At 53.8% G+C, this 52,825-nt stretch carries 55 protein-coding genes and 1 riboswitch; of the genes, 21 read left to right on the top strand and 34 right to left on the bottom strand.

All coding sequences use genetic code 11. The features are described 5' to 3' along the window. The 6 genes from CCE92_RS11065 to lplA form a co-directional block, all read right to left on the bottom strand. Positions 1 to 1,246: AMP-binding protein (locus CCE92_RS11065; protein WP_088007844.1), on the bottom strand; the 1,246-nt coding region annotated here is incomplete at its 3' end. Positions 1,247 to 1,342: 96 nt separating this feature from the next. Then, positions 1,343 to 3,268, bottom strand: a complete 1,926-nt coding sequence (locus tag CCE92_RS11060; RefSeq protein ID WP_088007842.1) for an ABC transporter permease — start codon at positions 3,266 to 3,268, stop codon at positions 1,343 to 1,345. Beyond that, entirely contained in the window at positions 3,240 to 4,013 is a 774-nt protein-coding gene (locus tag CCE92_RS11055) for an ABC transporter ATP-binding protein (protein WP_088007840.1), read from the bottom strand. The genes CCE92_RS11060 and CCE92_RS11055 overlap by 29 nt, the downstream gene beginning before the upstream one ends. A 5-nt stretch (positions 4,014 to 4,018) precedes the next feature. After that, the gene (locus tag CCE92_RS11050) at positions 4,019 to 5,020 is read right to left on the bottom strand and encodes a sensor histidine kinase (protein ID WP_088007838.1); all 1,002 of its coding nucleotides are present in this window, start codon (positions 5,018 to 5,020) and stop codon (positions 4,019 to 4,021) included. Continuing rightward, a complete protein-coding gene (locus CCE92_RS11045) occupies positions 5,020 to 5,724 on the bottom strand; it encodes a response regulator transcription factor (protein ID WP_088007836.1) in 705 nt (234 codons plus the stop codon). Before CCE92_RS11045 ends, CCE92_RS11050 begins: the two co-directional genes overlap by 1 nt. A gap of 71 nt (positions 5,725 to 5,795) precedes the next feature. After that, positions 5,796 to 6,788, bottom strand: a complete 993-nt coding sequence (gene lplA, locus CCE92_RS11040) for a lipoate--protein ligase (RefSeq protein ID WP_088007834.1) — start codon at positions 6,786 to 6,788, stop codon at positions 5,796 to 5,798. 144 nt (positions 6,789 to 6,932) lie between these two features. On the opposite strand from lplA, the gene yhfH reads away from it, so the two are divergent. Then, positions 6,933 to 7,055, top strand: a complete 123-nt coding sequence (yhfH, locus tag CCE92_RS11035) for a protein YhfH (RefSeq protein WP_088007832.1) — start codon at positions 6,933 to 6,935, stop codon at positions 7,053 to 7,055. Between the two features lie 152 nt (positions 7,056 to 7,207). Here the strand turns inward: yhfH and CCE92_RS11030 are convergent, their stop codons facing one another. From CCE92_RS11030 to hemE, 4 genes are read right to left on the bottom strand one after another with little or no spacing between them, the layout of a single operon-like run. Beyond that, the gene (locus CCE92_RS11030) at positions 7,208 to 7,687 is read right to left on the bottom strand and encodes a FixH family protein (protein ID WP_088007830.1); all 480 of its coding nucleotides are present in this window, start codon (positions 7,685 to 7,687) and stop codon (positions 7,208 to 7,210) included. Positions 7,688 to 7,705: 18 nt separating this feature from the next. Then, positions 7,706 to 9,115: a protoporphyrinogen oxidase gene (gene hemY, locus CCE92_RS11025; RefSeq protein WP_088007829.1), complete on the bottom strand. Its 1,410-nt coding sequence runs from the start codon at positions 9,113 to 9,115 to the stop codon at positions 7,706 to 7,708. A gap of 25 nt (positions 9,116 to 9,140) precedes the next feature. Then, positions 9,141 to 10,076, bottom strand: a complete 936-nt coding sequence (gene hemH / locus CCE92_RS11020) for a ferrochelatase (protein ID WP_088007853.1) — start codon at positions 10,074 to 10,076, stop codon at positions 9,141 to 9,143. A gap of 24 nt (positions 10,077 to 10,100) precedes the next feature. Next, a complete protein-coding gene (gene hemE, locus CCE92_RS11015; protein WP_088007827.1) occupies positions 10,101 to 11,150 on the bottom strand; it encodes a uroporphyrinogen decarboxylase in 1,050 nt (349 codons plus the stop codon). 205 nt (positions 11,151 to 11,355) lie between these two features. Here hemE and CCE92_RS11010 point away from each other — a divergent pair, with 205 nt between their 5' ends. Next, complete coding sequence (locus CCE92_RS11010) at positions 11,356 to 11,865, top strand: antibiotic biosynthesis monooxygenase family protein (protein ID WP_088007825.1); 510 nt, start codon at positions 11,356 to 11,358, stop codon at positions 11,863 to 11,865. 153 nt (positions 11,866 to 12,018) lie between these two features. Beyond that, a complete protein-coding gene (locus tag CCE92_RS11005; RefSeq protein ID WP_088007823.1) occupies positions 12,019 to 13,197 on the top strand; it encodes an amidohydrolase in 1,179 nt (392 codons plus the stop codon). An 83-nt stretch (positions 13,198 to 13,280) separates the two neighbouring features. On the opposite strand, the gene ribH is transcribed toward CCE92_RS11005, so the two are convergent. The 6 genes from ribH to CCE92_RS10975 form a co-directional block, all read right to left on the bottom strand. Further along, positions 13,281 to 13,748, bottom strand: coding sequence for a 6,7-dimethyl-8-ribityllumazine synthase (gene ribH, locus CCE92_RS11000; RefSeq protein ID WP_088007821.1), 468 nt, complete (start codon positions 13,746 to 13,748; stop codon positions 13,281 to 13,283). Positions 13,749 to 13,760: 12 nt separating this feature from the next. Continuing rightward, positions 13,761 to 14,954 carry a bifunctional 3,4-dihydroxy-2-butanone-4-phosphate synthase/GTP cyclohydrolase II gene (locus CCE92_RS10995; protein WP_088007819.1) on the bottom strand — a complete coding sequence of 398 codons (1,194 nt, stop codon included), beginning with the start codon at positions 14,952 to 14,954 and terminating at the stop codon, positions 13,761 to 13,763. A gap of 14 nt (positions 14,955 to 14,968) precedes the next feature. Beyond that, positions 14,969 to 15,598, bottom strand: coding sequence for a riboflavin synthase (ribE, locus tag CCE92_RS10990; protein ID WP_088007851.1), 630 nt, complete (start codon positions 15,596 to 15,598; stop codon positions 14,969 to 14,971). 1 nt (position 15,599) lies between these two features. Then, the gene (gene ribD, locus CCE92_RS10985; protein WP_088007816.1) at positions 15,600 to 16,652 is read right to left on the bottom strand and encodes a bifunctional diaminohydroxyphosphoribosylaminopyrimidine deaminase/5-amino-6-(5-phosphoribosylamino)uracil reductase RibD; all 1,053 of its coding nucleotides are present in this window, start codon (positions 16,650 to 16,652) and stop codon (positions 15,600 to 15,602) included. A gap of 84 nt (positions 16,653 to 16,736) precedes the next feature. Further along, positions 16,737 to 16,878, bottom strand: a riboswitch (FMN riboswitch). A gap of 107 nt (positions 16,879 to 16,985) precedes the next feature. Next, positions 16,986 to 18,173 (bottom strand): ABC transporter permease, encoded by a 1,188-nt coding sequence (locus tag CCE92_RS10980; protein WP_088007811.1) that lies wholly within the window; start codon positions 18,171 to 18,173, stop codon positions 16,986 to 16,988. After that, positions 18,157 to 18,906, bottom strand: a complete 750-nt coding sequence (locus CCE92_RS10975; protein WP_088007809.1) for an ABC transporter ATP-binding protein — start codon at positions 18,904 to 18,906, stop codon at positions 18,157 to 18,159. Before CCE92_RS10975 ends, CCE92_RS10980 begins: the two co-directional genes overlap by 17 nt. Positions 18,907 to 19,013: 107 nt before the next feature. On the opposite strand from CCE92_RS10975, the gene CCE92_RS10970 reads away from it, so the two are divergent. From CCE92_RS10970 to CCE92_RS10935, 8 genes are all read left to right on the top strand, one after another. Next, positions 19,014 to 19,442 (top strand): HIT family protein, encoded by a 429-nt coding sequence (locus CCE92_RS10970; protein WP_088007807.1) that lies wholly within the window; start codon positions 19,014 to 19,016, stop codon positions 19,440 to 19,442. A gap of 95 nt (positions 19,443 to 19,537) precedes the next feature. After that, entirely contained in the window at positions 19,538 to 20,065 is a 528-nt protein-coding gene (locus CCE92_RS10965) for a tryptophan transporter (protein WP_088007805.1), read from the top strand. A 115-nt stretch (positions 20,066 to 20,180) separates the two neighbouring features. Continuing rightward, on the top strand, positions 20,181 to 20,609 hold the full coding sequence (locus tag CCE92_RS10960; protein ID WP_088007803.1) for a YtxH domain-containing protein: 429 nt from the start codon (positions 20,181 to 20,183) through the stop codon (positions 20,607 to 20,609). Between the two features lie 177 nt (positions 20,610 to 20,786). After that, positions 20,787 to 21,341 carry an HTH-type transcriptional regulator Hpr gene (locus CCE92_RS10955; protein ID WP_088007801.1) on the top strand — a complete coding sequence of 185 codons (555 nt, stop codon included), beginning with the start codon at positions 20,787 to 20,789 and terminating at the stop codon, positions 21,339 to 21,341. A gap of 134 nt (positions 21,342 to 21,475) precedes the next feature. Next, positions 21,476 to 21,997: a DUF3267 domain-containing protein gene (locus tag CCE92_RS10950; RefSeq protein WP_241536005.1), complete on the top strand. Its 522-nt coding sequence runs from the start codon at positions 21,476 to 21,478 to the stop codon at positions 21,995 to 21,997. A gap of 82 nt (positions 21,998 to 22,079) precedes the next feature. Continuing rightward, positions 22,080 to 22,265: a hypothetical protein gene (locus CCE92_RS10945; protein WP_088007797.1), complete on the top strand. Its 186-nt coding sequence runs from the start codon at positions 22,080 to 22,082 to the stop codon at positions 22,263 to 22,265. Positions 22,266 to 22,437: 172 nt separating this feature from the next. Beyond that, positions 22,438 to 23,391: a peptidylprolyl isomerase gene (locus CCE92_RS10940; RefSeq protein WP_088007796.1), complete on the top strand. Its 954-nt coding sequence runs from the start codon at positions 22,438 to 22,440 to the stop codon at positions 23,389 to 23,391. 184 nt (positions 23,392 to 23,575) lie between these two features. Next, positions 23,576 to 24,124: a GNAT family N-acetyltransferase gene (locus CCE92_RS10935; protein ID WP_088007794.1), complete on the top strand. Its 549-nt coding sequence runs from the start codon at positions 23,576 to 23,578 to the stop codon at positions 24,122 to 24,124. Positions 24,125 to 24,545: 421 nt separating this feature from the next. On the opposite strand, the gene yhaM is transcribed toward CCE92_RS10935, so the two are convergent. From yhaM to CCE92_RS10910, 5 genes are all read right to left on the bottom strand, one after another. Then, complete coding sequence (gene yhaM / locus CCE92_RS10930; protein ID WP_088007792.1) at positions 24,546 to 25,490, bottom strand: 3'-5' exoribonuclease YhaM; 945 nt, start codon at positions 25,488 to 25,490, stop codon at positions 24,546 to 24,548. Next, on the bottom strand, positions 25,487 to 28,315 hold the full coding sequence (locus tag CCE92_RS10925) for an ATP-binding protein (protein ID WP_162287862.1): 2,829 nt from the start codon (positions 28,313 to 28,315) through the stop codon (positions 25,487 to 25,489). The genes yhaM and CCE92_RS10925 overlap by 4 nt, the downstream gene beginning before the upstream one ends. A 4-nt stretch (positions 28,316 to 28,319) precedes the next feature. Continuing rightward, a complete protein-coding gene (locus CCE92_RS10920) occupies positions 28,320 to 29,528 on the bottom strand; it encodes a metallophosphoesterase family protein (RefSeq protein ID WP_088007788.1) in 1,209 nt (402 codons plus the stop codon). 97 nt (positions 29,529 to 29,625) lie between these two features. Beyond that, positions 29,626 to 30,888, bottom strand: coding sequence for an ABC transporter permease (locus tag CCE92_RS10915; protein WP_088007786.1), 1,263 nt, complete (start codon positions 30,886 to 30,888; stop codon positions 29,626 to 29,628). Continuing rightward, on the bottom strand, positions 30,881 to 31,780 hold the full coding sequence (locus CCE92_RS10910; RefSeq protein WP_088007784.1) for an ABC transporter ATP-binding protein: 900 nt from the start codon (positions 31,778 to 31,780) through the stop codon (positions 30,881 to 30,883). The genes CCE92_RS10915 and CCE92_RS10910 overlap by 8 nt, the downstream gene beginning before the upstream one ends. A 126-nt stretch (positions 31,781 to 31,906) precedes the next feature. On the opposite strand from CCE92_RS10910, the gene CCE92_RS10905 reads away from it, so the two are divergent. Continuing rightward, positions 31,907 to 32,092: a YhzD family protein gene (locus tag CCE92_RS10905; protein ID WP_088007783.1), complete on the top strand. Its 186-nt coding sequence runs from the start codon at positions 31,907 to 31,909 to the stop codon at positions 32,090 to 32,092. 38 nt (positions 32,093 to 32,130) lie between these two features. Here CCE92_RS10905 and CCE92_RS10900 read toward each other — a convergent pair whose 3' ends face one another. The 3 genes from CCE92_RS10900 to CCE92_RS10890 form a co-directional block, all read right to left on the bottom strand. After that, positions 32,131 to 32,913 carry an enoyl-CoA hydratase gene (locus tag CCE92_RS10900; protein WP_088007848.1) on the bottom strand — a complete coding sequence of 261 codons (783 nt, stop codon included), beginning with the start codon at positions 32,911 to 32,913 and terminating at the stop codon, positions 32,131 to 32,133. 81 nt (positions 32,914 to 32,994) lie between these two features. Beyond that, positions 32,995 to 33,342, bottom strand: coding sequence for a YlbF family regulator (locus tag CCE92_RS10895; protein WP_088007781.1), 348 nt, complete (start codon positions 33,340 to 33,342; stop codon positions 32,995 to 32,997). A gap of 14 nt (positions 33,343 to 33,356) precedes the next feature. Beyond that, a complete protein-coding gene (locus tag CCE92_RS10890; RefSeq protein WP_088007846.1) occupies positions 33,357 to 34,478 on the bottom strand; it encodes a DUF445 domain-containing protein in 1,122 nt (373 codons plus the stop codon). A 122-nt stretch (positions 34,479 to 34,600) separates the two neighbouring features. Here CCE92_RS10890 and CCE92_RS10885 point away from each other — a divergent pair, with 122 nt between their 5' ends. After that, complete coding sequence (locus tag CCE92_RS10885; RefSeq protein ID WP_088007779.1) at positions 34,601 to 34,804, top strand: YheE family protein; 204 nt, start codon at positions 34,601 to 34,603, stop codon at positions 34,802 to 34,804. A gap of 88 nt (positions 34,805 to 34,892) precedes the next feature. Here the strand turns inward: CCE92_RS10885 and CCE92_RS10880 are convergent, their stop codons facing one another. Both CCE92_RS10880 and CCE92_RS10875 read right to left on the bottom strand, forming a co-directional pair. Beyond that, positions 34,893 to 36,656, bottom strand: coding sequence for an ABC transporter ATP-binding protein (locus CCE92_RS10880; RefSeq protein ID WP_088007777.1), 1,764 nt, complete (start codon positions 36,654 to 36,656; stop codon positions 34,893 to 34,895). 2 nt (positions 36,657 to 36,658) lie between these two features. After that, positions 36,659 to 38,395, bottom strand: coding sequence for an ABC transporter ATP-binding protein (locus CCE92_RS10875; RefSeq protein WP_088007775.1), 1,737 nt, complete (start codon positions 38,393 to 38,395; stop codon positions 36,659 to 36,661). A 514-nt stretch (positions 38,396 to 38,909) separates the two neighbouring features. On the opposite strand from CCE92_RS10875, the gene CCE92_RS10870 reads away from it, so the two are divergent. Further along, entirely contained in the window at positions 38,910 to 39,428 is a 519-nt protein-coding gene (locus CCE92_RS10870; RefSeq protein ID WP_088007774.1) for a universal stress protein, read from the top strand. A gap of 225 nt (positions 39,429 to 39,653) precedes the next feature. Then, positions 39,654 to 40,088 carry a low molecular weight phosphatase family protein gene (locus CCE92_RS10865; RefSeq protein WP_088007772.1) on the top strand — a complete coding sequence of 145 codons (435 nt, stop codon included), beginning with the start codon at positions 39,654 to 39,656 and terminating at the stop codon, positions 40,086 to 40,088. A 16-nt stretch (positions 40,089 to 40,104) separates the two neighbouring features. On the opposite strand, the gene CCE92_RS10860 is transcribed toward CCE92_RS10865, so the two are convergent. Genes CCE92_RS10860 through chrA form a run of 3 tightly spaced genes read right to left on the bottom strand, consistent with a single transcriptional unit; the run spans position 40,105 to position 43,176 of the window. Then, on the bottom strand, positions 40,105 to 40,743 hold the full coding sequence (locus CCE92_RS10860) for a cyclase family protein (protein WP_088007770.1): 639 nt from the start codon (positions 40,741 to 40,743) through the stop codon (positions 40,105 to 40,107). After that, positions 40,743 to 41,993, bottom strand: a complete 1,251-nt coding sequence (gene kynU / locus CCE92_RS10855; RefSeq protein ID WP_420913237.1) for a kynureninase — start codon at positions 41,991 to 41,993, stop codon at positions 40,743 to 40,745. Before kynU ends, CCE92_RS10860 begins: the two co-directional genes overlap by 1 nt. 10 nt (positions 41,994 to 42,003) lie before the next feature. Next, on the bottom strand, positions 42,004 to 43,176 hold the full coding sequence (chrA, locus tag CCE92_RS10850) for a chromate efflux transporter (protein ID WP_175578093.1): 1,173 nt from the start codon (positions 43,174 to 43,176) through the stop codon (positions 42,004 to 42,006). A 201-nt stretch (positions 43,177 to 43,377) separates the two neighbouring features. On the opposite strand from chrA, the gene CCE92_RS10845 reads away from it, so the two are divergent. Continuing rightward, positions 43,378 to 44,265: a cation diffusion facilitator family transporter gene (locus CCE92_RS10845; protein WP_088007764.1), complete on the top strand. Its 888-nt coding sequence runs from the start codon at positions 43,378 to 43,380 to the stop codon at positions 44,263 to 44,265. Positions 44,266 to 44,341: 76 nt separating this feature from the next. Here the strand turns inward: CCE92_RS10845 and CCE92_RS15865 are convergent, their stop codons facing one another. The 3 genes from CCE92_RS15865 to CCE92_RS15860 form a co-directional block, all read right to left on the bottom strand. After that, positions 44,342 to 44,506: a hypothetical protein gene (locus tag CCE92_RS15865; protein WP_155522836.1), complete on the bottom strand. Its 165-nt coding sequence runs from the start codon at positions 44,504 to 44,506 to the stop codon at positions 44,342 to 44,344. 65 nt (positions 44,507 to 44,571) lie between these two features. Then, positions 44,572 to 44,697 carry a hypothetical protein gene (locus CCE92_RS16310; RefSeq protein WP_277621524.1) on the bottom strand — a complete coding sequence of 42 codons (126 nt, stop codon included), beginning with the start codon at positions 44,695 to 44,697 and terminating at the stop codon, positions 44,572 to 44,574. A 128-nt stretch (positions 44,698 to 44,825) separates the two neighbouring features. After that, positions 44,826 to 45,092, bottom strand: coding sequence for a DNA primase (locus CCE92_RS15860; RefSeq protein ID WP_155522835.1), 267 nt, complete (start codon positions 45,090 to 45,092; stop codon positions 44,826 to 44,828). 297 nt (positions 45,093 to 45,389) lie between these two features. Between CCE92_RS15860 and rsgA the strand changes: the two genes are divergently transcribed. Then, positions 45,390 to 46,484 carry a ribosome small subunit-dependent GTPase A gene (rsgA, locus tag CCE92_RS10835; RefSeq protein WP_164474947.1) on the top strand — a complete coding sequence of 365 codons (1,095 nt, stop codon included), beginning with the start codon at positions 45,390 to 45,392 and terminating at the stop codon, positions 46,482 to 46,484. A gap of 66 nt (positions 46,485 to 46,550) precedes the next feature. On the opposite strand, the gene CCE92_RS10830 is transcribed toward rsgA, so the two are convergent. Next, positions 46,551 to 48,095: a carbon-nitrogen hydrolase family protein gene (locus CCE92_RS10830; protein WP_088007761.1), complete on the bottom strand. Its 1,545-nt coding sequence runs from the start codon at positions 48,093 to 48,095 to the stop codon at positions 46,551 to 46,553. Between the two features lie 131 nt (positions 48,096 to 48,226). Here CCE92_RS10830 and CCE92_RS10825 point away from each other — a divergent pair, with 131 nt between their 5' ends. Genes CCE92_RS10825 through CCE92_RS10815 form a run of 3 tightly spaced genes read left to right on the top strand, consistent with a single transcriptional unit; the run spans position 48,227 to position 50,007 of the window. Next, positions 48,227 to 48,655: a disulfide oxidoreductase gene (locus CCE92_RS10825; RefSeq protein WP_088007759.1), complete on the top strand. Its 429-nt coding sequence runs from the start codon at positions 48,227 to 48,229 to the stop codon at positions 48,653 to 48,655. Further along, positions 48,652 to 49,125 carry a thioredoxin family protein gene (locus CCE92_RS10820; protein WP_088007757.1) on the top strand — a complete coding sequence of 158 codons (474 nt, stop codon included), beginning with the start codon at positions 48,652 to 48,654 and terminating at the stop codon, positions 49,123 to 49,125. The genes CCE92_RS10825 and CCE92_RS10820 overlap by 4 nt, the downstream gene beginning before the upstream one ends. Before the next feature lie 48 nt (positions 49,126 to 49,173). After that, entirely contained in the window at positions 49,174 to 50,007 is an 834-nt protein-coding gene (locus CCE92_RS10815; protein WP_088007754.1) for an RluA family pseudouridine synthase, read from the top strand. A 34-nt stretch (positions 50,008 to 50,041) separates the two neighbouring features. Here the strand turns inward: CCE92_RS10815 and CCE92_RS10810 are convergent, their stop codons facing one another. After that, positions 50,042 to 50,878, bottom strand: a complete 837-nt coding sequence (locus CCE92_RS10810) for an aldo/keto reductase (protein WP_088007753.1) — start codon at positions 50,876 to 50,878, stop codon at positions 50,042 to 50,044. Positions 50,879 to 51,027: 149 nt separating this feature from the next. On the opposite strand from CCE92_RS10810, the gene CCE92_RS10805 reads away from it, so the two are divergent. After that, on the top strand, positions 51,028 to 52,329 hold the full coding sequence (locus CCE92_RS10805) for an NCS2 family permease (protein WP_088007752.1): 1,302 nt from the start codon (positions 51,028 to 51,030) through the stop codon (positions 52,327 to 52,329). Positions 52,330 to 52,825: the final 496 nt, after the last annotated feature.

Raw genomic sequence — 52,825 nt, 5'->3', positions numbered from 1 at the left:
TTTTGCGGTCGACGATATAGAAGTAGCCGTCTTCGTCCATACGCGCCAAGTCCCCTGTATAGAGCCAGCCATCCCGGATGGCGGCGTTCGTTTCTTCAGGCATGTTGTAATAGCCTTTCATCACGTTCGGCCCCCGGACGATCAGCTCCCCGACTTCCCCCGGCGGAACTTCATCACCAAGTTCATCGACGACTTTATTTTCCACATTGATGATCGATTGTCCGATCGAGCCCGCTTTCCGCTCGCGATCAAGCGGATTGAAACAAGTGACAGGTGATGCCTCTGACAGGCCATACCCTTCGGATACCCGCACATTGAATTTCTCTTCGAAGTTGTGCAGCAGCGCCACAGGGAGCGAAGCGCCGCCCGATATGGCGAGGCGGATCGATTCGAAGTCCTCCTTACTGCCTTCAGGGAACTGATAAAGGAAATTGTACATGGTCGGGACACCGGCAAACACGGTCGCCTTTTGGCTGCGGATGACGTCGAAGACATCCCCTGGACTGAATTTTGGAACGAGCAGGATGGCAGCCCCTTTCAGCAGCGGAGCATTGACGACGACGGTCAGCGCGAATACGTGGAATACAGGCAGCGTCGCCACAACCCGGTCGTCGGTGGAAAACTGAAGGTATTCCGCCACGTCGCGTGCATTGGAGTACAAGTTGCCGTGCGTCAGCATGGCACCTTTCGGCTTTCCTGTCGTCCCTGAAGTGTAAAGGATGACAGCCGTATCATCCGCCGCCGTTTCAGCCGGTTCCGCCGTGCCTGCTGTGCCTGCCAGCAAGGCGGAGAATGCGTGTGTCTTCCCTTTCACACTGTCGGGAAGCGCTTTCAGTTTGTCGCCAGTGGCAGGGTCTGTCTCGCAAATGACGAATGATTCAACAGCGGGCAGCGCCGCATGCGCCTTTTCAACGAGCGGAAGCAGCAGATCAAGCGCGATGACCGCTTTCGCCTCACTGTTTTGCACAATATAGGCGATTTCATCAGGTGTATAAATCGGGTTGATCGGAACCGCAGTGGCGCCGACCCGCATGACGGCATACAAGGAAATCAGGAAATGCGGAGTGTTGCCGAGCAGAAAAGCCACATGGTCGCCTTTGCCGACGCCCAATTCTTTCAATGCCGAGGCGAACTTCGCTGAAGTCTGTTCGAATTCCCCATAAGACACTTCTTTTTCCTGGAACACATAAGCAGTTTTTTGCGGTTCTTCAGCCGCAATATCACGGACACGGGTCACTAAGTTCATGCTTAATCCCTCTTTCTTGTTGAATGAACACTCATTCATTATTGTCGTTTTCATTTTATAATAAATCTTCAGACAAAACAACAGGCACCGCAAAATTTACGGTGCCTGCAGATGCGCGAGATAGCGCCAGCGGATCAGATAGAAATAAAGGATTTGCAGCACGGTGAAGCCGGCCAGGACGACCGTCATTTCCAGGAAAATGGAGGATGCGGCAAATTCATCCCAAACAGTCTGGAGCGTCACAAAAGCGAAACCGCTATGGACGAGGGCGACGGTCCACGGCAGGAAAAACTGCGGGATCAGCTGGCGATTAACGACTTTCCGCAGTTCCTGCTGCGTCATCCCAAGCCGGATCAGCAGTGCATACTGTTTCCTGTCGCGTTCAAGTCCTGTGTACAGCTTGAAATAAATGAAGCTTCCCGCAGCGAGGAGGAACACAGCCGCCACGAGGACGCCGATCAGCAGCAGCAAAGCGAACGAGGACTTGAACCAGTAATAACTGAAACCCGGATTCTCAAAGTAGAAGTTGATGTCCCCGCCTTCCGTCTGCGCCTCTGCCATCCGTTCCGTGAGCACTTCCCCGACCCCAGCCGTTTCCGTCCAGGCAGGCACATCGAATGCATAGTAAGTGAAGATCTCCGCATTGTCCGACAGCCCGGCCGGCGGTTCATCGACCGCCAGAAAATCTTCATCCGACAGCACGAGTGTGTTATCTCCGAGTGAATGGGCCGGAAAAACCGCATGCGGGTACGGGTCGATGTTTTCCAGAGAAATCGAGCTTTCCTCAAGCAGGAGGTCCTGCTCCTCCATCTGTTCCGCAAGCGTTTCATCAGAAGCGATGGATAGGGCCTCCCCTTTCCGCAGATCGGCGGCCGGCTGTCCGAGTGCGCCAGCAATCCGGTTGAACTCCTGTTCCTTCAAAAGCTGAACAGCAACCCCGGCTTCCGCCGACGTCTGCTGTTTCACAGTGAGCGGGACCAATTCATAGGCGAGCCCCTCCGCGGCCAGTTCCTGCTGGAGGTAAGCGGCATGTGTCTCTCCGAGTTCTTCGCTGCCGAACGACAGGTAGATGAGCCCGAGCGGATTGTGTTCCCGGAAATCGCCTGTATAGGACATGAATGACGCGAGCGTGCCGACAGTCAGGAACGCGACCGTCGAGACGATCGTTACGATGAAGAACATATGCGCGCTTTCTTTCAGTTTGACGGCCGACTCCGCAATGGACACGAGGCGCGTCTGGCGCCAGTATGCATCTTTTCGGTCTTTGTAAAGGGAAAGCAGCCAGTGGACGGTGTGAGTGAAGAATAAATACGTCGCGACGGTGGCGAGCGGCGGAATCACGATAGTCATCAAATAGACGGTGCTGTCCTTCACCGCAGCGGCGAGCGCGTAGGAAATCACGAGGAACAGGACACCCGCGACCGCGAACGGTCTGGAATAGCTGCCGGTTCTTCCGTTCTGCCACTCCCCCCGCAGCAGGTCGGTGATCCGGCGGGTCCGGATGAAAAATACACTGATGACCGAGATGAGCACGAACAGACTGAGGAAAGCGAAAAGAGTCAGGACGAACGGCTGCCACGAAAAATACAGCGGCAGATCATCCATCTCCATCAGTTCCCTGCCGATCATAAGGAAGAACTTGGCGAACGCAAAGCCGAAGATCATACCGGCGGCAATCGATACCATGCCGATGATCATCGTCTCGAGGAACACGAGCCAGCCAAGCTGGATCCGGGTCATCCCGAGCTGCATGAGCAGGCCGAATTCCTTTGACCGCGCCTGCAGGAACGCCCCCATGGAATAAAGGAGAAAAAACAGCGTGAACACATAAAGCACCAGTTCTGCCGCGAACATCCCCCTGAGCGCAAGCCGCTCCAGCCCTTCATTGCGGAACTGCGGATGGAAAATGAACATGGAATAAATGAAAAACACCATGACCGAAAAGACGCTCGCCAGAAAAAAAGCGGCATAGCTCCTTCGGCTTCTCAGCACGTTACGGAAGGCGAATTGCCGAAAGGTCATTCACGTTGCCCCCAAGCAGCGACAGCACATTCAGCACGCGCTGATAAAACGTCTGGCGCCGGTCATCTCGGTAAATCTCATTGAAAAATTCACCGTCTTTTATAAACAGCACCCGATCACAGTAACTGGCAGCGACCGGGTCATGTGTCACCATCACGATGGTAGCCCCGCGGGCCCGGCTTGCATCCGACAGCAGCTCCAGCACGTCGCGCGATGTCTTGGAATCGAGGTTGCCGGTCGGCTCGTCCGCCAATATGAGGGATGGCTCATGGATCAGCGCCCGGCCGATCGCTGTGCGCTGGGCTTCCCCGCCCGAAATTTCACTCGGGCGTTTATGGAGGATACCGGTCAGGCTCAGCTGCTTCGCGACTTCCAGCACCCGTTTCGCCATCCGGTCGGTCGGCACGTTGTCGAGCGTCAGCGGCAGCACCAGATTCTCTTCGACTGTCAGCATTTCAAGCAGGCCGAAATCCTGGAAAACGAAACCGAGTTCACGCCGCCTGAACAGCGCCAGTTCATTTTTGTCGAGGGCATACGGATCGGTCCGGCCGATCTGCACGTACCCACCCGTCAGCGAATCGACTGTCGAAATCACGTTCAGAAGAGTCGTCTTGCCGCTCCCCGACGGTCCCATGACCGCGAGGAACTCTCCCTGCTCCACTTCAAAGCTGAGCTGATTGAGCGCCCGGTGCGTCACCTTTCCTTCATATACTTTCGTCACGTCTTCGATTTTCAGAAGCGGCATCCTTTTCACTCCTTATCTGACTGCTCTTGCTGATGGAACAGAAGGGAGACTTCTGTCCCTTCGCCCGGTTCCGATGAAATTTCCAGTCTGTGCCCGAGCTTTTTGCAGACTTCGTCGGCCAGGTACAGGCCCATGCCGGTCGATTCGCCGGTCCTCCGTCCGTTCTCTCCCGTAAAGAAAGGCCGGCGGATGCGGGCCAGGTCCGAAGACGGTATGCCGATCCCTTCATCCCAGATCTTCAGCAGCACGTCTCCATTCTTGCAAGCCGCTTCGATGAAGACTTTCTTATCCGGTTCGAATGTGTATTTCACCGCATTCGTCAGAAACTGGCTAATGGTGAACTTCATCCACTTCCGGTCGGTCGTCACTATGAACTCCTCGGGAATATCAATGGACGGATAGACCCTTCTGGAAATGAACAATCGTTTATTTTCCGATACGGTCTCCTGCACCAGTCTGCGCAGTTCCACCTTGTCGACCTGCATATCTTCCTCGAACGTCTCCAGCCGGGCATTCATCAGTACTGTCTCCAATCCCGCCTTCAGCCGGTCCAACTCTTCCTGCACACTTTTCCTGTCGAGCTCCCCCTCTTCCTGCATCAGCATTTCCAGCACGGCAAGCGGCGTCTTCATCTGGTGCACCCATTGGTTCATGAAGCGGATCTGCCGGTTCTGACCGGCATAAAGCGCCTGCACTTCCTGCTGATACAGTTTGTAGAGCTCGTGCATATACCGCTCCGTCTCCAGGAGTTCAGGCGTTTTCGCATTGCGCTCCAGTGCGCTCTCCATCGATTCGGGCCGGCTGAGGACCCGGCGGTAAAACGTATAGCGCCGGATGAATTTCGACAGCAGAAACACCGCCAGCAGCAGGACCGCCATGATGAAAGAGTAAGTAAAGGTGTCTGTGCTCCGGAATCCGTCAAGCCAAAAAAGGAAGAGGATGAAGATGACGAGGAGTATACCGAAGATCAACAAAGCGGCGTTTTCCCTGAAAAACAGCCGCACCATCATGTCTCCCCTTCTTCCAGCAGCAGCCGGTATCCGGCACCGCGCACCGTTTCGATCGATGATTTGACCCCGTAATCCGACAGTTTTTTCCGAACGCGGGTCATGTTGACATTCAGTGTATTTTCATCGACGAACGCCTGGTCATCCCAAAGTTCTTCCAGAAGCTGTTCCCGCGCCACCACTTTGGGATACTGCTGCATGAGCAGTTCCAGAATCGAGCACTCTTTTTTCTGGAGCGGAATCACTTGCTTGCCGATCTGGAGCTCCAGGCGCTCCAGATACAGCGTGAGCCGTCCGGCCTGTATCACCCGCTCCTCCTGTTTCGGCGCATATTCCCCATACGAGCGGCGTAAATGGCTTCTTATTTTAGCAAGGACGATTTCATAATGGAAAGGTTTCGTGATGAAATCATCTCCGCCATTCTCCAGCGCAAACACCTGATCCATGTCACCTGAACGGGCGGATATGAACAGCACCGGGCAAGTCGTCTCCTGGCGGAGCTGGCGGCACCAGTAATAGCCGTCATACGACGGCAAGTTGATATCCAGCAGGATGAGATGGGGCTGGAACGCGGCCGCCTCTTCCGTGATGGCATCAAAATCCTGTGCCGTCCGAACCTCATAGTGGTACTTCCGGAGCGTCGCCGCGAGCAGTTCCGCAATCTTGGCATCGTCCTCCACGATAAAAATCCGATGATCCGCCATGCTCATCCCCCTTTCCTTTTTTCCTTATTGTAGCAAAAGAGCCTGCGCGCGGGCAGGCTCTTCATCAAATCTTAATAAATGAGGTTGACGAATTCCTCTTTTGTAATCCCGCCGAGCAGCGAAGGAATATCCAGACCATCAAGTGCTTCCGACAGCGCCGCGCGCTCATACTTCGCACCGGTAAGCGCCTGCTGCACTTCATCGATGTCGCCGAGACCGAAGAAATCCCCATAAATATGTGCTTCCTGGATGGTGCCGTTTTCCACTTGAAGGCGGACATCGATTCCGCCGACCGGGAACCGGTGCGAATGACGGATATTGAATTTGGGCGATTTGCCGTAATTCCATTCCCAGTTGCCGTACCGTTCTTCGGACAGTTTCCGGATATTTTCCCAATCTTCATCCGACAGTTCCCAATACTTGACGTTCGCTTCCCCGTCGAAAATAGAGTGGAGAATGTACTTTCTGAATTCCTCGATCGTCATCGGCTCATCCAGGAATTCAGAGATGTTCGCTACGCGGCTGCGGATCGACTTGATGCCTTTCGACTCGATCTTATCTTTGCTCACCTTCAGCGCATTGACGACTTCACCGATTTCCGTATCCAGCATCAGCGTACCATGGCTGAACATCCGCCCTTGCGTGGAGAATTGGGCATTCCCGGATATTTTGCGGCCATCGACGACCAGATCATTCCGTCCCGACAGCTCCGCAGCCACTCCGAGCGACTGCAGAGCATCCACGATCGGACCTGTGAACTTGCGGAAGTTGCGGAAGCTGTCTCCATCGTCTTTCGTGATGAAGCTGTAGTTCAAGTTCCCCAAATCATGGTAAACTGCCCCGCCTCCTGACAGCCGGCGGACGATGTGGATTCCTTGCTCGTCCACATACTCCGTGTTGATTTCTTCGATCGTGTTCTGGTTTTTCCCGATAATGATCGACGGCTCATTGATATAGAACAGGAAATAAGAATCCTTTTCCACGTCCCCTTTCCGAAGCACGTATTCCTCAATTGCCAGGTTGATACGCGGATCGGTTATCCCTTTATTGTCTACAAAATACACCGTACCACTTCCTTTACAATTAGTTCCCTCATTCAGTTTAACGGAAAGTTTCAAATGATGCATACTTTTCGTTGACACTCTACTACTGTTATAATACACTGTTTATTATCAACACAGTACTACTACAAAAGGAGCGGATGAAAAGTGGAAAATGTCGTCGAATTTTTCAAGAACCTTCCCCCGAAACAGTGTGCGTCCTGTGGCCAAGTGATCGAAGAACAGCATGAGTGTTATGGAAATCATTGCGACTCATGCAACGAAGCGTAAGTACAACAGCCGGCAGCCTTTACAGGCGGCCGGCTGTTTTTCAGAAGGAAGAAGCGGTTTCTGCACGTTCAGCCCGATTTGTGCACGTGTGCACCATTTCCCGGTCGCACGGCAGCAAAAAACCGCCCCGTCTCCGGAGCGGTCTCCAACTTTCATTCGCTGTGGCCATCGTGCCCTTCTTCCATGTGTTCCATGCCATCTTCCGGCCCGCTTTCATCCGGCACGATGCTCGCCGGATCGGGATCGCCGACGGTAAGCTCCATTTGCGGCATCGTATGAAGCCCATTCGCAGTCGTATGTGCAACGAGGTAATACAGCCCTTCCTCTTCAAACACATGCGCAGCTTCGTATACGCCTTCCGCTGTATGTTCGCCTTCGAGCTTCACCGCATTGCTGCGGTCGCCGGATTCCCATACTTCAAAGAGGACTTCATCCGCTTCTTCCACCGGCTCCCCGCCTTGCAGCACCTCCGCTGAAAGGATGACTTCATCGCCAGGATCAGCTGTCGGTGCAGTCAGAATTTCCACTTCGACCGGCTGGAGAGTCCCTTCCGTTTCTGATTCAGCTGAACCTTCAGCGCCGCAGCCGGCGAGAAGGAACAGGACTGAACTTGCCAGCATCCATTTTTTCATCGTTGTCTTCCCTTTCTGTCAAAGCCGCTCCAGTAATGCAGCTGCTGCTGTTTTTCCCTGTTCCGCGCAGTCCGGCAGTCCGATGCCGCCATAAGAACTGCCTGCAAGCTCGACTCCCGGGAACTTGCGCTGAAGTTCCGCTTTCGCTTCAGCCACACGGTCTTTATGGCCGACCGGATATTGCGGCATGGCATTCGGAAAACGGGACACAATCACAAATTCAGGTTCGCCGCGGATGTCCATCGTCTTACGTAAGTCTTCCAATACAGCCTTACTGATCTCAGAGTCCGAAATATCGACGATCATTTCATTCCCCCGCCGTCCGACGTATGCACGGAAAAGCGTGTGTCCTTCCGGCGCGCTGTGGGGCCATTTCCGATGTGTCCAAGTGCAGGCGGTCACCGCGGTGTCGGTATTGCGGGAAACGACGAATCCGGTGCCTTCCAAGTGCTGGTCCACGTCTTCTTCACGGAAAGCGACAGAAACAGTTGCGACTGTCGCAAACGGCATATCATCCAATTCTTCAAGGAAACCGTGCGGCTTGAACAGTTTCTTCGCCATGAAATGGGGCACAGCCAGAATGATCCCATCCGACTGCAGAACAGAACCGTCATTGAGCGTTAAATTCATGGTTTCCCTTTCTGTTTCGCACCGCTCCGCCCGAACACCTTTTAAAATAGCCGCGCCTTGCGATACGAGCGCTTCTTCAAGCGCCCGGACCACTGTATCGAGACCGCCGCGGAACGTCTGGTAGATCCCTTCTCCGGGATTGAGCGGCTGAGGGCCGGTCATCATCGAAGACTTTCTGATCCCATACAGCAGGCTCCGGTGTTCCTGTTCGAGCCGGCGGAATTGCGGAAACGTCGATTCCAGGCTGAGGCGGTCGATGTCACCTGCATAAATCCCCGCGAGGAGCGGTTCGATCAGATTATCGACCAGCTCACCGCCGAAACGGCGGCGGAAAAACGCGCCGACAGATTCATCCGCCTCCGGTGCCGGCTTCGGCAGCATCAGTTCGGCTGCCGCCCGGACCTTCCCGCTCCACGACAGCAGACCGCTCGACAAAAACGGTGAGAAGTCCCGCGGCACACCAAGGATAGATCCGCCCGGGACAGGGTGGAGTTCTTCACCGGACAATACATAAGTCTGACCGGCCGCACTCCGGACGAGCTCATTCTCGAGGCCAAGCCCTTTCACGAGATCCCGCATTCCGGCCTTACGGGCAAGAAAAGAGTCCGGTCCCCTTTCCACGATGAACCCGTCGCGCCGGACCGTCTGGATCTTGCCGCCAAGCCTGTGCGCCGCTTCAATGAGCGTCAGTTCCAGCCGGATTCCCCGCTCACGCGCCTGACGCTGCAGATAAAAAGCCGCTGAAAGGCCGGTGATGCCGCCGCCGACCACTGTCACTTTCCGTGTTCGTTCCGTCACATTTCATCACACTTCCGTTGTCAGTTCACTCGTTCCCGAGCTTTTTGAGAACCGTTTCTGTCATGGCATCGATAAACAAAGGATCGGTGTTCGGCATTTCCGGACGGTAGTAAGCCGCCCCGATATCATCACAAACCACTTTGCATTCGTAATCATTGTCATACAGCACTTCCAGGTGATCCGCCACGAAGCCGACAGGTGTGTACACGAAAGATGTGTACCCCTCATGCTCATACAGGTCGCGCGTCAGATCCTGCACGTCCGGTCCGAGCCAAGGTTCGGGGGTCTGACCGGCACTCTGCCAGCCGATTGCGACGTTCTCGACACCTGCCGCCTGTGAAATCAGTCTGGCCGTTTCCTCCAGCTGCTCCGGATACGGGTCGCCCGCCTGCGTAATCTTTTCCGGCAGCGAATGGGCCGACACGACGAGGCAGGCGTTTTTCCGCTCATCTTCTGTCATCCGGCTGAATGTCTCTTTGACTTTATTGCTCCAGTAACCGATGAATTTCGGTTCATCGTACCAGCTCTCCACCGATGTGATGTGAGGACCGCCCAGTTTTTCAGCCGCCTCTTTCGCCCGGCCGTTGTACGATTTGATCGAGAATGTCGAGAAATGCGGGGCGAGGACGATCGATACCGCTTCTTTAATGCCATCGCGATGCATCGCTTCCACAGCATCTTCGACGAACGGCTCGATGTGCTTCAGGCCGATGTACAGCTTGAATTCGATGTCCTCCTGGGCGTCGTTCAGCCGGTCGCGAAGCGCTTCCGCCTGTTCCCGCGTGATTTTTGCGAGCGGTGAAATGCCGCCGATCGCTTCATAACGTTCCCGCAAATCATCGATGCTTTCCTGGCTCGGTTTGCGCCCGTGCCGGATATGCGTGTAATAGCGTTCAATATCTTCTTCTTTATAAGGCGTGCCGTACGCCATCACCAGCAGTCCCATTGTCTTCTTCATCAGTCGTTCCACCTCATATCAGTCAGTTTAAGAATTCGTTTTTTGCTTCGCGCTGTATTCATGGACAAAAGCGGTCAGCCGCTTCAATGTGTCCGGATCCACTTCCGGGAACACGCCATGGCCGAGGTTGAAAATGTAGCCGTCCGATTCCATCCCCTGATCCACGATGTCCTTCACCCGCTTTTCGATGACACTCCAGTCCGCCAGCAAATATGACGGATCGAAATTGCCCTGCAGGGTTTTCGTCAGCCCCATGCTCCGGGCATCCCGGATCGGCAGGCGCCAGTCCAGCCCGACTACGTCCACAGGAAGGTCATGCCAGTCTCTCGCCAAGTGGCTCGCGCCGACGCCGAATATGGTCAGCGGCATCCCTTCTTCGCGCAGTTCGCTGAAGATCCGGTCCATGACCGGTTTGATGAAGATCCGGTAATCATCCGCACTGAGGGCCCCGACCCATGAATCAAATACTTGAATCGCTTTCGCGCCGGCTCCGATTTGTGCTTTCATGTACGGAATGATCGTATCCGCCAGTTTGTCCATCAGCGCGAACCACGTCTGCGGTTCCGAGACCATGAGCGCTTTCGTCTTGTTGTAGCTGCGCGACGGCCCGCCTTCGATCATATAACTGGCCAACGTGAACGGCGCACCGGCAAAGCCGATGAGCGGCACATCCAGCTGCTCTTCCGTCAGGATCCGGATGGTCTCCAGCACATACGGCACGTCCTGCACGGGATCGATTTCCCCAAGTCTTGCGACGTCCTGCGCTGATCGGATTGGATTAGCGATGACCGGACCGATGCCCGCTTTGATCTCGACGTCCACACCGATCGCCGGCAGCGGCGTCACAATGTCCTTGTACAGGATCGCCGCATCGACACCGTACTGGTCGACCGGAAGCTTCGTGACATATGCGCACAGTTCCGGCTGCTTCGTGATCTCCTCGAGCGAGTACTTTTCCTTCAGTTCCCGATACTCCGGCTGTGACCGGCCCGCCTGCCGCATGAACCATACCGGAACGTGATCGGTCTTCTCCCCGCGCGCTGCACGGAGGTAGTTATCGTTGAACGCCTTTGCCATTTGAATCGCGACTCCCTTTCTGCTGCTCAATTCCGTTTTTTATTCCGATTAAACTATAGATGCTCCATTTCCCATTGTATAGGCACGGCGCCGAAATGTCATAAAATAGACGCTTTGCGCTTCACCGTTTCGCCATAGGTTGTTTTGCGCATTTTGTTTTCGGGAAGTTTATAATAAAAGCAGAAGGAATGAAGGAGGTTTTTTGGTGAATCTGTATATGACCACAGGAACGTACGATTACATGCGGAAACTGCGCGAAAAATACGCCGGCGAGACGATGGTGATCATGCAGGGTGAAAATACCACGCTCGTTCTTCACGAAACGGAAAAGAAAACAGTCTTCGCTACACCAAGACGGTATGAAGTCATCAGCAGTGCAGGAGAGCTGAACGAAAAAGGTTTTTTTGTCTTCAATAATATCCCCGTTTCCGATGAAGGGCGTCCGGTTTTCGAGCACCGGTTCACGAACCGGGCAGGAGCGGTCGAGAACCAGCCCGGATTCATCGCGTTCCGGCTGCTGCGCCCAGTGAAATCCGATACGTATGTCGTCCTGACGGAATGGGAATCCCCGATCTTCTTTGAAAAATGGAAGGAATCACAGGCGTTCAATAAAGCCCATGAGAAGCGGGACACCGACAGCGGGCTGAAAAGCCAGAATATCTTCTCGGGCTCCTCGTATATCACGACGTATCATGCAAAACCTGAAGAGGAATGAAACCGGAACAGGCTGTCCGGCGGGTCGGAAATCCGGCTTGCCGGACAGCCTTTCTTCATTTATTTCCCTTTAAGAATCAGGGCCGTTCACGCAGTGTCCGCTTTTGTGCTAAGCTCTAGAAGTACGACAATTCCGACAACCGAGGTGGAGCGAATGCTGAACGAACTGTATGGAAAATTGGAAGATAAGTACGAGGACATGGTCCAAATCCGCCGCTATTTGCACATGAACCCGGAACCTTCTTTTAAAGAGACGAAAACAGCGAAGTACATAGCGGATTTTTACAGGGAACTCGGTGTCGATGTGCGCACAGATGTCGGCGGCAACGGAGTCGTCGCTGTGGTCAAAGGCGGAAAACCGGGCAAGACGGTCGCACTTCGTGCAGATTTCGACGCGCTGCCGATCCAGGATGAGAAAGACTGTGAATACAAATCCACTGTAGAAGGCGTCATGCATGCCTGCGGCCACGATGGGCATACCGCGACATTGCTGACGCTCGGCAAAACGCTCCATGAACTGCAAGCGGATCTGCCGGGCACGTATGTCCTGATCCACCAGCATGCGGAAGAATACCAGCCGGGCGGCGCCATTTCGATGATCGAAGATGGCTGCCTCGATGGCGTCGATGTCATTTTCGGCACGCACCTTTGGTCCACGAAGCCGTCTCATCATATCGAGTACCGCACAGGCCCGATCATGGCGGCGGCCGACCGGTTCGAAATCAATGTGAAGGGCCGGGGCGGCCATGGGGCGATGCCGCATGAAACGAAGGATGCCGTCGCAATCGGCGCCCAGCTTGTCACCGCTCTCCAGCAAGTCGTTTCCCGGCGTGTCGATCCGCTCGAACCCGCCGTGCTGTCGATCGGTACGTTCAAAGCGGAAAATGCGTTCAACATCATTGCGGATGAAGCGCTGCTCCATGGCACTGTCCGCACATTCAGCGAAGGGACACGTGTATTGGTGGAACAGGAAATGCGCCGGATCTGCGAAGGAATGGCAGCCGCCAGCAGCTGCAGCATCGATTTTGAGTTCGTGCGGGGCTATCCGGCGGTCGATAACCATGAAGCGGAAACGCTGTATTTGAAGAAAACCGCCGAACAAGTGCCGGGTGTCAAAGAAGTGAACGAAAGCGCGCCGCAAATGGGCGGTGAAGATTTCGCCTATTATTTGCACCACGTGCCCGGCACCTTTTTCTTCACCGGCGCGATGCTTGAAGACGAATCGCGGGTTTATCCGCACCACCACCCCCGCTTCGATTTCGACGAGCGCGCCATGCTTGTTGCAGCGAAGACACTCGGTGCAGCGGCCGTCGGCGTCCATGGGGAAGACTGAAAATCCGCTGTCCGATAAGAACTGAAAAACAATTAGGACGGTCCAAAAAAGACCAGCCGCGACGGCTGGTCTTTTTTCATGAATTATCCGAGTTTTTTCATCAGGTTCGCCATTTCAATCGCGGATGCCGCGGCTTCCCATCCTTTATTGCCCGCTTTCGTACCTGCCCGTTCGATTGCCTGTTCGATCGAATCGGTCGTCAGCACGCCGAAAATGACTGGAATGCCGGACTGGTCGTTCACCCGGGAAACGCCTTTTGCGACTTCGCTGCACACATAATCGAAGTGCGGCGTCGCGCCGCGGATGACCGTACCGAGCGTGATGACGGCATCATAGTTTCCGCTCATCGCCATTTTCTTCGCGACAAGCGGGATTTCGAATGCGCCCGGCACCCAGGCGATGGAGACATTGCTGTCTTCCACGCCGTGCCGTTTCAGCGCGTCTTCCGCACCGCTCAGCAGTCTGCCGGTGATGAATTCATTGAAGCGGCCGACGACGATGCCGATCCGCAGTCCTTCGCCTGTTAAAAAACCTTCAAAATGAGTTGCCATGTCCTGTCTCCTTTACAAGTTGAGCAAGTGGCCCAGCTTTGATTTTTTTGCCCGCATGTACGCTTCATTTTCTTCAGTGGCCGGCATTTCAATCGGCACACGCTCCGTCACTTCCAGCCCGTATCCGCCGATCCCCGCAATTTTCCGGGGGTTATTCGTCAGGAGCTTCATTTTACGGATTCCGATATCCCGCAAAATCTGGGCGCCGATCCCATAGTCCCGGAGGTCGTCAGCGAACCCCAGTTTGCGGTTCGCTTCCACCGTATCGTAGCCTTCCTGCTGGAGCTTGTAGGCTTTCAGTTTATTGATGAGTCCGATGCCCCGGCCTTCCTGCCGCATGTAGAGCAGGACGCCGGATTCCGCCTCGCTGATCTGCTTCATCGCCGCGTGGAGCTGAGGCCCGCAGTCGCACTTGTACGAGCCGAACACATCCCCTGTCAGACATTCCGAATGCACCCGGACGAGCACGGGTTTCTCTGGATCGATTACGCCTTTGACGAACGCGACATGGTCCTGTCCTGTCAGCACTTCCGTATAGCCGAGAACATCCAGATCCCCGTACGCAGTGGGCAGGCGGACTTCCACTTCTTTCGAAACGAGCCGCTCGTTCTTCTGTTTATAGGCGATCAGTTCCTGGATCGTCAGGATACCGACACCAAGCCGTTTCGCCACTTCTTTCAAGTCATCGACCCTCGCCATCGTCCCGTCCGGATTCATGATTTCACAGATGACGCCGGCCGGAGCGGCCCCCGCCAGTTTCGCCAGGTCCACCGCCGCTTCCGTGTGCCCCGCACGCCGCAGGACACCCCCTTCTTTCGCGACAAGCGGAAAAATATGCCCCGGCCGCTTGAAATCCGCTGCCTTCGCTTCCGGATCGAGCATTTGCAGAATCGTATGGGACCGCTCGAAAGCGCTGATCCCTGTCGTTGTATGTTTATGATCGATGCTGATGGTGAACGCGGTGCCGTGCTGATCCGTGTTCTGATCGGTCATCGGGTTCAGCTGTAGCTTTTCCGCGATTTCCGGCGCCACCGGAACGCAGATGAGCCCGCGTCCTTCTGTTGCCATCAAATTGACGATCTCGGGAGTCGCCTGTTCGGCGAGCGCCACGAAGTCCCCTTCATTTTCACGGTCTTCGTCATCAACGACGATAATGGCCTTTCCGGCCTTCAGGTCACGCACCGCTTCTTCCACTGAATAAAACATGCACTCACCTCCCGTTAAAATCCGTGTTCAGCCAGGAACCCTCTCGTGAGGCCAGGCTTCGCTTCCATTGTCCGTTCCGTATACTTGGCGAGCAAATCGCATTCGATGTTGACCTTATCGCCGATCCCTTTTCTGCCGAGGAGGGAGTCCTCCTGCGTCGTCGGGATAAGGGAAATCGAAATCGTCGTCCGTCCGACATCAAAAATCGTCAGGGACGTGCCATCGATCGCGACTGACCCTTTCAGCATCATGTACTTCATAAGGGAAGGATCGACTTCGATCGTTTTCGTCACCGCAATGGAATCCGATCGGACAGCCCGGATCGTCCCTATGCCGTCTATATGGCCGTTCACGAAATGGCCGCCGAAGCGGCCATTGGCGGCCATCGCCCGTTCCAGATTCACCGGAGAGCCTGTACGGAGGTCCGCCATCGTCGACGACTGGACCGTTTCCGGGATGACATCGGCTATGAACTGACGGCTGTCGAACTCGGATACCGTCAGGCACACGCCGTTGACCGCAATGCTGTCGCCGCGCTTCACATCCTCCAGGACAACCGAACAGCTGATGGTCAATTCAAGCGCCTGCGGTTTCCGCCGGATCGCTTTTACATGACCGATTTCTTCAATGATTCCTGTAAACAGTTTACTCACGCTCCCCGAAAACAGCCCGGATCCGGACATCCGGACCGAACCGTTCCACATCTCTGATCGTCAGATCCAGGCTGTCGGCCATATCCGACCGGACAGCACTGTCAAAAAGCGAAGGTCCATTTCCGATCAGTTTCGGCGCCTGATAAAGCCACAGCGCCTGCACCAATCCCAGTTCCAAAAAACTGGCATGCACACGAGGTCCGCCTTCGACCAGAAGCGTCATGATGCCGCGCCTGTACAGATCTTTCAGCACTTCCCGGAGAAAATCCCTCTTCCCGAGCCGGACCACTTCGACATGCGGCGCATATGCGGCCTCGCGGGCATCTTCCAGACAATAAATCAAGGTCTTCGCAGAAGCGTCCTGCGTGACCGGTGTATCAGCCGGCGTGAGCAGCCGGCGGTCTAAAACAACTCGTATCGGGTTCTTTCCACCATGGGGCAGTCGGGTGGTTAGGAAAGGATGATCATGAAGCACCGTATTGACGCCGACCAGAATGGCATCCTGCGAATGGCGGAGCCGGTGGACATCTTCCCGCGCTTCAGCGGAGGTGATCCACTTGCTGCTTCCGGCTTCCGTCGCCATGCGGCCGTCCAGTGTGGCGGCAGCCTTCAGGGTGACGTACGGTGTTTTATGGATGATGGAGTGAAAAAATGCTTCGTTCATGCGTGCTGCTTCGTGTTCCAACAGACCGGTATGCACTTCAATGCCCGCGTCTTCAAGAAGTTTGACTCCTTTGCCGGCGACGAGCGTGTTCGGATCCAATGTGGCGATGTAGACGCGTTTCACACCGGAATCGATGATCTTCAGCGCGCACGGCGGCGTTTTCCCATAATGCGAGCACGGCTCCAATGTGACATAGAGATCCGACCCTTCGGCCGCTTCTCCCGCCATATTGAGCGCATGCACTTCCGCATGCGGTTTTCCCGCTTCCAGATGCGCGCCCATTCCGATGATTTTATGGTCTTTGACACAAACCGCCCCGACGAGCGGGTTCGGTGATGTCTGTCCGGCCATTTCCGAAGCGAGCCGGATCGCGAATTCCATATAATGAGCTGGTTCGATAACAATCTCCTCCTTTCGGTTCATTCCGAAAGAAGCAGCACAAAACAAGCACAACGGCAGCTGTACACACATCTTCTCCCATCCAGACTTTCACTGTCGGTGCCGGACTTTCGCCGGCTCAGCCGCTCCGCCTAGGCGGAACGGGTCGCGGACTCGCAGTTCCCTGCTCACCGCCGGTCAGGAGTTTCACCTTGCCCCGAAGAAGGTGCCAGTTTCCGTTTGTTCCATGGTAGCACAGGTTCCATTGAAACTGAGAGAAAATAAACTTATGGTATGCAAAAAAATGCGGTCCCTGAAGGAACCGCACGTGATCGTTCATTTTGATGAGACTTGCAGGGTTATGAATGACACTGCCAGCACCGCGGCGAACGCCCCGAGCGCTGCGGCAGGTGAAGTGACGGCCGCCAGTGCGACGGCTGCAGCCTGGAGGAGTTGCAGCATGAGCACCAGTTTCCGGACAGCCCGCTTACGCGGGTAAGCCGACAGCGGAAACAGCTCGTCCATCCGGAAATGGACGGTCCCCCGGAGGCTCTGCCAGAGTTGGATGGCCGTCGCGAACGCGAGGGCTCCAGCAAACACCGCAACCCCGATGCTGTAGGGAATGAGCAAGGCGCCCGCCGCCGAAATCACGGTCAATCGGAGCCACAAGTAAAAGAGATCATCCGAACGGACGAACGTACGGGTGACCAAATAGAGCTGGGCGTGTTCCCGTCCGCTGCCGATGAACCGGTAGACAGGATCGAGCCAGCGTCTCGCCTTCACTTTCCCTTTCAGATGGGGCACATCGGTAAAGTAATTGGCGAATCTGTAGAAGCGCAGCATCCGTCCCTGTTCAAGTCCGATGAAATGTTCGAACGGAAACGGCCGGCCCGCCGCTTTCATCTGCACCCCTTTCATATAAAGGATGAACGCGATGAGCGGCAGCGCGGCAGCGGCAATGATCTGGTCTGTGTAAAAATAAACGAAAAGACCGCTCAAACAGAACCGGATAAGCCTGTCACGCCAGAGATCTTCCCCGGAGCGCCACTTCCGGAAAGCGAATTCACTCCGGATACTGAACCACTTCAGTGCCAGGATCAAAATCGGAAAACCGATGAGGAAAGCGCTTGTCGGACCGTACAGCACATTGATCATCGGCAGCGAGATGATGAAGGCAATCACCGGCGAATAAAGCTGGCTGATGAATGTCCATCGCAGCGCCGGCTGCACATAGCTGTCCAGCCGGCTTTCCAGCGGCAGAAAATAGACGCCGTCCGCTTCCTTCAGCAAAGTCGCAGGCGGGCTGTATGCAAGCAAGAGTCCGAAAACCGTTGCCAGAAGGAGCGCGGCCGGAAAATGTTCCGGAATATCCCGCAGCCACTCGCTGTAAGCATACCCTGCTGCCCCGATGGCGAACAGAAGTACGACGGCGAGATGACCCGTAAAAATATACTTCATGTAATTCTGGACTTCGACCGTGTAATTACGGAGCCGCACAGCCCATACATCATGCAGGCTCTTCATCATTCGCCTCCTCGGTCATGGCGATATACAGATCATCCAACGTCGCGCCCGGCATGCCGAATATCTCCCGGAGGTCAGCCATTGTGCCGTTCGCCCGGACCCGCCCTTCATGGAGGAGAATGATGCGGTCGCAGTAGCGTTCCGCTGTGGCCAGGATGTGCGTCGACATGAGGACGGACGCCCCCTGCCGTTTCTTCGTCTCCATCTGTTCCAGGAGCGATTTGATACCGAGCGGATCAAGGCCGACAAACGGCTCATCGATGATGTAAAGTGAAGGATCGGCGAGGAAGGCGCTCATGATCATGACCTTTTGCCGCATTCCTTTTGAAAAGTGGGACGGAAACCAGCGGAGCCGCTTCTCCATCCGGAATTCCTTCAGGAGCTCCGCCGACCGTTTTTCCAGCCGCTCCTCAGAGACCCCGTAAGCCATCGCAGTCAGTTCCAGATGTTCCTGAAGCGTCAGTTCCTCGTAGAGTACCGGGGTTTCCGGAATATAGGAAAAAGAAGAACGGTACGCGTCCATATTTTCACTGATGGTCTTGCCGTTCAGCCGGATTTCGCCGGATTTTGGCTTCATCAGTCCGATGATGTGTTTGATTGTCGTGCTTTTTCCGGCGCCGTTCAGCCCGATCAGACCGACAAGCTCACCTTTATTGACTGAAAAAGACACGTCTTTTAAAACCGGCTTGCGCGTGTAGCCGCCGGTCAGTGATTCAACTTCCAGCACAGTCATTTCCAACACCTCTTTCTTCCCGTATTGTACCAAAAGACGCGGCTGAATTCTTTGCTGCCGGACAGTTTATGATAAGATGGAGAAAATTGTGAAAGGATGATGAACAAGTGGCAGACTGTATTTTTTGCAAAATCATCGACGGAGAAATCCCGAGTGTCAAAGTGTATGAAGATGAGCATGTATATGCGTTCATGGATATCATGCCGCTCACGAAAGGCCACACGCTCCTGATCCCCAAGAAACACCGCGAGTACGTGTACGACATGACGGAGGAAGAAGCGGCGAATCTGTTCGCTGTTGCACCGAAAATCGCGTCCGCCATCAAATCCTCATTCGAGCCGGTCGGCATGAACCTGCTGAACAATAACGGCGCAAAAGCCGGTCAGAGCGTCTACCATTTCCACCTCCACTTTATTCCGAGGTACGATGAGACAGACGGATTCGGCGCCAAATGGATCACTAAGGAAAAACAATACACGAACGAGAAAATCCAGGAATTGGCCGATCAGCTGAAACAAACGCTTGCATCCGTGTAATAGGTAGTATAGAATCATACTAAGTTTTTCGCTTGCGGCCGCGAGGGTACGCCGGGAAGAACAAACTATAGCCTTGAGCTGAGGAGAGATGAGAAATGAGTACGAAGAGTTTAGTACTGATGGCGCTGCTGGTGAGTACCGGAGCTGCGCTGTATGTGGTGATTCCGGGATTCAATGGCGGCATGAAGCCCGATTTCATGCTGACAATGATGTTCGTCGGCATCCTGCTGTTCCCTTATGCAAAACATGTTTTCCTGCTGGCGGCGACGACCGGCATCCTGTCCGGCCTATTTTCGACGTTCCCGGGCGGATTTCTTCCGAATATTGTAGATAAACTGATCACAGCGTTCATTTTCCTGCTCGCTGTGCAGCTGCTAAAAAAATATGCAAGCCGTCTGCCGGCTGTCATTTCGCTTACAGCTGCCGGCACTCTGCTGTCCGGCACGATTTTCCTGTCAGCTGCAATTCTTCTGATCGGCGCAGAAATCCCTTTCCTGCCGCTCGTGCTGACGGTCGTCCTGCCAGCCATGGTGCTGAACGCCATCGCGATCGGCTTCATCTATCCGATCATCATGACTTTGGTGAAACGTTCGAAATTCGAAACGGCAGTCTCGGCAGCCTGATCCAGCTCCCCGCTCCCAGCGGGGAGTTTTTTCGTTTACGCCCATTCCCCTTTAGGTTTTAATCTGACATAATAGAGGAAAAGGAACCATAGAGTATGAAAGGGGCGTTTGGCTTATGAAAGCATCAAATTTCTTAATCGGTTTCGGAGCCGGCCTTGCCGCTGGCGCTGCAATCATTCTGTTTTCTGCACCGCAGTCCGGACCGGAATTCCGCTCTTCTGTTAAATCCTCTTCAGGTGACTGGAAAGAGCGTTTCGATGAATTGAAAGAAAAAGTGAACGGCATTAAAGAATCGATCAAGCATTTATCCGAAGAATCAAAAGAAACACTGAAACCGGTGCTGGATGACCTGAAGGAATCGTTCAAGCAGTACCAGGAAGAAACAGCACCCGCTAAGGAACATATGCAGCTTGAAATCAAAGCCATCCAGAACTCCATCAAAGAGATCGAAGCTGAACTCAAAAAACATAAGAAAAACGAAAAAAAGAAAGAGAAAAAAGGCGAATACAATCCGGACGTCAGCGAACGGAAGCAAGGAGAATGAAAACTGCCCTCAGCCGGCAGTTTTTTTTCGTCGGATCAGTCATACACTGCCGTAACAGATAGACGCATCTGTCCGGCTTACGCAGCCACTTTCAATTGTTACACAATTCGCTCTTTTTTCCTTGTTGTTTTATTGCTATAATTATAGAAAATAATATTTACGAAAGCGGGTGTTTTAATGAATGACCAGCTTTACACGCTGAAAGAAGCAATGATCTTTAGCCAACGCGTTGCTCAGCTTTCCAAAGCGCTTTGGAAGGCCATCGAGAAAGATTGGCAGCAGTGGATAAAACCTTATGACTTGAATATTAATGAGCACCATATCCTCTGGATCTCCTACCATCTGAAAGGCGCTTCCATCTCTGATGTCGCAAAATTCGGCGTGATGCATGTATCCACAGCTTTTAATTTCTCGAAGAAATTGGAAGAACGGGGGCTGCTGACTTTTTCGAAGCGGGATCATGATAAGCGGAATACATATATCGAACTTACCGATGCAGGAAAAGAACTGCTGGTCGAAATGATGGCCAATTACCACAAAACGCCGCACAGTATCATTGAGGGGGCGCTCCCGTTAAAAGAACTTTACGGCCGGTTCCCTGATTTCATGGAAGTGATGGCCGTTCTGCGCAATATTTACGGTGAAGATTTCATCAAGATTTTCGAGACTTCTTTCCATAATATCGACGAGCATTTCGACGACAGCGTAGCGCTGAAAGACGCGTCAGAATAACACGCGGTGCCGGCATTTTTTTCATTGAATTTTATGGTTGCAATCTGACGCGAATGGGCGTATTCTATGAATCGTTACGAATATATGACCCATTTTAGGAGTGTCGATGTATGCACTGCTGGAAGTCCATTAACATGAAAAAACAATATGGCAGAGACCGGATTTTCCTGCTGTCCGTACTGGTCGGATTCGGTGTGTTCGTCATGATTTACATTCCGATGGCGGTACTGTCGCCGGTGCCCCTGTCCGACAGCCACTTCTTCACGTTCCTGACCGCGCTGGTGGCCTTATATCCGCTGCATAAGCTGGTCCATTTCCTGCCGCTTCTCCGCTGCCGGAACTGCGTCCAGCTGAAGGTGACCCGCCATTACGGCTTTCTGCCGGAAGTGAAATTCCGTGTGCAGGATCCAGTGAATAAAGCCTGGTTCCTCGCCGCGCTGCTGGCCCCTTTCGTGCTGATCAATACCGCGCTGCTGGCGCTCAGCATCCAGCTGCCGGAATTCGGCCATTATTGGGCGCTTATGCTCGCTTTCCATAGTGCATTGTGTCTGGTCGATTTGATTTATTTCCGGTACGCACTCCGTTCGCCGAAAGGGGCTCTTATTGAAGAAACAGAGACCGGGTATGAAATCCTGATACCTCCCGTCACACTATAGAACTGTTTTTTCCGCCTTCTCTCTGCTATACTGAGAGTCAATGCCCGAGGACGGGAATTTATGCCAGAGAGGGAGGAATTCCATGATAATCGGTACTATTATCGTGTTCGCCATTCTTTATCTGTTCCAGATCAACCGAATGACGTACGCGCTGGTCACTTCACGAGAAATCCCGGAGGAAAACCACGATAAAATCTTTCGCTGGATCAATGTCTTGATTACGATCCTGCTTGTATCCTTATATGTCGGCGTTGAGTTCAGCGCCTGAGACCGGCTGTCGACCAGCCGGTTTTATTATTCCCAAGAATTTCCCCATCTGCCGATGAAACACCGCATCGCCTGATACATTGAAACTTTTGTTATTTTTAGAAGTCTTGTGTTATAGTAAATCCTGTGTTTGCGGTATGCTTCAATCTATTACAGAAAGTAGGAAATGCATCATGAAAAAAACGGTTTTAACATTTTCTCTCGCATTCTCTGCTCTTACGCTGGGCGCGTGCAGCGAAGAAGCAGCTGATTCAGAAGTAATCGTCACTTCTGACGTGGGGGACATTACAAAAGAAGAACTATATGAAGAAATGAAATCATCCATCGGTGCGCAGGCACTTCAGGTGATGATGATTGAAAATGTGCTGAGTGAAGCATATGAAGTGACTGAGGAAGATGTCGAAGCCCGTTACAACGCGGAAATGGAGCAGGCTGGCGGCGAAGATGCGTTCCTTCAGTACATTACTTCACAAGGGTATACTGAAGAGACCTATAAAGATTACCTCCGGCTGAACCTGCTCCAGGAAGCGGCACTGACGGACGGCGTAGAAATTTCAGATGAAGAAGTCGCTCAGCAGTACGAGGAAATGACGACTGAACTCAACGCCCGTCATATCCTCGTCGAAGATGAAGAAACGGCGAACGAAGTCATCGAGCAATTGGAAGCTGGCGAAGATTTCGCAGCGCTCGCTGAAGAATATTCCACTGATCCGGGTTCTGCTGTGAACGGCGGCGAGCTCGGCTGGTTCACAGCCGGTACGATGGTTCCTGAATTCGAAGATGCGGCTTATGCACTTGAAGTCGGAGAAATCAGTGAGCCGGTCCAGTCCCAATATGGCTACCACATCATCGAAGTGACGGATAGACGCCAAGTCGAAGACGCTGAACCATTGGAGGAAATGGCAGAAGAAATCCGGACCCAGCTTGCACTCGAGCAGGCGGACCAGTCGGCTCTTCTGACAAAAGTGTCTGAAATGCTTCAGGAAGCGAACGTCGAAATCCAGGATGAAGACCTGGAAGGCGCACTCGATCAGTTCCTGAACGCACCGCCGGCGACTGAAGCTCCTGCGGAAGAAGAAGCTCCTGCGGAAGAAGAAGCTCCTGCGGAAGAAGAAGCAGCTGAATAACCAACCTCTCCTCCCCCCTTTTAGCGAAGGGGGAGTTTTTGTTACATAGAAAGCGAACTCAGACGGTCCAATGCACGCACAGCCGAATCTATGCACATTCAGCAAGATTTGTGCGTGTTCGTCGGGAACCGGCCAGCCGGCTCGCAATCATTATTCAACCAGCCAACCAAGAAAGGATGTTTTTATGTTCTCATTTCCAATATCTGATCAAGCGGAACTCCGGCTATTGGAAGTCCGCCACGCAGAGGCACTTTACCGCCTCACCGACGAGTCACGTCAACACATCCGGGAATGGCTGCCTTGGGCGGATTACAGGCTCTCTCCAGCCGATTCAAAAAAATTTATCGACAGTACGCTAGAACAGTTCAGAAGCAATAGTGGCTTTCAGGCCGGCATTTGGTTTAATGGCGAACTCGCGGGGATCATCGGCCTTCACGGCATCAACTGGACGAATAAATCCACGACTTTCGGCTACTGGCTCGGTGAACATCATCAGGGCAAGGGGCTGATGACAGCCGCCTGCCGTGCTGCAATGGCTTATTGTTTCGATGAACTTGGTCTGAACCGGATTGAAATTCGCGCCGCCACTGGAAACGTGAAGAGCCAAGCGATTCCAGAACGGCTGGGGTTCACCAACGAAGGAAGGCTCCGGCAGGCGGAATGGATCCACGACCGGTTCGTCGATCATTTCATCTACAGCAAACTGAAAGAAGAGCATGAAGCGGAGCGGTGAAAACCTGCAACTTGCGCTTGGAAAAGTATCCCTAAATAAAGATTATTTTGGTACACGGAAATGGGCTGGGCGCTTAGATAACGAAGATGTTTTTATAGGTATTTGTATGAACTCTAGATGAAAGAGCGACAGGCGGCGAAAAACCGTGTGCTCCTGCATCGCTGCGCTCTTCGTCTCAAAGGTCGGGACTCAATCATTTCGCCCAACCTTTCCTGCGGGGGTAGCGGGCCAAGTGAGACCTCACCGGCGAAGCCGAGGAGGCTTGCAGATCGCCCTGGCAGCGCAACGTCCTGTCGCGCCAGCTGCATGACCCACTTCCTGTGGACCTGAAAGCGTCCGCCTGGGAGTGATTTCATCAGCAGGATTATACAAGAATCTAAAGAAACAGCCCGCCGGCACTTCTGCCGGCGGGCTGTTTTCATCATGATCCAAAAACGGGCTTATAAAACGACCGGTTATCAAGCGGAAACAGCCGCTCGGTATACTCGCCCGGCTTCGTCTTTTCGAGCGCCCGGTCAAGCATCATCATCTTCGCATCGATGTTATCGATATAGTGAAGAATCTCCGCTTCTTTGATCATCGGTTTCTTCGGGCTTCCCCACTCCTCTTTGCCGTGATGGGACAGCACCATGTGCTGAAGGAGCAGCACTTCCTCTCCTTCAATTTCCAGTTCTTGTGCAGTTTTTGCGATTTCCGTCACCATGATGGAGATGTGGCCAAGGAGATTGCCTTCAATCGTATAGGAAGTCGCCACCGGTCCTGACAACTCAAACACCTTTCCGATATCATGCAGAATGATTCCGGAATAAAGGAGATCTTTATTCAGCGACGGGTAGAGATCACAAAGGCTTTTGCCGAGCCGCAGCATCGACACAGTATGGTCCACAAGACCGGAAACATAGTCATGATGGTTTTTGGTCGCTGCCGGGAAAGTCAGGATCTCCTGCTGGTAGCGCTTCAGAATATGGCGGGTGATCCGCTGGATATTCGGATTCTTCATCTCGAAGAAAAATTGGATAAGCTCCTCATGGAGTTCTTCTTTACTGCGTTCCGCCGATGGCACCAATTCGGAAATCGTCTGATTCTCCTCCGGCCGCGCCGGCCGGATGCTCTTGATGCGCAGCTGGTTCTTGCCTCGGTAGTTGTGGATTTCACCGCCGACTTTGACGATCGTTTCGGCCGCATACATCTTCTCGTGTTCTTCTTTCGTATCCCAGAGTTTCGCTTCAATATCTCCGCTCTTGTCCTGCAGGACGAGCGACATGAACGGATTGCCCGTCGTCGTCACTCCTTTATTCGACTGCTTGATGAGCAGGAAGGTATCCACTTGTTCTCCGACTCCATATTGTGTAATCCCTTTTTTCATGCAAAAATGCTCCCTTCGCCCGGCATCACGTCAATCAGCTTCGCTTCCGGCAGCATAGCCGGAAGCTCTTCATGACAAGTGAAAAAAATAAATTGATGGTCCAGCTTCATTTCACGCATTAAGTTTACCATTTGAGACAGCCGCCGGCGATCAAAATGTACAAACGGATCATCCATGATGAGCGGAAAAGGCTGCTCCTCTTTCAGGAAAGAAGCGAGCGCAAGGCGGAGTGCGAGGTAAGCCTGTTCTTTCGTCGCCTGGCTCAATTCCGCGATATGGAAACAGACGCCGTCTTTCCGGATCGCTTCGAAATGGCTCCCCTGCACGAAAACGAGACCGCTGTATTCTCCCTCGGTCAGCCGGCGGAACAGCTTCTGTGCAAGTTCCAGCACGGCGGGAAGCCGTTTCTCCCTCAGTTCATCCATCGTCTGCTTTATGGCTTCTGTCAATGCACGGCCGACTGCCCATTTTTGAGCAAGGGCACTGAAAACGGCCTTCCGTTCCTCAAAACTCTGCTGCAGTTCCGCATACTGTCTGTCGGTCAGCAATTTTTCAGTCAGCTGCCGCTTTTCAGCCCGTTCCGACAGAAGATCATTCCGTTCTTCTTCCAAATCCGCCAGCCGGACTTCCAGCTCCTCCAGCCGGGCTTCCGCCTGTTCTTCGTTCAGTTCATGCAGGCTGAATTCACCGATCGCTTCCAGCTGATCCTCAACCGGCTCGAGCTCTCTCAGCAGCCGCTCCCGCTCCTCTGACTGCGTGTGGAGTTGATAATATGCGGATTCCGTTTCGGCTCCAGCTTCTTTCAGAAGCAGTTCCCGTTCTTCCCGGATTTGCTCAGCCAGCATTTCTTGTGCCGTCCGCTCTCGGAGGAGCTGTTCCTGCCTGTCCCGGTGTTTCTCTGCCTCCGCATACAGCCCGGCCACCCGCTGCCGTTCCGCCCGCAGGCGCGCGAACAGTTCTTCCTGCGGGGCCGATATGCCGGCCGCCCGTTCCGCTTCCGCCTGAATATCGGCGATGCTTTCCTGAAGGGACGCCGCTTCCGCTTCTGCCCTGACCATCTTTTGCATCGTCGCCTGGAATTCACGAAGCTTCCCGACGAGCGCGAGCGCTGTTTTTCCGCTGATTTGCACCGGAAGTCCGGATTCCTTCAGAAAGTCGCTGTAGCGACCGGCCGCCTCAGTGCCGGGACGGTGCCGGATGAGTTCCTCGACTTGCCCGGCAAGCTGTCCGCAATCCCTCTCCAGCCGCTCCCGTTCCGCCTGTTCCATTTCCCACCGATTCGCGAGGGCGTCCAGTTCTGTTTCCCGCCCTCTATATGGCTCGAGCATTTCCTGATACTGCTCCGGTCTTTCATTTTTGCTGTTTTTCCAGAAATAAAATCCGGCAAATCCGCAGGCAGCCGCAGCAGCGGCCAGCCACACCCCTTCTCCTGTGACGATCGCTGCAGCCGCCAGCAGTACACCGAGCATGCTCAAAAACAGCACGGCCGGCGGAAGCGGCCGATGGCTGAAACTGCCGGCGGCTTTTGCCTGCGATATTTCCGGTGAAATTTTCCGCCACGCCTGTGCCTGTTCGATTTCGCTGTCACTCATTCCGCCGGCGAGCAGCTGGCCGAGTTCCACTTCTTTCCCGGCAAGCTCCATTTTCTTTTTTTCCAGTTCCCGGGCGTGGAAGCGGTGCCCTTCTTCTTCAGCCTCTGTATGGGAAACGAGCTGGGCAAGTTTCTCTTCCTGCACGATCGACACATCCGCGGCCAGCGCGTCCGATTCCGGCATGCCGATGAGACCGGCAAGCCGTTCCCTGTCGTCAGCCAGTGTGTCCAGCATCTCCAGCTTTTGGTTCAAATCCGCACGCATCCGGTGCCAGTCGGCTTCCTTGCCAAGAAGGCGGTCGAGCGGCTCCGGATCCGGGAGCGGCGCATTCCGCGCCTCCAGCTGTTCCAATTCTTCGCCGATACTGCGGATTGCGGCCGACGATTCACCGAGACGTTCATTCAAACGTTCCATCCGGTTTTTTCCTTCAGCCGGAAAAGGACTCCCCGGAAGTGCCGCCAGGCTTTCTTCAATGCGCTTTTTCCTCTTGAGGAGCGGGAGAGCCTGGAGCCAGCGCTGCAGCCCCTTGGCCTTCTCTCTGTGGCCGCGGGTTTCCCCGGCGATTTCCCGCAACCGCCCCTCGATTGCCGTCAGGCGGTCTGCGGCCGGTCCGAAAGCATCCGCCTCTTTTTTCAGCCGATTCAATTCGCTTTCGGTTTTCCGGAGTTCACTGATCAGCCGGTTCATCTCCGGATTCCGGCCGTTCGGCTTGAACAGGAGCGCCTGTTCTTTTTCCAGCCGATCCGCCAGACCAAGCGCCGAATCCATTCCGGCAGTACCGGAAGCGACAAGGACCCGGCTCAATTCCTCTTCGGTCAGCCGGTCAAGTCCCTGGAGTTCGTGGACGGAAAAAGAGAACACCGCCTCGAAAGACGCTCTGTCCGTATTCCGCAAAATTTCTTTCAGTTCATCTTCCCCGCCGGACGTGCCGTCCTCGAAATAGACCGTCACTTCCCCTGCCGACTTTCCGCCGGTCCGTTCAATGATGACGCTGCCATACCGGGAATCCGTCATATGTATCCGGCCGCCGAAACGGCCGCCGGTTTTCGGTTCATATCTTCTGGAAGAGCCCCCGCGGACCGGATACCCGAAAAGCGTCTGCAGGATAAACTGCTGGATCGTTGTCTTCCCCGCTTCATTCGGTCCGCAGAAGACGGACAGCCCGCTGCTGAGTTCGATCGTCCGGTCACTGTGGCGGCCGAAACCGAATATCTCCAGCTTCGTTATACGCATCCGCTCATCCCCCCGCTCCGAGTTCATCTTTCAATTTCTTCTGCGCTTCGTCCTTTATTTCTTCAATCAGGGAAGGGCTCAGCATTCCAAGATAGCGGCCGCCCCGGATATGGCGGTAAACCTCGCCAAGGGCTTCCTGCCAGCTGGCTTCATCCCAGCTTTCCAGCATCTCTGATACCTTCGCCCCGAGGCCCGAAAGCTCGGCCGCCCCTGCCGGGCGTTCAATCCGGAACTTGCTGACCCACAAAAACGGATCCCGGTCCGCAGGGATTTCGGCCCGGAGCGCTTCCGCTATTTCTTCCGCCATATCGCTCCGGACGAATTCCGGCGCATTGATCAGCGTGAAATCGAGCACACCCGCTCCCGACTGCTCGCCGTGCCGGTCCGCAGCGGCTGCACATAACGCCAGCACGTCTCCCAGATCGCGGGCTTCCCTTCCGTCGACCTGCACGGAATCAAACACGACCGGTCCCGCCGGGATGAAGCGCAGCACTGTTTCGGGGCCATCCAGTGTCACGTCATAGAACCCTTTTGGTCCGCTTTCGTTCCGGTGACGGCCCTGGAGGTTGCCCGGATAGACGATATGAGGGTTCCGGTGAAGGACCTGCCGGTGATGGATATGGCCGAGCGCCCAGTAGTCGTAACCTTTAGCGAGGAGTTCATCTTTTCTGAACGGGGCGTAGACGGCGTGTGCCGTATCTCCCTCAAGGCTGCCATGGAGCATGCCGATATGTATGATGGAATCGCCAGCCGCTTTCGGATACCGTTCGATCATCCGTTCCGCGACATGGCGTTTCGGGTAACTGAATCCTGTTATCCTCACTTGATGGCCTGCCGCCTCCAGCGTGAACTGTTCCACTTCTTCATCGAAAACGCGAACATTGCCAGGCAGGCCGAAGCGGGTCCAGCTGCCGCTCAGATGATCATGGTTTCCATGGGAAATGAAAACGGGAATGCCGGCATCCGACAGTTTCTGCATACCGGTCCGGAACCGGTGCTGGGCCCGGATGCTGCGGTCTTCCCCGTCATAGAGGTCTCCTGCAATCAAAAGAAAATCCGGTTTTGATTCCGCCGCATAGCTGACCAGACGGTCGAATGCTTCGAATGTGCTGTTGCGCAGCAGATCCCGCCTGTCTTCCGGCAGTCCTTTCATGCCGGTGAACGGACTGTCGAGGTGCAGGTCTGCCGCATGGATGAACCGCAATGGGCGCATTTTCTTCCCTCCCGGAAACCGAATATTTGTTCTTATTTTACCATGGAACCGGAAAGAAAAAAACTGTTTGCGGAAATTCCTCCGCAAACAGCCCGCTTCAGTTTTTATTGCCTAACTGGATCGCTTTCCGGATATCCTTGAGTGACTGTGAAGAACCGTACATGAGCACGCCGCCCCGGTATACCCGGGCTCCGAACCATCCGAGGAGGGCGATGGTCAAAAGCATGACCGCAATCGACAGAAGAGGTTCCCAGACCGGGATGTCGAGCATGCCGACCCTCAGGAACATGACAAGCGGCGTGAAAAACGGGATATAGGAGGTGACTGTGACGAAGCCGGCTTCCGGGACAGTGAGGCCGCTGAAGGCGATGAAGCTCGACAGAATGATCAGCAGCATCATCGGCAGCATGAGCTGCTGGACATCCTCGATCCGGCTGACAATCGAGCCGAGGAGCGCTGCCAGCATCGCATACAGGAAATATCCGAGCAGGAAGAACAGCACGGCGAACAGGATGGTGCTGATCCGCACACTGGAAAACCCGAATACACTGAAGAAACCGCCTGACAGATCGGACGATGAGGACTCAAGCGCCACATAGGCAGCTGCGCCGAAGATGAGCATCTGAATGATGCCGAGCGTCCCGATGCCGGCGATTTTCGCGAACATATGCTTGACAGGCGACACACTCGAAATGAGGATTTCCATCACACGGGACGACTTCTCGGTCGCCACTTCCATCGCAATCATATTGGAATAGTAAATGATGGCGAAGTAGAGCAGGAAAATCAGGATATACACCAGCCCCCGCGCTTCACTGAGTTCTTCCTCTGAGCGGGAAGAGTCGGAAATCGCTTCACGTTCGAATTGGGCCGGCATGAAGAGCGCTGCCGCTTCGGATTGTGTCAGACCGAGCGATTCAGCCGCCCTTGCCGTCTGGAGGGTCTGGACAGCGCTCTCCACAGCGGAGGCCATGCCTGAAATGCCCGCTGTCTCCGAGACGTACCGCGCGGTCAGGGGACTGCCGGGCGTGAGTTCGATATAGGCGTCGATTTCACCTTGTTCGAGCAGCGCGTCCAGTTCCGCTGCCGGCTGTCCGGTCTCTTCCGCAGTGAAATCCGCCTCCGCAGCAGACAGCTGCCGCTGGAGCTGCACGGCCAGTTCCGAGCCGCCATCCGATATGTACAGGGTCTGTTCTCCGTCTCCGCCGAACACGCCGGACTCCTGGACGGACGATATGATGGACGGAAGATTCGCCATGAGGAAGAAGCCCGCCACCGCGATCAGTGTCGTTATGATGAATGATTTCGATTTAGCTTTCGTCCAGAAAGCCTGACTGAAAATGGTCCAGAAACTACGCATGATGGCGGCCCACCTTTTCGATGAAAATTTCCTGCAGGGAAGGTTCCTCGATGGCGAACGACCGGATCGGCCCTAGCTGCATAGCCTTCGACAGCAGGCGCTGAGCCGCCGATTCGTCGGAAATCCGGAAGACCGCCCCTTCTTTGGTCGGTGTGAATGCCTCCACACCGGGAGTTTCCTGAAGAGATGCAAGGGGGAAATCCGACCGGATCCGGACATTCTGCTGACCGAACGACCGTTTTATGTCGCGGATCCGCCCGTCCAAAATGATTTCTCCTCTATGGAGCATACTCATTTCATCGCACAGTTCTTCCACATGCTCCATCCGGTGGCTCGAAAAGATGATGGTCGCTCCCTCCCGCTGAAAATCCATGATGGCTGATTTCAGCATTTCCACATTGACCGGATCCAGTCCGCTGAAAGGTTCGTCGAGGATCAGCAGCGACGGGCGGTGCAGGAGGGATGCGATCAGCTGGATCTTTTGCTGATTGCCTTTCGACAGTTCCTCCACTTTCTTCTGGGCATAGTGGGATACTTCAAACCGCTCCATCCATGCAGCTGCTTCGCGCTTGGCATCCGCTTTTTTCATTCCGCGGAGCTGCGCCAGGTAAACGAGCTGATCAGCGGCTTTCATTTTCGGATAAAGTCCCCGCTCTTCCGGCAAATAGCCGATTTCAGGGCTCGTTTTGTAGGTGACAGGGTTGCCCCGCCAGCGGATCACCCCTTCCGTCGGATCCAATAAACCCAGAATCATGCGGAACGTGGTCGTTTTCCCGGCTCCATTGGCTCCGAGGAATCCATACATCTGTCCTTCCCTGACAGTCAGGGAGACGCTGTCCACTGCTGTAAAAGAACCGAATTTTTTTGTTGCTTCCCTTACTTCCAATGTCATGTCATTTCCCGCCTTTCTCTTCTTTGTTATACGAATCCGCTGCAGAAATGTTCCGGAATTCAGGGACTTTTCGTGCCTGACGGTTTATACTGGAACTGAATACTCATTCAGAAGGAGTGTCCCAAGTTGAGAACTTACAAAGCCACCTCATTCGACCGTACGGGAAAATTGATTTTCGATGAAACGTTCACTGCTCCGGATGATTCCGAAGCGCAGGAAATCGGCCGGAAAATGTTCGAGGAGAACGATCTTCTCCACCAGACACACCGGCTGGCTTCACCGGAAGGCAAACTGCTTCTTTTCCATTCATGAAAAAATCACGGGAGACGCGCTCTCCCGTGATTTTTCCGTTATTCCCCTTTGAATTCCGGTTTCCTTTTTTCGACGAATGCCTGGATCCCTTCCCGGTGGTCCGCCGACTGGCGCATCTGCGTCTGTTCATCCGTCTCCATCGCCAGGACTTTTTCAAGCTCGTTCAGCTTCAGGCTGTGCAGGATGCGCTTCGAAGCGAGTTTCGCCCTGACAGGCGACCGGAGCACCTGTGCTGCATAGTGCTCCGCCTGTTCCAGCGCTTTCCCTTCAGCCGTCACCTCCTCGATCAGCCCTTTCGAAAGGGCATCATGGGCTTTCAGCACCTGACCGCTCCAGATCAGTTCCTTCGCTTTCGGGATTCCGACGCGTTCTTTCATGAAGAAATGGCCGCCGCCGTCCGGCACCAGTCCGATCCCGATGAAATTCATCGCCAGTTTGCTGCTTTCTTCAGCGACGAGGTAATCACAGGCCAGCGCAATGCTGAATCCGAGCCCGGCAGCCGCTCCGTGGACCGCTGCGATCGTCACTTGCGGCAGCGTGTAGAGCGCACGGGCCAAGCGGGAGACGTCTTCCATCACCGGCCCGAACTCCATCGGTTTTTCCGTATCCAGCATCGCTTTAATATCGCCGCCCGCCGAAAAGGCGCGGCCGTTTCCGCTGATGATCAGCACCTGCATGTCCTTGTCCTGATGGAGTGACTCGAAACAGTCGGCCAGTTCCCGCATCATGACCGCATTCATGGCGTTCATTGAGTCGGGCCGGTTCATGAGCAGGCGGGCGATCCGCCCTTCTTTTGTCAGCTTAATCGTCTCATACAAAATAAAAGACACCTCTCTCTGCAAAAATGAATTACCATTCACTTTTACAAATTCGGTGTCTTTTTAAAAAATCCTGCAAAATCCTTACATTTTGTCGTAAAGCGACTGAACCGGACGGGTCATCGCTTTGTTCACTTCGTCGATGATCCGGCTGAGGGCCATTTCAGCTTCCAGCATCTCCAGGATCTTTCCGTTCTGCTGTGCAAGCTGGGCCACTTTCTGGGCGTATTCCATTTCTTCCCCTGAAATCTCTTCGCCCTTCATCTGCTTCTCCTGAAGTTTAAGCTGCAAGTCACGAAACGTCCGGAACAAGTCCGCCGCTTCCTTATCGGAAGTCACATCTTCCACTGCCTGCTCCAGATTCTTGAACTCATCCGTCTTGCGGAAAGTCCCTTCCAGCTTGTTGATATCGTCATAAATGTTGACCGTCATCCTTTTCTCTCCTTTCAAAGTAAGCTCATGAACTGGACAATCAGCCCTTGGATCAGGCCGATGGCTCCGCCGAGTACAGCTCCGAGCACCGTAATCATTTTGAATTCACGCCGCGATATGCCGAGAACCAGATCCTCGATACGGCCAAGCGGGAAAGAGTCCACCTGCTCGCGCACCATGCTTTCCATATCGATTTTCCGGATTGTTTCTTCAAGCTTCGCTTCCCCCTGTGAGAAGATGAAATCAAGGGCAGGAGGAACAAGACTGCGCATGGTCCATTCTAATCCTTTTGGCCATGCTTCCGCAACCGTCCGGTCAAGCCGGGACCGGATATCCGCTTTCCTTTTAATGAAGACTTTCAAGGAATCGATGAAAGGGATAATATCCGTATCACCGAACAGACTGTCCGCCTCCCGGTCCTGGAACCTCTCCCACTCCTGTTCGATGAGCGACGCCAGAACCTGTTCCGTATTCGGCGCTTTAAGGAAATTGATCAATTCCTGCTGCACCCGGTCGACGATCGATTCGGATTCACCGAACAGGGATTGGATCATGAGCCCGAATCGGCCGCGCGCTGCCAGGAATTCATCGATCAGGGAACGGACGGCGGTGCGCCCTTCAGCTGAAGCGAAATACTCGGCACCCCGGCCGACAATGAAGGCCGCGGCCTTATCCACCCGCTGCTCGATTTCCGCTTTCAGTGCGTCCGGCAAAACCTCACGGACCGTCTTTCCTTCAATATAAGCGGCGAGTTTCAGAAATTGCCCATTGATGAATGCATCGATCTGCTGCTCCGCTTTTTCCTCGGGTTCCGTTTGCCCGGCAAGCGCCAGCCATTCCCGCAGTGTACGGGGATTTTCGAAAACATGACTGGTCAGCTGACGGCCGATCCAGCTTTCTAGCCGGACACGCATGCTGTCGTTGAAAAAGCGTTTCTTGAAAGTTTCCGGTGTAAGGAGGTGTTCGACGACCGTCTTTCCGAGCTGTCTCGCCAGCTCATCCCGCCGTTTCGGAATCAGGCCCGGTGTGAACGGCAGCCGCTTGCCCGCAATGTATTTCGCTTCGTATGGCCGAAAAAGCATTTTGATCGCAATATGGTTTGTAAAGCCGCCGATCAGCGCACCGATTAGCCCCATGAACAGCAAAATCCATAATAACTCCAATACTATCCACTCTTTTCTGTCGTGTTCTGGACGGGCTTCCGCCTGTAGCATTTCCCTCTCCCCGGATTTATAATGGAACTGAAGGAGGGAACAGCATGCTGCAGCACTTCAAGTACAAGCCGATGTTTGAAAACCGTCAGCTGCCCGGGTGGACCATTTCGTTTTTCTATAAAAACGAACGGATCGAAGGGGAATACCATCCCGACGGCTCCATCACCTGGCTGACGGAAGCACCGAAAAATGAAACGGATGTAAAAAAAATGATCCATGAGCTGATGCTCTTTCATGTATACGACTAAAGCGCCGGGAAGTTCCCGGCGCTTTTCGTCTGCATCCGTGTCTCTATCATATAGAACAGACACGGGTTTATTCAACTGGACTGTGCTTTCAGCCGACCGGCTGCGCTTCGGTCGCTCCATTGCCGGACTGGATCCGGTACATTTGATAATAGCGGCCGCGCAGCTGCATCAGTTCATCGTGCGTGCCGGCTTCTTTGATCTCGCCGCGATCCAGAACGATGATCTGGTCCGCCGTCCGGATGGTCGACAGCCGGTGTGCGATGATGAATGTGGTCCTGCCCTTTTTCAGCACATCCATAGCATGCTGGATGATTTCTTCCGTTTCCGTATCGATATTCGATGTCGCTTCATCCAAAATCAGGATCGCAGGATCGAATGCCAGAGCACGGGCGAATGAGACGAGCTGACGCTGTCCGGAAGACAGCGTGCTTCCTTTCTCGACGACCGGCTCGTCCAAGCCTTTCGGCAAATGTTTCAGCACCCGTTCACCGCCGACAGCATCCAGCGCTTTTTCCGCCGCTTCCCTCGACACGTCCGGATCTCCGAGCGTGATGTTCGATTCGATCGTTCCTGTGAACAGGTACGGATCCTGCAGGACGATTCCCATATGGTCCCGGACCGCCTGGCGGCTCACCGTTCCGATGTCGGTTCCGTCGATCGTGATGCGCCCTTTCGAAGGGTCATAAAAGCGGAACAGCAAGTTGATGATCGAGCTTTTCCCCGATCCGGTATGTCCGACGAGCGCCACGGTCTGTCCCTGTTTCGCTTCGAATGAAATGTTCTTCAGGACGTACTCCTCTTCCTTATAAGCGAATGAAACATCTTCAAAGCGGACATTCCCGCGGTAGCGGACGAGTTTTTCGTCGCTGACCGGCTCTCCTTCCCGGTCGAGCAGGCGGAACACCCGCTCCGCTGCCACGAGGGCACGTTCCAGTTTGGCGAATTGGTTCACCACACCGGAAATCGGATTGAACAGACGGATAATGTAATCGACGAATGCGTAGAGCACGCCGACAGTCACGATCGAATCACCCGCCAAAGCGGCGACCCCGAAGTACCAGATGAACACAACGAACATCACAGAACGGAGCACGCCGACCAGATTGTGGGATGTGGCCGCCTCCAGGAACAGCAGTTTGTTCTGGTATTTGAAATGTGTATCGTTCATTTCTTCGAATTCGTCCTGCATCTGCTGTTCTCGGCGGAATGCCTGGATGATCGTCATGCCTTGGATCGCTTCATTGACCATGGCGTTCAGGTCGGATACCTTCTGGCGGACGATGTGGTTGTACCGGGAAGCATATTTCCGGTACAGCAGCATCCAGCCGTACAAGATTGGTACGAGCAGCAGCGTGATGGCCGCCATGCGCCAATCAAGGTAAAAGAGGGCCGCATATATCCCTGCCATGTACATGAAACTCGTCGCAAACTGCGACAGCACCGTCACGTAAAGTTCCCGGATCGCTTCAGTATCATTGGTGATCCGCGCGACGACTTTACCGGCCGGCAAATTATCAAAGTACCGGATTGGCAAAGTCTGGATATGCTGGAACACGTCGTTCCGCATTTTCTGGATGACCCGATTCGCGGTCGTCTGAAGCAGCAGATACTGTCCGTAGCGGAAGACCGCTGCGACTGCTGCAAGCCCGAAGAACCAGGCCAGGAGGTATGCGACCGGCCCGAAATCGAGTGTGCCGTCCTGTGCTTCGGCGATCGGTCCGTCGATCACTTCCTTCGCGATCAGCGGCCCCGCGAGATCTCCGGCGACCGCGACAGCCAGTAAGGCGAGACCTGCATAGAGCGTGCCTTTATAAGTTAATGCATATTTCACTAATCGTTTTCCTGTCCCCATATTTACACCTCCTCAATCCGCTGCCGGAGATACTGTTCGTAGTACCAGCCGCCATAACCGACCAGCTGTTCATGCGTGCCTTCTTCAATGACTTTCCCGTCATCCATGACAGCGATCCAGTCCGCATGCTGAACAGCACTCAAGCGGTGAGTCGTAATGATTGTCGTTTTTCCTGCGCGTTCCCGCTGGATGTTCTCGATGATTTTCGCTTCCGTCTTTGCATCGACTGCTGACAAGGAATCATCAAGAATCAATATTTCCGGATCTTTGATCAGCGCGCGCGCTATCGAAATCCGCTGTTTCTGGCCGCCTGAAAGGGCAACGCCTTTCTCTCCGACCAGTGTATCCAGCCCTTCAGGTAAGTTCTGCAAGTCCTGTTCGAAGTTTGCCAGGCGGATCGCTTCCTGGATCTCTTCGTCTGTCGCGTCCGGTTTCCCGAACAGGATGTTCGCCCGGATGGACCGCGAAAACAGCACATGATCCTGCGGAACATAACCGATCCAGTCCCGGAGAAGCCCTTTCGAAAGTTCGCCGAGATCAGTTCCATTGAATGAAATCGAACCTTCTCCCAGTGGGTATTCCCTCAGGAGCTGCTTGATGAATGTCGTTTTACCGCTGCCCGTCTTGCCGACGATGCCGAGCGTCTGCCCGCTGTTCAGGGACAGGTTGATGCCCTGCAGATTGATCGAACTGGATGTCGGATAAGTGAATCGGACATCGGTGAAGCCCATCTTCTCCGGTTTTCCGATCTCCTTTGGCCGCTCAGGGTCTTTGACGTCCTCTTTGGAATCGAGCGTTTCAGTCACCCGGTCCAGCGATGCGTTTCCGCGCTGCATAATATTGATCAGTTCACCGATCGCGAACATCGGCCAGACGATCATCCCGAGATAGACATTAAAAGTGACAAGATCTCCGAGTGAGATCGCCCCCTGTGCCACGAGGAAAGCCCCATAGCCGAGTCCAATCAGGTAGCTGACCGAAGTGAGCACCCGCATGATCGGCATGAACAGCGCATCGATGCGCTCCACAGCCATATTCTTTTTAAAGACGTCCTCAGTCATTTCAGCGAAATCCGACTCCGATTTCCGTTCCTGTACGTATGCGCGGACGACGCGGACTCCCGATACAGACTCCAGGACACTGTCGTTCAGTTCACCGAACGCGTCCTGCGCCACCGTATACCGCTCGTGGATCTTTTTGCCGAGGATCTGCATGATCACGGCAAGGACCGGGAGCGGCAGGAGGGCCGCCAGTGTCAATTTCCAGGAGACGACGATCCCCATCGCGACGATGAGCGTACCCATGAACAGCGTCGAATCGACGAGTGTCAGAATACCGAATCCTGCCGTCTCGGAAACCGCCCGCAAATCATTCGTCGCCCGGGCCATCAGATCCCCTGTCCGGTTCCGCTCATAAAATCCCGGCGACATCCTCAGGAATTGCTTCATCAGATTCGTCCGCAGTTTCCGTTCAATGACGAACGCGCCTCCGAACAGCTGGTGCTGCCAGACAAAATTGGTGACGTAAGCAAGCACCAGGACAAGCGTGAGAAGACCGATATATTCCCACAAAAGTCCCTGTGTCAGTTCCCCTTGTGCAATCGCATCAATCGCGGCACCGATCAGCCAGGGCGGAACCACTTCCATGACGTTTGCAATGAGCAGCAGGCCCACTGCAATCGAATAGCGGATCCAATTCTCCTTAAAAAACCATCCTAATTTACCCAATACACTAAACATCTAAAATCCCCTTCTTTCCAGAACTCGGTTCAGCTAATCCCCTTCAAGCGATTCCTTGATCATCATCTTTCTTGACTGTACTTTGTTCATCATGCTCTCTCCTTTTAATCTTTTTTTCTATATAAACGGCTCAATCGCCTGAAAATTAAAAACGCGCATACCTATTTTGGGCATGCGCGCATCAAAAAAGGCAGGTAGAGTCCACCTGCCGCTAAAGTTCGGTTTTCGAAATAAAAGAATTACTGATTTTTCGACCGGACAGATCGGGACAGGTTTGACGTATGAAGTTGGCAGTTCCATGCAATCGGACGGCTGATTGTTTTTTCCATCGTCAAACTCTCCTTTCTGTCAATAAGTTAACTTCAGCCTACCACTGTCTTTTTTTAAAAGTCAACAGTTTTGTGAAATCAATCATTTTTCAGCAAATAATCTTACGTTTTTACTAATTACGGTTCGGGTATTTACTAGTATAACGGCACAACGTTTTATTCCAGTTTGAGAAAGAGGTGTTCACATGTACGGGCATATTGCTGTAGGTTATGATGGTTCGTCCGGTTCCCGGAAAGCGCTTGACCAGGCAATTGAAATGAAAAAGGCGATGCCTGATGCCCGGCTTTCTGTCATCTACGTCAGCGACGCCGAGCACGAAAATGTGGCGCACGCGGAACCCGAAGCAGCGACGTTCCAAGGAATGACGCTCATTTCTGACGGAGCCTACTCGAGGTATATGCCGCCTGAGCTCGGCGCGGAATTCAATGAAGACGAACGTGTACCGGAGACAGGACGGGCTGATTACGTCAAGACGATGCACACGACGATCCAGCAGCATCTGCAGGACCAGCACGTGAAAGGGGAAGTCCTGGCGGTGGAAGGAGATCCAGCCAAAACCATTTCCGCATTCGCTGATGAGCAGCAGATCGACCTCCTCATTGTCGGCAACAGCGGGAAATCCGGCCTTCAGAAGTTCTTTGTCGGCTCAGTAAGCGAAAAAGTGCTGAAAGAAGCGCCGTGCTCTGTTTTAATCGTGAAATAAGGTTGATGACAGGGTCCATTCCCTTCTGTGTGGACCCTTTCTTCATGGAAACGACATTTTTGTCATTGTTCCGTAAAAAACAACGAAAAAATACACAGAATTAATGTTTTTATGTGATTTATTTTACGTGGAATGGGTAAAGATAACCAAAGAGAAGCAAGAACGAAATATCCTTGCATCCCTTTCACATGACAGCTAATTTTAGCGAGGAAGTAGGGATCAGTCATGAATAAGCATACTGTCTATTTTCTGTCTTCTCATCAGCAAAGAGGGATGATGGCTGAAGTCTGGGCCAATTGTCTCCGGCTGCCGGATTGGGAAATCCGGAGTGCCGCCTGGAAGCAGCCGGTCTTTGACAGCACGACAGTTGAAGTGATGAAGGAAATCATGCTGGAACTGCCCGCAGTCCGGCTCACCCCATATAATGCTGACGAAATCCGGCATGCCGATCTGGTCATCGCCCTTGTCGATACCGAGTTTGAAGTGCTCGATGTCCCGATGGATCTCCCTGAAGACAAGCTTCTTCGATGGGACATCCGGAACCCCGTCCTCCGGACAGAAGACGAAATCGAGAAGTGGGCCTTATACCAGGAAGTTTGTGACGAAATCGCCATAAATATAAAAAAACTGGAACCTGTCTTCAAGTTCCAGTACATGTAGACGCCTCCATCTGACTTCAGCCGGAGGCGTTTTTGTTTTCTGTCAGCACAGCACGGACAGGGCTTCCGTCACTTCCTTTAATTTTCAGCGGAAGTGCGGCATAGCCATAAACCCCTGCGGGCACACCGTCCAATACGAGCCCTTCCAGAATGAACCGGTTATGGCGATTCATCGCCATGTGCATGGGAAGTTCTTTGCTCGTCTCCGGGTCGACTGATGGTGTGTCGACACCGAGCAGCCGGATTTGATTCGCTTCCATCCAGGCAGCTACCGACACATCGTAAAGCGGATAATCTTCAGGGAAAACCGTCCTGTCAGGCCAAGCTCCCGTTTTCAAAAAAACAGCTTGAATGCCATCCGGCCGGACATTCTTTTCCAGGTGTTCCGCCGAAATCGTCCGGATGCCGGTGACATCGACGACAGTGGCTGTCCCCATGTAGATATCAAGCGGCAAGTCATGGACTTGGAGGCCGTCCTGATCATAGTGGAAAGGGGCGTCGATATGCGTGCCGATATGTGTGCTCATGTTCACTTCCCCGATATTGACGGAGCCTGTCTCTGCAATGGCAGCTGCCACACGGTACCGGAAGGGCGTATCGCCCGGCCACTCAGCCGTGCTGCGGTCCAGGTCCATTGAAATGTCCCATATTTTCATCAGGCCACCACATTTCGTTCGTTCGTAAAGTTTTTGTACCGTTCTTCTTCCATGATCCGGGCAAGCCGGCTGATTGCTTCCTCCACATCTTCATAGGAAGTGTACAGAGCGACCGGCGCCAGCCGGATGATGTTGGGGGCACGGAAGTCGGGAACCACCCCATCCGCTTTGAGCGCTTTGCAAATCCGGGCCGCTTCCTCATGGGCAAACGCCACATGTCCGCCCCGTTCCGCGTCGTGTGCCGGCGTCACATCCCGCAGCTCCGGAACCCTGTCAGCCGCCAGCTTACGGAGAAAAGCAGTCAGTGCAAGCGATTTTTCTCTGATTTGCCCGATGCCGGCCTCTTCGAATATTTCGATACTGCCGATAAGAGGGGCTGTGCTGAAAATATGGGGCGTGCCGATCTGGTACGCACCTGCATCTTCCGCTTTCGTGAACGAGTGATCCATATCGAATTGTTTCGTTTTATCGGAGCCGAACCAGCCGCCAAGGCCGGGCTGATTTGTATGGTGCCGCTCGTGCACGTAAAGGCCGCCCGCCGATCCCGGTCCGGCATTCATATATTTGTAATGGCACCAGACGGCGAAATCCACTCCATCCTCGTGCAGGCTATGCGGCAGCGCGCCGATCGAGTGGGCCAGATCGAATCCGACGAGAATTCCTTTTTCATGCGCTGCCGCAGTGATTTCACGGATCGGCAGCAGCTGGCCGCTCCTGTACAGCACAGAAGGCAGCAGAAGGACCGCGACATCTTCGTTGAGCTCTGCCATAATATCCTCTTTCCGGAGAGTCAGGCCATCCCGGCTCTGCACTTTGCGGAGCGTCTTTTCCGGATCCAGGCCTCTGAGACGCAGATGGCTTTGGGTTGCGTAAATATCAGAAGGGAAATTCAGCTCATCGCAAAGGATGACCTCCCGCCCTTGTTCGGGCTGGAACAGTGTCGAGAGCAACTGGTGGATATTCACGGTAATGGACCCGGTCACCATCACTTCATGCGGCAGCGCGCCCACGAGAGGGGCCACCCGCCTGCCGAGATCCTCGGACAGCGTAAACCATGGGTGCCCGCCTTCCGTCCAGCCGTCGATTCCGAGTTGCTTCCAGCTCATGGAAAGCTGCAACAATTTGTCTTCTGCCCTTCCGGACATCAGTCCGAGCGAATTGCCATCCAGATAAATGCGCCCTTCTTCCTGAAAAAACTCTTCCCTGAAACGGCGAAGCGGATCCTGCTGATCAAGAAGTGCTGCTTCCATATCCATCCCCCTATCCGATAATTGCGTACGACAGCGCGCCGAGAAGCGCGGCAAAAAACACCACGATCCAAGGAGCTATTCTAAAATAGACTAACATTGCGAAAGCGGTGACGGCAATGGCGAAATCGGAAGGGCCGTCGATGCCCGACGTGAACACCGGATCATAAAAAGCGGCAAGCAGCAGGCCGACCACTGACGCGTTGATCCCTTTCAGGGCAGCCTGAATACCCGATTTCGTCCTGATCAGATTCCAATAAGGTAATATCCCGATCAGCAGAAGGAATGATGGCAAGAACATGGCCGCAACTGCCACAAAGGCGCCAGGAATGTCGCCCATTAGCTGACCGAGATAAGCCGACAGCGTAAACAGCGGCCCTGGCACTGCTTGTGCGGCACCATAACCGGCAATGAATATTTCTTCATTCATCCACACGGGGACGACTTCCCGTTCGATCATCGGAAGCACGACATGACCGCCGCCGAAAACAATGGCCCCCACCCGATAGAACGTATCAAAAATCGCATAGTACACCGATTCAAGAAATGGCCGCAGGAGAGGCAGACCCGCGAGCAGGCCGCTGAACAGTAAAAGCGAAACGGCGCCGATCCGCCGGCCGAACGTCAGTGTCAGTTCCGGAGCCGCCGGCAGCTCCCCGCCCCGGAACACAGCGTAGCCAATGATGCCGGCAGCGACAATGACCGCAATCTGTGCCCAGGCGGTCGGCACGAGCAGGATCGCCCACGCCGACAGTACGACGATCACAATCCGCGGCCGATCGGGCGCCAAGTTCTTCCCCATCCCGATAAGTGCATGGGCGACGACAGCGACTGCGGCGATTTTCAGTCCTTGGAGCCAGCCGATGTCCAGCTCTGTATGGGTGACGAATAAGGCAAATAACATAAGGATGATGACAGAAGGCATCGTAAAGCCGAACCAGGACAAAAACCCGCCGAACAATCCGCCCCGAAGCATGCCAATCGTAATGCCGACTTGTGAACTCGCCGGTCCCGGAAGGAACTGGCAGAGTGCGACAATATCCGCGTATACCCGGTCGTCCAGCCATTCCCTCCGTTTGACGTACTCTTCCCTGAAATAGCCCAGATGGGCCGCCGGGCCGCCGAATGACGTCAGGCCGAGAAGGGTCGACGCTTTCAGTATTTCTATGTATCGCTCTTTCTTCATGATTCCGCTCCTTTCATGAACAGGATCATCATATTACCATTTGCTAATATACCGCAACCCTCCGCCGTGAATCTTAACATTGCTGACATATTTGAGTTCTCCCCGGTTATCCTATATAGTTGAAAGTGCGAAGAATCATGGAAACGGCCCCTTTGCGGGCCGTTTTTGCCTGTCTGGATTTTTTGAGGGAGGGAAACTCTGTTGGAACAATACGCGAATCTCCGGAAAGGGGAAAAAGGCGCCTGGCTTTCGATCGGCGCTTACTTGTTCTTGAGCGCCGTCAAGCTGACCGCCGGATACGCTGGTGATTCTGAGGCTCTCCGGGCCGACGGGTTCAATAATCTTTCGGATATCATCGCTTCCGTCGCTGTCCTGATCGGGCTCCGCATCTCACAGCGCCCACCGGATATGAACCATCACTACGGTCATCTCCGCGCAGAAACGGTCTCTTCCCTGTTTGCATCTTTCATCATGGGGCTGATCGGTCTCCAAGTCCTGTATTCAGCCTTTGTCAGCCTCCTTGATCCCGCGGCTGAAGCCCCTTCCCTCTTCACCGCCGGGGTCGCGTTTTTTAGCGCTGTAATCATTTACGCGGTTTACCGGTACAACTTGAAACTGAGCCGGCAAATCAACAGTGCTGCCGTCCGCGCCGCCGCTTACGATAACCGTTCAGATGCCCTCGTTTCGATCGGGGCGGGTATCGGCATTGTCGCCGCAGCACTCGGCGCACCCATTTTGGATTCAATTACCGCTGCCGCTGTGGCATTGATCATCCTGAAGACCGCAGCCGATATTTTTAGGGAAGCGGCCCACGCGCTGACGGACGGATTCGATGAAGAGGAAATGGAAACATTGACTTTCCTGATCAAAAAAGTACCGGGAGTGCTCGCACTCCGCGATTTCAAAGGCAGAACCCACGGAAACCTGACACTGGTCGACCTCACAGTGGAAGTTGATCCCGCGCTGGACGTGGTTCAGAGCCACCGCATCACCGAGGAAATCGAGCGGAAAATCCACCGCGTGAATGCCGGCTGTGTCGTACATGTCCATATCGAACCCCATTATCCCGAAAAAACACGGCCAGACTGACTGCGGAAGGCGCGCATGCCAACTGCCTGTGGACCGTCGCCGAAAAACAAAAAAAGACTGCCCCTGCAGTCTTTTTTTACTCCGCTTCGGGATCTTCCTCCACTTCTTCTTCGACTTCCTCGTCATCATCCACTTCAGGAATATCTTCCTCTTCGGGCTCACCCGGATTTCCGCAAGCAGCGAGAACGTTCGCCGACAGAAACAGTGCCGCTCCCGCTTTCAGCCATTTCCTTTTTGCCAAGTCCTTCAACTCCTTACCATCTTGCTATGAAAAAAGAGGACCGCGCCGGCCCTCTCTTTACATGCTTACTCAACTACTTCTTCTTCGACTACTTCTTCCTCTTCGACCGGTTCCTCTTCAGCGCATGCTCCCAAAATGCCCACTGATACGAAACCTACTGCCGCGAGTCTTGCCCATTTTGATTTCAACATGAAAAGTCCTCCTTCGAATAGGTGATAGTGTCCTAATATTTATTAAGAAATAAATATTAGCTTATCCTCACGTTCTTACAGTTAGTGTTTTTCCCACATGCCCGGCAGCCTAAACATTTTCATTTCGATTATTCTGCCGCTTCTTCATCATCGGCCGCATCCGGGTCATCCAGCTCCACGTCTTCTTCACCTTCATCAAGCACCTCTTCCTCCTCGTCAGAGTCGCCCGGCGCCTCTTCTTCCTCCACGTCCACGTCTTCCACTTCTTCATCCTCGGTTATTTCTTCATCAACCGGTTCCTCTTCAACAGGTTCTTCGCCACCGTCGCATCCCGCCAGCACACCGACGGAGAGGATAGAAGCTGCTCCCAGTTTTGCCCATTTAAATTCTGTCAATCGGATCACTTCTTTCTTCCTGTTTTCGTATTCTATAATATACCCTGCAAATATCAGAATAAACTAAAGAAAGCTTGACAGCGCTGTTCGGCTCAAGTATGTTTAAACTAACTTTAAGAGAAGGAGTGAGGGAATATGGCGATTGTAACAGCAGGCACTGCAGCAGATGTCCGAATCTTTATGCAAACCCGGTCCATGGATTCCCTCCTCGTGTATCAGTTCTGATACGCTTCTTCCAACGCGGAAAAATCAAGCCTTCAGGCTGTAAAGGGGACCATGACTGCGGTTTGCGCAGCCATGGTTTTTTTACGTTTACAGAACTGGAGGAATAAAACATTGAAGAAAATCGAACAATACGGTTGGACAGACAGCCGTGCAGCCGAAATAACAACCGCGGGGCAGCCCGGGCGGGTTTTATTGGAACATAAGCATTTATACCGGGTCGTGACGGAGGATGGCGAGTGGCTTTGCTCCGTTTCAGGCAAATACCGGCACGGACACAGCCGCGGGGAATTTCCGGCAGTCGGCGATTGGGTAATTGCGGAAAAAATGCAGGGTGAAGAACGTGGAGTCATCCACCAAGTGCTGCCGAGAACATCACAATTTTCACGGAAAGTCGCCGGCGATACCACTGAAATCCAGCTGATCGCGGTGAATGTGGATTATGTGTTCCTTGTCACATCATTGAATCACGATTTCAATCTCCGCCGGCTTGAACGGTACTTGCTCGCCGCCTGGGATTCAGATGCAAATCCGGTCATCGTCCTGACAAAAAGAGACCAGTGCAGCGATCCGGATTCCTTTATCCGTGAAACGGAAACCATCGCTTTCGGCGTCCCGATCCATGCGGTCAGCAGCGTGACCGGTGAAGGGATCGCCGAATTGCATCGCCTCTTGGCAGGCGGCAAAACAGGCGCGCTGCTCGGCTCATCCGGCGTCGGCAAATCCTCATTGATCAACGCGTTATCCGGCGAAACAGTGATGGCGGTTCAGGACATCCGCGAAGACGACAGCAAGGGCCGGCACACAACGACACACCGGGAGCTCATCCTGCTGCCGGGCGGCGGACTCCTGATCGATACACCCGGCATGCGGGAGTTCCAGCTTTGGGAAAGTTCCGGCGGAATGGACACGGGCTTCTCCGATGTGGAATCGCTCGCCGGACTTTGCCGTTTCCGGGACTGCGGCCATACGAACGAACCGGGCTGCGCAGTGCAGGAGTCGCTGCAAAACGGCACGCTGGCTGAAGACCGCTGGGGGAGCTATATCAAACTGCAGCGCGAATTGGCGCATATCGAACGGAAACACGACGCAGCCGCACAGAAAGCGGAACGCAGTAAATGGAAACAGATCACAAAAGACAACCGGAAGCGCCCGGTCAAGAAACGATAAAAAAAGCTGTGCAGACGCTCCTGTCTGCACAGCTTTTTCCGTTAAGCGGACTTAATCATTATCCCTTCAGTCCCGCAAATAGTCGATGCGGTACACATCATGGCGCCGGTCCCGCAGCTGCTTGACCGTACCGGCTTTCCGCTGCCGGCGCAGGATCTCTAGATCTACATCGCCGATCAGCACCATTTCAAGGTTCGGATTCGTCTCGCCGACGATGCCGTCACGGGCGAATTCGAAGTCGGACGGTGCGAATATGCCGGATTGGGCATATTGGATATCCATGTTCTCTGTCTGCGGCAAGTTGCCGACCGTGCCGGAAATGACCGTATAAATCTGGTTTTCCACAGCCCGCGCCTGCGAACAGTAACGGACGCGCAAATAGCCTTGACGGTCTTCCGTACAGAACGGAGTGAAAATAATATTGGCACCCATATCCGTCGCGATCCGCGCAAGTTCCGGGAATTCGATATCATAGCAGATCTGGATGGCGATTTTCCCGCAGTCCGTATCGAATACACGGACGGAATCGCCGGCGGAAATCCCCCACCATTTGCGTTCGTTCGGCGTGATATGGATTTTGTACTGTTTCTCGATCGATCCATCCCGGCGGAACAGATACGCAATGTTATAAATCTCGTCATTTTCTTCTTTCACGAAATGCGAGCCGCCGATGATATTGACGTTGTATCGGACAGCGAGATCGGTGAACATTTCGATATACTGCTCCGTGAAATCCGTCACTTTCCGGACGGCGAGACCCGGAGACGGTTCGTTCAGGAACGACATGAGCTGCGTCGTGAAAATTTCCGGGAACACCGCGAAATCCGACTGTGCGTCCGAGGCGACATCCACGAAGTATTCACATTGATTCGCGAATTCCTCGAAGGAAGAAATCGCCCGCATCTGATACTGGACGACACAGATCCGCACCGGATAGCTCGTCTTGAAATGCCGTTTCGAAACCGGCCGGTAGTCGACGTTGTTCCATTCCATCAATGTGGCGTAAGCACCGCTCTGCAGATCATCATCCAAATAGTTCGGATTGATCCGCATCAGCTGGAAACCGCTCATCAGCTGGAATGTCAGGACAGGATCATAGATTTTATGGCGCGATACCGCGTCCACATATTCACGCGGCGACATTTCGTCCGCATGCTTATGATAGTTCGGGATGCGTCCCCCGATGATGATCGATTTCAGGTTCAGCTGCCGTGCCAGGTCTTTTCTTGCCTCGTAAAGCCGCTGACCTACTTTCATCCCCCGGTATTCCGGGTTGACCATCACTTCAATGCCGTACAGATTATAGCCATCAGGCGTATGATTCGTGATATAACCTTCATCTGTCACGTCATCCCAGGAATGCCTGTCGTCGTACTCATCGAAATTAATGATGAGACTCGAACAGGAACCGATGACTTTGCCGTCCAGTTCAGCCACGAACTGCCCTTCCGGAAAAATTTCGAGGTGGCTTCTCAGCTGTTCCTCTTTCCAGGGGATCATGCCCGGAAAGCAGGTACGCTGCATCTCCAGGATCGCCGGTATATCTGTAAATGCCATCTCGCGGATGACCATGCTTTTTTCGAATTCAGACAGGTCGAACTGTTCAGCCATGAAAGCACCCCTTCACAAAAAGATCAACCTTCATTATAGCGGAAGTCAGTGGGTGAATAAAATCATTTTACTTGCATGCACGGTGAGGACTATAATTTAGGATGGATTGATGCTGAAACGGAGGAAGCCAGATGACGAAACAGCAGGAAAACGGCTTATTGCTTATGTGGGGCGCGGCCCTCATTGCCACAGCCGGTTCTTTATATTTTTCGGAAGTCCGCGGATACGCCCCTTGTGAGTTATGCTGGTACCAGCGCATTCTTATGTATCCGCTTGTCATAATCCTTGGAGTGGCTTACATTCAGAAAACCCCCCGGATTGCCTTGACCGCTTTGGTCATGTCAGTGATCGGTGGCGGCATTTCACTTTACCACTACGGCATCCAGAAAATCGATGCTCTCGGAAACGCCTCGGACTTTTGCGGACAAGTGCCATGCACCGGCCAGTACATCAACTGGTTCGGCTTTATCACGATCCCGTTTCTCGCGCTGACAGCATTCATTATCATCGCAGGCGTCAGCATTTATTTGCTGAAAACACTGAAGGAGGAGACACATTGAAAAAGCTTTTTATTATCGGCGGCGCCGTCGCTGTGATTTTCATTTTGCTCATCGTGCTTACATCGATGTCGAACGAGCAAAAACTGGCAGATAATCCGTACGGTACAAATGACCTTGAGCAGCCGACCATCGATCAGCTCGACGATGAGAATTATCAGAACATCATCCTGCCGGCTGAACTGGAAGAAAAAATCGCGAGCGGAGAACCGACGACGGTGTATTTCTTCAGCCCGACGTGTCCGCATTGCCAGGAAACGACACCGATTCTGATGCCGGTGGCAGAGGAGATGGGGGTTGAAGTCGATCAGTTCAACCTGCTTGAATTCGACGCCGGCTGGGATCAGTACAACATCCAAGGCACGCCGACCCTCGCTTATTATGAAAACGGTGAAGAAGTTGCCCGCTGGCAAGGTTCACAGCCGGAAGCAAACATCCGCCAGTTCTTCGAGGAAGTCGTGCTGGCAGATTAACCTGCGGACTATGCGCCTGTCGCATAGTCCGTTTTTTGGAGGATTGTCATGGAATTCACCTATCAAATCCCGCGCCGCGGGCTGACTGTCGACAACCTGCTCCGCGAAGAATGGCGGCTCGGAAAAAAACAAGTGCATGAACTCCGCATGGCAAAAAGTGTGATGGACCTGAAGGGCATTCCGCTGAACTGGTCCGTCCCGCTTGAAGCAGGTACCGAACTTCTGATCCGGACGCCTGACACTTCTTCTCTCTATACTCCGGAGCGAAATCCCGACACAGAGATACGGTTCGAAGATGAACATCTGCTCATCGCCTGTAAACCGGCCGGCATGCCGACACATCCGAATGAACCCGGGCAGCACGGAACGTGTGTGAACGCCGTTCTCGGCCATATCGCCGAATCGGGCGGCACATATGCGGAACATATCCACCGGCTCGATCAGGGGACTTCCGGACTCGTGCTGTTCGCAAAGCACCCCATTGCAAAAAGCATTCTCGACCGGCTTCTCGAGGAAAAGCAGATTCAGCGAGAGTATGTCGCGGAAACAGAAGGCGTGATCCGGAAGAATAGCGGCACCATCACCGGTGCCATCGGGAAGGACCGCCATCACCCGACCCGGCGGCGCGTCTCTTCTTCGGGCAAACCCGCCGTAACGCATTACGAAGTACTCGAACGGGGTAAAAATACGACTCGTCTGCGGCTGCGTCTCGATACCGGAAGGACCCACCAAATCCGCGTTCACTTGGCATCCATCGGCCATCCCATCGCAGGCGATGAACTGTACGGCGCCACCCCCGCTAAAGGCGGCTACCGGCTCTGCGCAGACCGGCTGTCATTTGAACACCCTTTCACCCATGAATGGATAAACGTGAATAAATAATTCCCCAGCGTCGTTGAGACGCTGGGGAATTTTGTTAAAAATCAAAATTGAAGTTATCCGGATCGGCTCCTGTCCGCTCATTCCGGTTCAGGCCGTCAACAGCCGCCATTTCTTCCGGGGACAATACGAAATCGAACACATCGGCATTTTCCCGGATTCGGGCCGGCGTCACCGATTTAGGAATAACGATGATATCGTTCTGCAAGTGCCAGCGGATCACTACCTGCGCCGGCGATTTCCCATGTGCTTCCCCGATGCGGCGGAGCACCTGATCTTCAAGAAGCCTTCCGCGCGCCAGCGGGGACCATGCCGTCACCGCGATATCGTGCTCCCGGCAGAACGACCGGACTTCTTCCTGTGTCAGCTGCGGGCTCAGTTCAACTTGGTTCACCATCGGTTTCACATGAGCTTTAACGAATATCCGCTCCAAGTGATGCGGCTGATGGTTCGAAACACCCGTCGCCCGTAAAAGTTTTTCGGCATACAGCCGCTCGATCGCCCGGTATGTATCAGGATATTTCCCTTCCACCGCCCAGTGCGTCAAATACAGATCAAGGTAATCGAAGCCGAGATGCTCAAGTGTTTTTTCGAATGCACGGAGCGTATTGTCATATCCCTGGTCCGTATTCCATACTTTCGACGTCACGAAAATGTCTTCCCGTTTCACGCCGGAATGCCGGACCGCTTCCCCCACTTCCCGTTCATTACCGTAAAGCGAGGCCGTGTCGATGGCCCGATAGCCCGTGCTGATCGCTTCCGACATGGCTCTGAGCGCTTCTTCCCTGTCTGTCATTTTGTACACACCTAATCCGAACCGCGGCATCTGTATGCCGTTGTGGAGCTGTTTTGTTGAATCGATTGTCAGTTCCATTCAGTTATCACCTCTTTTCCATTGTACAAATCCGCAACAAAAAGTTCGACTGTCACGCCTTTTTAATACAGAAGTTGATTTTCGCCATTAAAACGAATATTATTAAGTAGTATTGTTTTCATTGTTCGTTTTTTAGGAGGAACTTTCTTATGTTTCAATTAAAAATGCACCATACCAACGTAAAAACTGAACTCTTGGCAGGCGTCACCACGTTCCTGACAATGGCTTACATCGTCATCGTCAATCCGGTCATCCTCGGTGCTGCCGGCGTTCCATTCGAACAGGTTTTTACTGCCACTGTCATCGCATCCGTCCTTGGAACGCTATGGATGGCACTGGCCGCGAATTATCCGATCGCCATTGCACCCGGCATGGGCTTGAATGCTTATTTTACGTCGATGGTTTTGGCTTCAGATGGCGCGCTGGATTATACGGCAGCCTTTGCCGCTGTCTTTATTGCCGGTCTGCTGTTCGTCCTGCTGTCCCTCACAAAATTCCGGGAGACCCTTATCCGCGCGATTCCTGAGAATCTGAAGCACGCAATCACCGCAGGAATCGGGCTTTTCATCGCGTTCATCGGCCTGCGGCTGAGCGGAATCATCGTCGCGCATGAAGCGAACTTGGTCAGCCTCGGGGATTTATCCTCCCCTCCCGTACTGCTGACCCTCTTCGGTCTGTTCATTACATTGATCCTGATCTCGCTGGATGTGCTTGGCGCCATTTTCTTCGGCATGATCGCGACCGGCATCCTGGCTGTATTCACCGGCCAGCTGAAGTTCACAGATGGTTTCATGCGTCTCCCTTCCCTGCCTGAAGGGCTCCTGATCTGGAATCCGGCCGAGGCTCTGCTGCTGGTCATCGAGCACGGCCTGTACGCTGTCGTATTTTCTTTTCTGCTCGTCACACTGTTCGATACAACCGGAACCATGATCGGAGTCGCCAGACAGGCCGGTCTGATAAAGGACGGCCGGATGCCGCGTGTCCGCCAGGCACTGCTGGCCGACTCTGTTGCTGCGACTGCCGGCGCGATGGTCGGAACGAGTCCGACTTCCGCCTACGTCGAATCTTCTTCTGGTGTAGCCGCAGGCGGCCGGACCGGACTGACATCACTGACGGTCGGCGTCTTGTTCATAGCAGCCGCGTTCTTCGGCCCTTTCATCGGTTCGCTGTCCGGGGTCGCAGCCATCACTTCTCCTGCACTGATCATTGTCGGCAGTTTGATGATCAGCGCCGTCAAGGCGATTGAATGGGATGACTTCAGCGAAGCCTTCCCGGCGTTCCTGATCATCCTTGCCATGCCGCTCACATCAAGCATCGCAACAGGTATCGCGCTCGGATTCATCGCTTATCCGCTCATGAAGATTTTCAAAGGCCGCTGGAAAGCCGTCCACCCGATCTTATACATCTTCGCGATTTTATTCGCATTCCAGCTGCTGCTTCTGCCGCACTGAACAAAACAAAAACCGCCCCTTACAGGCGGTCTGGTTGTAGACAAAAGTAATTCTATACGAGATTCTGCAAATTTATTCTTTTCAGCAGAATTGAAACCTGCCGGTTTGGAAAAGGGCTGCCCTGCCCTTTCCGCAGACTGACTGCCGAGCTTCCTCGCCTTGGCGGCTCGGCGATCTCGGACAGCTAGTTCTTCCGCAGGAGTGGCAGGACAGCTCATCCTTTTCCGTCACTGGCAGAAGGTCCCTGTGAATTAGTTACCCTGAATCAACGTAGAGGCAGCGAGCGATAAATGAGTAGCTTGTAAGTTGCCTTCTTTCCAGCCGTGCTTATCCAGTTCCTGCTTCCTGGTGACAGTCAAGCAAAAATTGCGAGACGCCTGCGGAAAAACGGACAGTCCAGACCCCGCAATGCGCTGGGCGCATGAGGAGGCTGGACGGTTCGTCCGCGGCAAACGGTTTTAACTGCGACGAGCAAGCGCAGCGGCGCAGGAGCAAG

The sequence above is a fragment of the Indiicoccus explosivorum genome (assembly GCF_002167005.1).
Lineage (GTDB): Bacteria > Bacillota > Bacilli > Bacillales_A > Planococcaceae > Indiicoccus > Indiicoccus explosivorum.
Note: the sequence above shows the minus strand (reverse complement) of the source record. Positions and strands in the feature narration are given on the sequence as shown.

Excerpts from the sequence above, each read along its gene's own strand:
- CCE92_RS10935 (WP_088007794.1), top strand. The coding sequence starts at position 23,576 with ATGTTCTCATTTCCAATATCTGATCAAGCGGAACTCCGGCTATTGGAA.
- CCE92_RS10875 (WP_088007775.1), bottom strand. The coding sequence starts at position 38,395 with ATGTTTAGTGTATTGGGTAAATTAGGATGGTTTTTTAAGGAGAATTGG.
- CCE92_RS10960 (WP_088007803.1), top strand. The coding sequence starts at position 20,181 with ATGAAAGCATCAAATTTCTTAATCGGTTTCGGAGCCGGCCTTGCCGCT.
- hemE (WP_088007827.1), bottom strand. The coding sequence starts at position 11,150 with ATGGCAAAGGCGTTCAACGATAACTACCTCCGTGCAGCGCGCGGGGAG.
- CCE92_RS10810 (WP_088007753.1), bottom strand. The coding sequence starts at position 50,878 with ATGGAACTGACAATCGATTCAACAAAACAGCTCCACAACGGCATACAG.
- CCE92_RS10950 (WP_241536005.1), top strand. The coding sequence starts at position 21,476 with ATGAAAAAACAATATGGCAGAGACCGGATTTTCCTGCTGTCCGTACTG.
- CCE92_RS10805 (WP_088007752.1), top strand. The coding sequence starts at position 51,028 with ATGTTTCAATTAAAAATGCACCATACCAACGTAAAAACTGAACTCTTG.
- CCE92_RS10940 (WP_088007796.1), top strand. The coding sequence starts at position 22,438 with ATGAAAAAAACGGTTTTAACATTTTCTCTCGCATTCTCTGCTCTTACG.
- chrA (WP_175578093.1), bottom strand. The coding sequence starts at position 43,176 with ATGAAGAAAGAGCGATACATAGAAATACTGAAAGCGTCGACCCTTCTC.
- CCE92_RS10915 (WP_088007786.1), bottom strand. The coding sequence starts at position 30,888 with ATGCGTAGTTTCTGGACCATTTTCAGTCAGGCTTTCTGGACGAAAGCT.
- CCE92_RS10885 (WP_088007779.1), top strand. The coding sequence starts at position 34,601 with ATGCTGCAGCACTTCAAGTACAAGCCGATGTTTGAAAACCGTCAGCTG.
- CCE92_RS10980 (WP_088007811.1), bottom strand. The coding sequence starts at position 18,173 with ATGAAGAGCCTGCATGATGTATGGGCTGTGCGGCTCCGTAATTACACG.
- ribH (WP_088007821.1), bottom strand. The coding sequence starts at position 13,748 with ATGGCAACTCATTTTGAAGGTTTTTTAACAGGCGAAGGACTGCGGATC.
- CCE92_RS10870 (WP_088007774.1), top strand. The coding sequence starts at position 38,910 with ATGTACGGGCATATTGCTGTAGGTTATGATGGTTCGTCCGGTTCCCGG.
- CCE92_RS16310 (WP_277621524.1), bottom strand. The coding sequence starts at position 44,697 with ATGTTGAAATCAAAATGGGCAAGACTCGCGGCAGTAGGTTTCGTATCA.
- CCE92_RS10965 (WP_088007805.1), top strand. The coding sequence starts at position 19,538 with ATGAGTACGAAGAGTTTAGTACTGATGGCGCTGCTGGTGAGTACCGGA.
- CCE92_RS10880 (WP_088007777.1), bottom strand. The coding sequence starts at position 36,656 with ATGGGGACAGGAAAACGATTAGTGAAATATGCATTAACTTATAAAGGC.
- CCE92_RS10890 (WP_088007846.1), bottom strand. The coding sequence starts at position 34,478 with ATGGGGCTAATCGGTGCGCTGATCGGCGGCTTTACAAACCATATTGCG.
- kynU (WP_420913237.1), bottom strand. The coding sequence starts at position 41,993 with ATGGAAGCAGCACTTCTTGATCAGCAGGATCCGCTTCGCCGTTTCAGG.
- CCE92_RS11030 (WP_088007830.1), bottom strand. The coding sequence starts at position 7,687 with ATGAAAAAATGGATGCTGGCAAGTTCAGTCCTGTTCCTTCTCGCCGGC.
- CCE92_RS10895 (WP_088007781.1), bottom strand. The coding sequence starts at position 33,342 with ATGACGGTCAACATTTATGACGATATCAACAAGCTGGAAGGGACTTTC.
- ribD (WP_088007816.1), bottom strand. The coding sequence starts at position 16,652 with ATGGAATTCGCGATCCGGCTCGCTTCGGAAATGGCCGGACAGACATCA.
- CCE92_RS10825 (WP_088007759.1), top strand. The coding sequence starts at position 48,227 with ATGACGAAACAGCAGGAAAACGGCTTATTGCTTATGTGGGGCGCGGCC.
- CCE92_RS10830 (WP_088007761.1), bottom strand. The coding sequence starts at position 48,095 with ATGGCTGAACAGTTCGACCTGTCTGAATTCGAAAAAAGCATGGTCATC.
- CCE92_RS11005 (WP_088007823.1), top strand. The coding sequence starts at position 12,019 with ATGCTGAACGAACTGTATGGAAAATTGGAAGATAAGTACGAGGACATG.
- CCE92_RS11045 (WP_088007836.1), bottom strand. The coding sequence starts at position 5,724 with ATGGCGGATCATCGGATTTTTATCGTGGAGGACGATGCCAAGATTGCG.
- CCE92_RS10865 (WP_088007772.1), top strand. The coding sequence starts at position 39,654 with ATGAATAAGCATACTGTCTATTTTCTGTCTTCTCATCAGCAAAGAGGG.
- CCE92_RS10860 (WP_088007770.1), bottom strand. The coding sequence starts at position 40,743 with ATGAAAATATGGGACATTTCAATGGACCTGGACCGCAGCACGGCTGAG.
- CCE92_RS10975 (WP_088007809.1), bottom strand. The coding sequence starts at position 18,906 with ATGACTGTGCTGGAAGTTGAATCACTGACCGGCGGCTACACGCGCAAG.
- CCE92_RS11055 (WP_088007840.1), bottom strand. The coding sequence starts at position 4,013 with ATGCCGCTTCTGAAAATCGAAGACGTGACGAAAGTATATGAAGGAAAG.
- rsgA (WP_164474947.1), top strand. The coding sequence starts at position 45,390 with ATGGTTTTTTTACGTTTACAGAACTGGAGGAATAAAACATTGAAGAAA.
- yhaM (WP_088007792.1), bottom strand. The coding sequence starts at position 25,490 with ATGAAAAAAGGGATTACACAATATGGAGTCGGAGAACAAGTGGATACC.
- CCE92_RS10920 (WP_088007788.1), bottom strand. The coding sequence starts at position 29,528 with ATGCGCCCATTGCGGTTCATCCATGCGGCAGACCTGCACCTCGACAGT.
- CCE92_RS11060 (WP_088007842.1), bottom strand. The coding sequence starts at position 3,268 with ATGACCTTTCGGCAATTCGCCTTCCGTAACGTGCTGAGAAGCCGAAGG.
- CCE92_RS10955 (WP_088007801.1), top strand. The coding sequence starts at position 20,787 with ATGAATGACCAGCTTTACACGCTGAAAGAAGCAATGATCTTTAGCCAA.
- CCE92_RS10995 (WP_088007819.1), bottom strand. The coding sequence starts at position 14,954 with ATGTTTTATTCAGTGGAAGAAGCGGTGCGTGACCTGAAGGCCGGAAAG.
- CCE92_RS10925 (WP_162287862.1), bottom strand. The coding sequence starts at position 28,315 with ATGCGTATAACGAAGCTGGAGATATTCGGTTTCGGCCGCCACAGTGAC.
- CCE92_RS10910 (WP_088007784.1), bottom strand. The coding sequence starts at position 31,780 with ATGACATTGGAAGTAAGGGAAGCAACAAAAAAATTCGGTTCTTTTACA.
- CCE92_RS10945 (WP_088007797.1), top strand. The coding sequence starts at position 22,080 with ATGATAATCGGTACTATTATCGTGTTCGCCATTCTTTATCTGTTCCAG.
- CCE92_RS11050 (WP_088007838.1), bottom strand. The coding sequence starts at position 5,020 with ATGGTGCGGCTGTTTTTCAGGGAAAACGCCGCTTTGTTGATCTTCGGT.
- CCE92_RS10815 (WP_088007754.1), top strand. The coding sequence starts at position 49,174 with ATGGAATTCACCTATCAAATCCCGCGCCGCGGGCTGACTGTCGACAAC.